Here is a 57,671-nt window from a genome sequence, read left to right as displayed (position 1 = left end):
ACCTGAAAAATTTCACCAGTGGTATTCAAATCAACCTTCTGGTGTCGATAAAGGGCTTTAGATAAGGCGTCTTAGCCTGAAATTTCCCGTTTCATTACGCCTATGCCAAACTAACCCGTATATAGACAAGGTGAAAACTCTCTAATGGCCGATTGGCAGTCCCTCGATCCCGAGGCCGCTCGTGAAGCGGAAAAATATGAAAACCCCATTCCTAGCCGCGAACTGATCCTTCAGCACCTTGCTGATCGGGGTTCGCCTGCTAACCGCGAGCAACTGGTCGAAGAGTTTGGTCTGACCACGGAAGACCAGATCGAAGCCCTGCGCCGCCGCCTGCGCGCCATGGAGCGCGATGCACAACTCATTTACACCCGTCGCGGCACTTATGCGCCGGTGGACAAGCTCGACCTGATCCTGGGCCGCATCAGCGGTCACCGTGATGGCTTCGGCTTCCTGGTGCCGGACGACGGCAGTGACGACCTGTTCATGAGCCCGGCACAAATGCGCCTGGTGTTCGACGGCGACCGTGCACTGGCACGAGTTTCCGGACTGGATCGTCGCGGTCGCCGCGAAGGCATGATCGTCGAGGTGGTGTCCCGTGCTCACGAGACCATCGTCGGCCGCTACTTCGAAGAAGGCGGTATCGGTTTCGTCGTCGCGGATAACCCGAAGATCCAGCAGGAAGTGCTGGTGACGCCGGGCCGTAACGCGAACGCCCAGATCGGGCAGTTCGTCGAAGTGAAGATCACTCACTGGCCAACGCCACGCTTCCAGCCGCAAGGCGATGTGGTTGAAGTAGTGGGCAACTACATGGCGCCGGGCATGGAGATCGACGTTGCCCTGCGTACCTACGACATTCCTCACGTTTGGCCTGACGCCGTGCTCAAGGAAGCCGGCAAGCTCAAGCCGGAAGTCGAAGAGAAAGACAAAGAGAAGCGCATCGACCTGCGTCATCTGCCGTTCGTCACCATCGACGGCGAAGATGCCCGCGACTTCGATGACGCGGTCTACTGCGAAGCCCGTCCGGGCAAGCTGCGCCTGTTCTCCGGTGGCTGGAAGTTGTACGTGGCGATTGCCGACGTATCCAGCTACGTGAAACTCGGTTCGGCACTCGATGCCGAAGCCCAGGTTCGCGGCAACTCGGTGTACTTCCCCGAGCGCGTGATTCCGATGCTGCCTGAGCAGCTGTCCAACGGTTTGTGCTCGCTGAACCCGCAAGTCGATCGCCTGGCCATGGTTTGCGAGATGACCATCTCCAAGTCTGGCGAAATGACCGATTACTGCTTCTACGAAGCGGTGATCCATTCCCATGCCCGCCTGACCTACAACAAGGTCAGCGCGATGCTGGAAACGCCGAAAGCCACCGAAGGGCGCAAGCTGCGTGGCGAATACACCGACGTGGTGCCGCACCTCAAGCAGCTGTACTCGCTGTACAAGGTGTTGCTGGCGGCCCGTCACGTGCGTGGTGCGATCGATTTTGAAACCCAGGAAACTCGGATCATCTTCGGTTCCGAGCGCAAGATCGCCGAAATCCGTCCGACCGTGCGTAACGACGCGCACAAACTGATCGAGGAATGCATGCTGGCGGCCAACGTGGCCACCGCCGAATTCCTCAAGAAGCACGAAATTCCTGCGTTGTACCGCGTGCACGACGGCCCGCCGCCGGAGCGCCTGGAAAAACTGCGTGCGTTCCTCGGCGAGCTCGGCCTGTCCCTGCACAAAGGCAAGGACGGCCCGTCGCCGAAGGATTACCAGGCGCTGCTGGCCGGTATCAAGGATCGTCCGGATTTCCACCTGATCCAGACCGTGATGCTGCGCTCGTTGAGCCAGGCGGTGTACAGCGCCGATAACCAGGGCCACTTCGGCCTCAATTATGAGGCGTACACCCACTTCACCTCGCCGATCCGCCGCTACCCGGACTTGCTCACGCACCGGGCGATTCGCAGCGTGATCCATTCGAAGCAGAACACCCCGCACGTTCGCCGTGCCGGTGCGATGACCATTCCGAAGGCGCGCATCTACCCGTACGACGAAGCGGCCCTGGAGCAGCTTGGCGAGCAGTGCTCGATGAGCGAGCGCCGTGCCGACGAAGCGACCCGCGACGTAGTGAACTGGCTCAAGTGCGAGTTCATGAAAGATCGCGTGGGCGAGTCGTTCCCGGGCGTGATCACGGCCGTCACCGGCTTTGGCCTGTTCGTCGAACTGACCGACATCTACGTCGAAGGCCTGGTGCACGTCACCGCGCTGCCGGGTGACTACTACCACTTCGATCCTGTGCACCACCGCTTGGCCGGTGAGCGTACCGGTCGCAGCTTCCGCCTGGGCGACACCGTGGAAGTGCGGGTCATGCGCGTCGACCTCGACGAGCGCAAGATCGACTTCGAGATGGCTGAAAAAACCATCAGCGCGCCGATCGGCCGCAAAAAACGCGGTGCCGAAACCGCAGCGCCTGCTGCCAAGGCCGAAGCAGAACCGGCCCCGGCGAAAGCCGGTCGTCGTCCTGCCAAGGAAAAGGCTGTCGAGGCCTATCGTCCGAGTGATGCTGCGGCGAAAAACGCCGAAGTGCGCAAAAGCCGTGAAATGAAGCAGGCGTTGCTCGCCGGCGCGAAAAGCGGCGGTAAAGCGGCGTCTACGGGAAAGACCGGACGGTCGGCGCCTGAAAAGGCCGTCGGCGGCAAGCCAGCCAAACCGAGCAAACATCGTAAAGGCCCGCCGAAAGCGGGCTCGGCCCCAGCCAAAAGCGGTGGGGCGCGTAAACCTAAGGCCAAGTCATGAGTCAGTTGGAGAAAATCTACGGCGTGCATGCTGTAGAAGCGTTGCTGCGTCACCACCCCAAGCGCGTCAAGCAGATCTGGTTGGCCGAAGGTCGCAACGACCCTCGGGTCCAGACGCTGATAGAGCTGGCGAACGAAAACCGGGTCCAGGTCGGCCAGGCCGAGCGCCGCGAAATGGACGCCTGGGTTGAAGGCGTGCACCAGGGCGTGGTTGCGGACGTGAGTCCGAGTCAGGTCTGGGGCGAGGCGATGCTCGACGAATTGCTCGATCGCACTGACGGCGCGCCGTTGTTGCTGGTGCTCGACGGCGTGACCGATCCGCACAACCTTGGCGCCTGCCTGCGTTCCGCGGATGCCGCCGGTGCGCTGGCCGTGATCGTGCCGAAGGACAAGTCGGCGACCCTGACTCCGGTTGTACGAAAAATCGCCTGCGGTGCAGCGGAAGTGATTCCGCTGGTTGCCGTGACCAACCTGGCGCGCACGCTGGAAAAACTCCAGCAGCGCGGCTTGTGGGTTGTCGGCACGGCCGGTGAAGCCGAGGTCAGCCTGTATGACCAGGACCTGACCGGCCCGACCATCCTGATCATGGGTGCTGAAGGTAAAGGCATGCGTCGCCTGACCCGCGAGCATTGCGACTATCTGGTGAACCTGCCGATGGCCGGTAGCGTCAGCAGCCTCAACGTGTCCGTGGCGACCGGTGTGTGCCTGTTCGAAGCGCAGCGTCAGCGTAGCGTCAAAGCCAAGGCTGCTGCCAAGAAGTCTTAAGCTCGACGCAATCAAAATGTGGGAGCGGGCTTGCTCGCGAAAGCGGAGTAACATTCAGCAAAAATGTTGGATGTGCTGCCGCATTCGCGAGCAAGCCCGCTCCCACAGTGTTTGTGGGGTGGCATGAGTTGGTGGCTGTTCAAATAATCACCAATTCCCTTGCGCCTCCCACGCCCCTTCTCTACAATTGCGCCCCTTGCTGTGATGGCAGGCACCCACGTGTCTAGCGTCCTCAAGTCCATAAGTGTCATTCACTCCTTGTCTGACCGCTTTTGAGCGGCAGGCTACAACCCGTAAGGAGCATTCATGCGTCATTACGAAATCATCTTTTTGGTCCACCCGGATCAAAGCGAGCAAGTCGGCGGCATGGTTGAGCGTTACACCAAGCTGATCGAAGAAGACGGCGGCAAAATCCACCGTCTGGAAGATTGGGGCCGTCGTCAACTGGCCTACGCAATCAACAATGTTCACAAGGCTCACTACGTGATGCTGAACGTTGAGTGCACTGGCAAGGCCCTGGCCGAGCTGGAAGACAACTTCCGCTACAACGATGCAGTGATCCGTAACCTGGTCATCCGTCGCGAAGAAGCCGTTACCGGCCAATCCGAGATGCTCAAGGCTGAAGAAAACCGCAGTGAGCGCCGTGAGCGTCGCGACCGTCCTGAGCACGAAGGCGCTGAAAGCGCTGATAGTGATGACAGCGACAACAGCGATAACGCTGACGAGTAATCCACGGACCTTTTAAGGAGCCTATCAAATGGCACGTTTCTTCCGTCGTCGTAAATTCTGCCGCTTCACCGCTGAAGACGTGAAAGAGATCGATTACAAAGATCTCAACACTCTGAAAGCCTACGTATCCGAGACCGGCAAAATCGTTCCAAGCCGCATCACCGGTACCAAAGCACGTTATCAGCGTCAGCTGGCCACCGCTATCAAGCGCGCCCGCTTCCTGGCCCTGCTGGCCTACACCGACAGCCACGGCCGCTGAGACCGGGCAGTCGACACGTAGCAAAGGATTGAATGTATGCGTGCCTTAGCTGAGTTCATCATGCGGGGCCGTATGCAGGCCACTCTCGTAGTGGCTGGATGCGCGGCATTGCCGTTGTTGTATTGGTTGGGTGCTGCCGCTGGATGCCTCGTGCTCCTGCGGCGCGGATTGAAGGACGCCCTGGGCGTTCTTGCTCTGGGACTGCTGCCGGCATTGATCTGGTGGCTTTACTCCGACGACCCACGGGCACTTCTGGTGCTGCTGGGGTCTGCGAGCCTTGCGTTGGTTTTGCGCGCAAGCGAGTCCTGGAACCGCGTGCTGCTGGTCAGCATAGCGATGGGAGTGGTGTTTTCAGTGGTGTTGGGGATGGCTTTTGGTCCCCAGATCGAGATGCTGGCGCAGGCTTTGATAAAAGTCATGCCGTCGCTACTCGGTGATGTCTACCAGCAGATGTCGGTAGACGAGCAAGCGCGTTTCGCGTCCCTGATTACACCGATCCTGACCGGCCTGATTGCGGCCCTGTTGCAAATCGTCAGTGTGCTGAGCCTGATTGTCGGGCGCTACTGGCAGGCGTTGTTGTACAACCCCGGTGGTTTTGGTCGCGAGTTTCGCGCCGTCCGAATCCCGCTGGGTCCCGCGATGTTGCTGCTGGCGGGCATGGTTGTGTCACCGAATCTCGGTGTCCAGATGTCCATGCTTGTACCGCTGTGCAGCGTACCGCTGGTTTTCGCCGGGCTGGCCCTGATTCACGGGCTGGTGGCGCAAAAGCGACTGGCCAAGTTCTGGCTGGTGGGGTTGTACGTCACGCTGTTGCTGTTCATGCAGCTGATCTATCCGTTGCTGGTGGTCCTGGCCATCGTCGACAGCCTGATTGATTTTCGCGGTCGTCTGGCGCCGAAAGACGCCGATGATGCGAACGGTGAAGGTTAAAAGTTAAGAGGATTTTCACATGCAACTGATCCTTCTGGAAAAAGTCACCAACCTGGGCAACCTGGGTGACAAAGTGAACGTTAAGGCTGGTTACGGTCGTAACTACCTGCTGCCTTACGGCAAAGCTACCGCTGCGACCCCAGCCAACCTGGCTGCGTTCGAAGAGCGTCGTGCCGAGCTGGAAAAAGCAGCAGCAGATCGCAAATCGTCGGCTGAAAGCCGCGCTGCCCAACTGGCCGAGCTGGAAGTGACCATCACTGCCACCGCTGGCGACGAAGGCAAGCTGTTCGGTTCGATCGGTACTCACGACATCGCTGACGCACTGACCGCCTCTGGCGTTGAAGTAGCGAAAAGCGAAGTTCGTCTGCCGAACGGCACCATCCGCAACGTAGGTGAATTCGACGTAGCCGTGCACCTGCACGCCGAAGTTGAAGCCACCGTACGCGTTGTCGTGGTAGCAGCTTAAGCGGTACTTGTCGGCTGGCACCCTCGGGTGCTTGCCGGTAACATCGGGCACGATCCTGTTTACAGGTCGTGCCCTTTGTCTTTCTGGTAACACCCGTTTTCAAACCCCTGCTTTTCTTAAAAAACCAAGTGGCCATGAACGAAATCTCCGCTCCTGAGCAATACGATCTGCAAACCGCCGCGCTGAAGGTGCCGCCGCATTCCATCGAAGCCGAACAGGCTGTCCTCGGTGGTCTGATGCTGGACAACAACGCCTGGGAGCGCGTGCTCGATCAAGTCTCCGACGGTGATTTCTATCGACATGACCACCGTCTGATCTTCCGTGCGATCGCCAAGCTGGCCGATCAGAACATGCCGATCGACGTCGTGACCCTGTCCGAGCAACTGGACAAGGAAGGTCAGACGTCACAGGTCGGCGGCCTTGGTTACCTGGGCGAACTGGCTAAAAACACGCCATCGGTCGCCAACATCAAGGCCTATGCGCAGATCGTTCGTGAGCGGGCAACCTTGCGCCAACTGATCGGTATCAGCACCGAAATCGCAGACAGCGCTTTCAACCCGGAAGGTCGTACCGCCGCCGAGATTCTCGACGAAGCCGAGCGGCAGATCTTCCAGATCGCCGAGGCCCGGCCGAAAACCGGTGGGCCGGTGGGGGTGAATGACCTGCTGACCAAGGCCATCGACCGCATCGACACCTTGTTCAACACCGACAACGCCATCACCGGACTGTCCACCGGCTACACCGACCTCGACGAGAAGACCAGCGGCCTGCAACCGGCCGACCTGATCATCGTCGCCGGCCGTCCGTCCATGGGTAAGACCACCTTTGCCATGAACCTGGTGGAAAACGCCGTGTTGCGCAGCGAGAAGGCGGTTCTGGTTTACTCCCTGGAGATGCCAGGTGAATCGCTGATCATGCGTATGTTGTCGTCGCTCGGGCGCATCGACCAGACCAAGGTCCGTTCCGGTCAGTTGGAAGATGACGATTGGCCACGCCTGACCTCGGCGGTCAATCTGCTCAACGATCGCAAGCTGTTCATCGACGATACCGCCGGTATCAGCCCGTCGGAAATGCGTGCCCGGACCCGCCGCCTGGTGCGTGAGCATGGTGAAGTCGGCCTGATCATGATCGACTACCTGCAGCTGATGCAGATCCCGGGCTCCAGTGGTGACAACCGGACCAACGAGATTTCCGAGATATCCCGATCCCTGAAAGCCCTGGCCAAGGAATTCAACTGCCCGGTAGTGGCCTTGTCCCAGCTCAACCGTTCCCTGGAACAACGCCCGAACAAGCGCCCGGTGAACTCCGACTTGCGCGAATCCGGAGCGATCGAGCAGGACGCCGACGTGATCATGTTCGTGTATCGCGACGAGGTGTATCACCCCGAGACCGAGCACAAAGGCATTGCCGAGATCATCATCGGCAAGCAGCGTAACGGGCCGATCGGCTTCATCCGCCTGGCCTTTATCGGCAAGTACACGCGATTCGAGAACCTGGCGCCGGGCAGTTATAACTTCGACGACGACGAGTAAGTCATAGCGTCTGATATGGCCTCTTCGCGAGCAGGCTCGCTCCCACAGGCTTAGTGTGATCTCTGTGGGAGCGAGCCTGCTCGCGAAAGGGGTGCCACCAATTTCCGACCACAGCCGTCGGAATTGGTCAAAATTTGTGCTATATTCCGCGCCCGCGAAATTCAATGAAAGCCAACACCGGTTATCGACATGCAAGCAGCCAAGCCGTTATTTGACTATCCCAAGTACTGGGCCGAATGTTTCGGACCAGCGCCATTCCTGCCCATGAGCAGGGAGGAGATGGATCAGCTCGGCTGGGATTCCTGTGACATCATCATCGTCACCGGTGATGCCTACGTCGATCACCCGTCGTTCGGCATGGCGATCATCGGCCGGCTGCTGGAATCCCAGGGCTTCCGTGTCGGCATCATTGCCCAGCCAAACTGGCAGTCCAAAGACGACTTCATGAAGCTCGGCGAGCCGAACCTGTTCTTCGGTGTCGCGGCCGGCAACATGGACTCGATGATCAACCGCTACACCGCCGACAAGAAAATCCGTTCCGACGATGCCTACACGCCGGGTGGCCTGGCGGGCAAACGCCCGGACCGCGCGAGCCTGGTCTACAGCCAGCGCTGCAAGGAAGCCTACAAAAACGTGCCGATCGTGCTTGGCGGCATCGAAGCGTCCCTGCGCCGGATCGCCCACTACGATTACTGGCAGGACCGGGTACGCAACTCGATCCTGATCGACGCCTGCGCCGACATCCTGCTCTATGGCAACGCCGAGCGTGCGATCGTCGAAGTCGCCCAGCGCCTGTCCTACGGTCACAAGATCGAAGACATCACCGATGTTCGCGGCACCGCCTTCATCCGTCGCGACACGCCCAAAGACTGGTACGAAGTCGACTCCACGCGCATCGACCGTCCGGGCAAGATCGACAAGATCATCAACCCGTACGTGAACACCCAGGATACCCAGGCTTGCGCCATCGAGCAGGAGAAGGGACCGGTCGAGGATCCGCAGGAAGCCAAGGTCGTACAGATCCTGGCCAGCCCGCGCATGACTCGCGACAAGACCGTGATTCGCCTGCCGTCAGTGGAAAAAGTCCGCAACGACGCGGTGCTCTACGCCCACGCCAACCGCGTGCTGCACCTGGAAACCAACCCGGGCAACGCCCGTGCGCTGGTGCAGAAGCATGGCGAAGTGGACGTTTGGTTCAACCCGCCACCGATTCCGATGACCACCGAAGAGATGGACTACGTGTTCGGCATGCCTTACGCCCGTGTTCCGCATCCGGCGTATGGCAAGGAGAAAATCCCGGCCTACGACATGATCCGCTTCTCGGTGAACATCATGCGTGGCTGCTTCGGCGGTTGCACCTTCTGCTCGATCACCGAGCACGAAGGCCGGATCATCCAGAACCGCTCCCATGAATCGATCATTCGCGAAATCGAAGAGATTCGTGACAAGGTCCCGGGCTTTACCGGCGTGATCTCCGACCTGGGCGGCCCGACCGCGAACATGTATCGCATCGCCTGCAAGACCCCGGAAATCGAATCCGCGTGCCGCAAGCCATCCTGCGTGTTCCCTGGCATCTGCCCGAACCTGAACACCGACCACTCGGCGCTGATCCAGCTGTACCGCAGTGCCCGTGAATTGCCGGGTGTGAAAAAAATCCTCATCGCTTCCGGCCTGCGCTACGACCTCGCGGTCGAGTCGCCGGAATACGTTAAAGAGCTGGTGACCCACCACGTCGGTGGCTACCTGAAGATCGCCCCGGAACACACCGAGGAAGGTCCGCTCAACCAGATGATGAAACCGGGCATTGGCAGCTATGACAAGTTCAAGCGCATGTTCGAGAAGTACTCCAAGGAAGCGGGCAAGGAGCAGTACCTGATTCCGTACTTCATCGCCGCCCACCCGGGCACCACCGACGAAGACATGATGAACCTGGCGCTGTGGCTCAAGGGCAACGGTTTCCGTGCCGACCAGGTGCAGGCGTTCTACCCGTCGCCGATGGCCACCGCCACCGCGATGTACCACTCAGGCAAGAACCCGCTGCGCAAGGTCACCTACAAGAGTGACGCGGTGACCATCGTCAAGAGCGAAGAACAGCGCCGACTGCACAAGGCATTCTTGCGTTATCACGACCCTAAGGGCTGGCCGATGCTGCGTGAAGCATTGACCCGCATGGGCCGCGCCGACCTGATCGGGCCGGGGAAGAACCAGTTGATCCCGCTGCACCAACCGTCCACCGACAGCTACCAGAGCGCCCGTCGCAAGAACTCGACGCCGGCTGGCAGCCACAAGGTTGCTGGGGAAAAGACCACCAAGATCCTGACCCAGCACACCGGCCTGCCACCGCGCGCCAGCGATGGCGGCAACCCGTGGGACAAACGCGAGCAGGCTAAGGCGGCGGCGTTCGCCCGCAACCAGCAGGCGGCCAAGGAGCGCAAGGAAGCGGCCAAAGGCAAAGGGCCCAAGCCTGCGCGCAAGCCGGTCGTGCCGCGCTAAGCTGCGCTTGAGCTGAACAAAACGCCAACCTTCGGGTTGGCGTTTTGCGTTTCAGGGTTTAACCATTTGTGCTGGAGCCTCTGGCCTCTTGGCGGGCAAGCCCGCTCCCACAGTGTTCGAGGTTGCACGCGATTATGTGTTCGCAGCAGATCCCTGTGGGAGCGGGCTTGCCCGCGAAGAGGCCAGCGTGGGCGACGACTATGCAACTGGCCGCCACAAATACGTGCAACTCTCTCCAACCAATTTCCCGCATCGCCCGATTTTGGTGCTGTACTGCCTCCTGCAACCGGAGAAAGCGCCAGCACTGCTGGATGGCATAAGTCTTGCGCGCTTTCCAATACGCTTAGGGCTCGCAGGAGGCACGCCGTGTCGATTCATGTCGCATTGCACCACGTCACACATTACCGCTATGACCGCGCTGTCGAGCTGGGTCCACAGATTGTTCGTCTGCGTCCGGCTGCCCACAGTCGCACGCGGATACTCTCCTATGCGCTGAAAGTCTCGCCCGAGCAGCATTTCATCAACTGGCAGCAGGACCCCCAGGGTAATTATCTGGCGCGGCTGGTGTTCCCGGAAAAAACCGACGAGCTGCGAATCGAAGTCGATCTGCTGGCGGAAATGGCGGTGTTCAATCCGTTCGATTTTTTCCTCGAGCCCTACGCCGAAAAGATTCCATTCGCCTACGCCACCGATGAGCGCAAGGAACTGGCGCCGTACCTGGAAACCCTGCCCCTGACGCCGAAGTTCCAGGCCTATCTGGACGGCATCGATCGCACGCCCCTGCCGGCGGTGGATTTCCTCGTAGCGCTCAACCAGCGTCTGAGCGACGACATCAACTACCTGATCCGCATGGAGCCGGGGGTGCAAACGCCCGAACACACCCTGGAGCAGGGCTCCGGTTCCTGCCGCGATTCGGCGTGGCTGCTGGTGCAACTGCTGCGCAACCTGGGACTGGCCGCGCGTTTCGTGTCGGGCTACCTGATTCAATTGACCGCCGACCTGAAAAGCCTGGATGGTCCTTCGGGCACCGACGTGGACTTCACCGACCTGCACGCCTGGTGCGAGGTGTACCTGCCCGGTGCCGGCTGGATCGGCCTGGATGCGACCTCCGGGCTGTTTGCCGGAGAAGGACACATTCCGTTGGCCTGTAGTCCCGATCCATCCTCTGCGGCACCGATCAGTGGCTTGGTGGAACCGTGCGAGTGCGAATTCAGCCATGAAATGTCGGTGGAGCGGATTTGGGAAGCCCCGCGGGTCACCAAACCCTACACCGAAGAGCAGTGGCAAGCGATCCAGGCCCTCGGTCATAAGATCGACGCCGACCTGCTGGCGGGCGATGTGCGCCTGACCATGGGCGGTGAACCGACGTTCGTGTCCATCGATGACCCGGACGGCGCCGAGTGGAACACTGCGGCGCTGGGCCCAACCAAGCGTCGACTGTCCGCCGAATTGTTCCAGCGCATGCGTAAACGTTATGCCCCGCAAGGCCTGGTGCATTTTGGCCAGGGCAAATGGTACCCGGGCGAACAACTGCCACGCTGGTCGCTCAATTGTTATTGGCGCCGCGACGGCGTGCCGATCTGGCACAACAGCGCGCTGATCGCCGACGAGCAGGCCGATTACGGCGCCGATGGCGCGCTGGCCGGGCGTTTCCTGGCGAGTGTCGCCGAGCGATTGAACATTGCGCCACGCTTTGTGTTTCCAGCGTACGAAGACAATTTCTATTACCTCTGGCGCGAAGGCGCATTGCCGCAAAACGTCAGCGCCGAAGACTCGCGACTCGAGGAGCCTCTGGAGCGCGCGCGTTTGCGCAAAGTCTTCAGTCAGGGCCTGGACAAGGTCATCGGCCAGGTCCTGCCGCTCGCACGCACCGCCAAGGGCGATCAATGGCAAAGCGGCCGCTGGTATCTGCGTGACGAGCACTGCCGCCTGGTGCCGGGGGACTCGCCGCTGGGGTATCGACTGCCACTGGCTTCGCAACCGTGGGTGAAGGCGGCGGAGTATCCGTTCATTCACCCCAACGATCCTAACCAGGATTTCCCGCCGCTGCCTGACGTCGGGCAACTACAGCGCCAGGGCGCGGCGGCACTGACTGAAGATCGGGTGCCGAAGGTCGATGAGTCCGCCGACTGGCTGACGCGCACCGCGTTCTGCGCCGAAGCGCGGGAAGGCCGGTTGTACCTGTTCATGCCACCGCTGGAGCGGGTCGAAGACTATCTGGAGCTGGTGGCCGCCATCGAAGCTACCGCCGAGGAACTGCATTGCCCGGTGTTGCTGGAAGGCTACGAGCCACCGAGCGATCCGCGTTTGAGCAACTTTCGCATCACCCCTGATCCGGGTGTGATCGAAGTCAACGTGCAACCTTCGGCGACCTGGGATGAACTGGTTGAACGCACCGAGTTTCTTTACGAAGAAGCGCGCCAGACCCGACTCACCACAGAGAAATTCCTGATAGACGGGCGGCATACCGGCACCGGTGGGGGTAACCATTTCGTACTGGGGGGCGCGACACCGGCTGACTCACCGTTTCTGCGGCGTCCGGATTTGCTGCGCAGCCTGATCAGCTACTGGCATAACCACCCTTCGCTGTCCTACCTGTTTTCCGGACTGTTCATCGGCCCGACATCCCAGGCCCCGCGCATTGATGAAGCGCGCAATGACGCCTTGTATGAGCTGGAGATTGCCTTCGCCCAGATGCCTGCGCCTGGCGAGGAGTGCGCGCCGTGGCTGGTGGACCGACTGCTGCGCAACCTGTTGATCGACGTGACCGGCAACACTCACCGCGCCGAGTTCTGCATCGACAAACTGTATTCGCCGGATGGTGCGACCGGTCGCCTGGGCTTGCTGGAGTTGCGCGCGTTTGAAATGCCGCCCCATGCGCGCATGAGCCTGGCCCAGCAGCTATTGCTGCGGGCGTTGGTCGCACGGTTCTGGCGCGAGCCTTATGCGCCGCCGAAATTGGCGCGCTGGGGCACGGAGCTGCACGACCGGTTCCTGTTGCCGCATTTTATCGAACAGGATTTCGCCGACGTTATCGACGACCTTGATGCCGCCGGCTATCCGGTGCGGGCCGAGTGGTTCGCGGCGCACCTGCAATTCCGCTTTCCCAAGGTTGGCGACTACGCGGTCAATGGCATCGAGCTGGAATTGCGCCAGGCACTTGAGCCATGGCATGTGCTGGGCGAGGAGGGCGCGGTCGGTGGCACGGTGCGCTACGTCGACTCGTCTCTGGAGCGCCTGCAGGTCAAGCTCAGCGGATTGGCGCCGCAACGCTATCTGCTGACCTGCAACGGCATACCTGTGCCGTTGCAGCCCACCGGACGGGTCGGTGAGTTCGTCGCCGGGGTGCGCTTCCGTGCCTGGCAACCGGCCAACTGTCTGCAGCCGACCATCCCGGTCCATGCGCCGCTGGTGTTCGACCTGCTCGACACCTGGATGGGGCGTTCGCTGGGCGGTTGCCAGTACCACGTCGCCCATCCGGGCGGGCGCAACTACGAGACCTTGCCAGTGAACGCCAATGAAGCCGAGAGCCGGCGCATGGCGCGTTTTTTCCGTATCGGACACACGCCGGGGAAACTTCCGATACCGAATATGGAAATTAACGACGAGCTGCCGATGACGCTCGATTTACGACGTTTCTAATTCGTACGCGACGCCCGGATTTTTCGTCTATCCGGGTGTCATGAGCGTGCGTTAGTCTGACCGATCATTGCTGTCTGCCGAGCTTTCCATGCCTGACCTGCTAGACCGCTACCCGCTGACGGCGGGCACCTATCACGAACTGCTCGACGACAGCGGTGCCGTACGGCCGCACTGGCGTCGGCTGTTCGATCAGTTGCAGCGCAGCACACCCGCGCAGTTGGTGCAGCGTCAGGCGCTGCTGGCCCGGCAGATCCAGGAAAACGGCGTCACCTATAACGTCTATGCCGATCCCAAGGGCGCCGATAGGCCCTGGGAGCTGGACTTGCTGCCCCATGTGATTGCCGCCGATGAGTGGGAGCGATTGTCCGCCGGCATCGCCCAGCGTGCGCGCTTGCTCAATGCCGTGCTGGCCGATCTCTATGGCCCGCAACGCTTGATCGCCGAAGGGCTGCTGCCGGCCGAGCTGGTATTTGGCCACAACAATTTCCTCTGGCCCTGTCAGGGCATCCAGCCGCCTGACGGCGCCTTCCTGCATCTGTACGCCGTGGATCTTGCGCGCACCCCCGATGGCCGCTGGTGGGTAACGGCGGACCGCACCCAGGCGCCGTCCGGGGCTGGCTACGCCCTGGAAAACCGCACCATCGTGTCCCGGGCCTTTCCCGAGTTGTACCGTGACTTGAAGGTGCAGCACCTGGCCGGATTTTTCCGCACCCTCCAGGAAACCCTGGCCCGCCAGGCGCCAAGCGACGAAGAGGCCCCCTTGGTGGTCCTGCTGACGCCGGGGCGTTTCAACGAAAGCTATTTCGAGCATCTTTACCTGGCGCGCCAGCTCGGCTATCCGCTGGTGGAGGGCGGCGACCTGACGGTTCGCGATGCCACGGTCTACCTGAAGACCCTCAGCGGCCTGCGTCGGGTCCATGCGATCATGCGCCGGCTCGATGACGACTTCTGCGATCCGCTCGAATTGCGCACCGACTCGGCCCTGGGCGTACCGGGCCTGCTTGAAGCCGTGCGGCAAGGACGGGTGCTGGTAGCCAACGCCCTCGGCAGCGGCGTGCTGGAGTCGCCGGGCTTGCTGGGCTTTCTGCCGAAGATCAATCAATTCCTGTTTGGCGAAGAGCTGATACTGCCGTCCATTGCCACTTGGTGGTGCGGGGAAGCACCGGTTCTGGCCCAGGCCCTGGAAAAACTGCCGGAACTACTGATCAAACCTGCGTTTCCTTCCCAGAGCTTTGCCCCGGTATTCGGTCGGGATTTGAGTGAAAAACAGCGCGATGAACTCACCGAGCGCATGCAGGCGCGTCCATATGCCTATGTAGCGCAAGAACTTGCCCAGCTGTCCCAGGCGCCTGTCTGGCAGGCCGAGGATGGTCTATTGCAACCCCGGGCCATCGGCATGCGAATGTATGCGGTAGCCAGTCGTGAAGGCTATCGGGTGTTGCCAGGTGGTTTGACGCGTGTGGCTGCGGAGGCGGATGCCGAAGTGGTGTCGATGCAGCGGGGCGGCGCAAGCAAAGACACCTGGGTGCTGGGGAATCGCCCACCCAGCGGCGAACAATGGAAAACCCAGCGTAACATCGGCGTACATGATCTGGTGCGGCGCGATCCGTATCTGCCATCGCGGGTAGTGGAAAACCTGTTCTGGTTTGGTCGGTACTGTGAACGCTGCGATGACAGTGCGCGATTACTACGCATCATGCTGGCACGGTATGTCGACGGCGATGACCCGCAGGCACTGGACGCTGCGGTCGATCTCGGCGAACGACTGAACCTGCTACCCGATGAAGGTGAACTGCCCGAGCGGTTGCTGGCCGCAATACTCGGCACCGACTGGCCATTCAGCCTGCGTTCCAACCTGCAGCGTTTGCAATGGGCGGCCTCGCAGGTGCGCGGCAAGCTCTCGCGGGAAAACTGGCAGGCGCTGGTCGAGTTGCAACGTGAAGCGATGGAGCTTGAGACCGACGAGCCGGACTTCGGTGAATTGCTGGATTTCCTCAACCGCCTGGTGATGTCTCTGGCAGCGCTGTCCGGTTTTGCGCTGGACGACATGACCCGGGACGAAGGCTGGCGATTCCTGATGATCGGACGGCGCATTGAGCGTCTGCAATTCCTCAGCGGCAGTCTGGCGGCGTTCCTGCGGGGCGCCGGCGCGTTCGATCAGGCGGGGCTGGAGTGGTTGCTGGAGCTGGGCAACAGCAGCATCACTTATCGTTCGCGGTATCTCGCAGTGGCGCAATTGATCCCGGTGCTCGACCTGTTGTTGCTTGACGAGCAGAACCCGCACGCGGTGCTTTTCCAGTTGAAACTGGTGACCCGCACGCTCAAACGCCTGTGCGACGACTTCGGCACGCCACGCGAAGCGGGGTTGCCGCAGTTGGTGGAGCGTTTGGCATGCTTCGACCTGGCCTGCCTGGAAAACCCTTTGTTTGGCACCGCCAGCGTCCGCGCGGCCATCGAAGGACTGGCCGATCTGCTGCAAGAGATCGCCGATGCCAGCGGGCAGGTCTCGGATCGCCTGGCCTTGCGTCATTTTGCCCATGTCGATGATGTCAGCCAGCGCACGGTGTCCGTCTGATGAGCGCTCACTACCAGATTTTCCACGATACCCATTATCACTACGACAGCCCGGTGTCCCTGGCCCAGCAACTGGCACATCTGTGGCCCAGGCCCTGTGCGTGGCAGCGTTGCTCCGATCAGCAACTGCAAATCAGCCCGGACCCGACTTCGCGCCGCGATGAACTGGATGTGTTCGGCAACCCGTTGACCCGCCTGGCGTTCGAACGTCCCCATGATGAACTGCTGGTCAATGCCAGCCTGACAATCGAGGTGCTGCCCCGAGCCTTGGTCGACTTCAATCAGTCTCCAGCGTGGGAGGCCACCCGCAGCGCGCTAACCTACAGCAGCCAGCCGCTTGCGCCTGAACTGCTCGAAGCCTGCCGATACCGGTTCGAATCCCCTTATGTGCATTTAAAGCGCAACTTCGTCGAGTTTTCCGAGAGCTGCTTTCCGGCAGGAAGGCCGCTGCTGCTCGGCGTCCAGGCCTTGATGGAGAAAATCTTCAGCGAATTCACTTTCGATGCCGAAGCGACGCAGGTAGCCACTCCGTTGGTGGAAGTACTGGAACGCCGGCGCGGGGTTTGTCAGGACTTTGCCCACTTGATGCTCGCTTGCGTGCGTTCCCGTGGATTGGCCGCGCGTTACATCAGCGGTTACTTGCTGACCCAGCCACCGCCCGGCCAGCCGCGCTTGATCGGCGCCGATGCGTCCCATGCCTGGGTGTCGGTGTATTGCCCGGTGTCGGGCTGGGTGGATTTCGATCCGACCAACAATGTGCAGCCGGCACTGGAGCACATCACCCTGGCCTGGGGCCGGGACTTCTCCGATGTGTCGCCGCTGCGTGGGGTCATTCTGGGGGGCGGCAACCATGACCCCGAAGTTCGCGTCACAGTGATGCCATTGCAGGAGCGGGGGTCAACAGCGAAGCTGCCAACCCCGGTCACAGATCCGTGGGCCTGATCAAATCATCCGGCCCGGAGGGACTCAGGCGTCGGGCGCCTGATCTTTCGGTGCATCAACATCGTCATCTGCCGCAACTTCACCGTCAGGGTTCAGTGCCGCTTCGTCAGCCATTGCTTTCTTGCGCTGAAGTTTTTCCTCTTTCTTCTGTTCCTTGGCCAGGTCTCTCTGACGTTTGGCGAAGGAGTAATTGGGTTTGGCCATGGGCGATCCTCTGGGGTCGAAGGTGAGGTTTGAGCGGCGCGTATTCTGCCCTGTATCGGTGCCAAGTCGTTAGTCGGGTTTTTGCTCGACCCACTTGGGCGCAACTGTCGGCTTCCAAAGATCGAGGGCGTTGAGCAGCGTCTGCGGCGATTCGCTCACCTGCAGCATGTCACGGTGTGCCGCGCGAACGAAGCCTTCGCCGACGATGTGATCAAGAAAACCGGTAAGTTTGCTGTAGAAACCATTCACTTCCAGCAAGCCCAGCGGTTTGCCATGGTAGCCCAATTGGCCCCAGGTCCAGACTTCGAACAATTCTTCCAGGGTACCCAGGCCGCCGGGCAGAGCGATGAAGGCATCGCTGAGTTCGGCCATCCGCGCCTTGCGCGCATGCATGCCGTCGACCACTTCCAGGCGGGTCAGGCCGCTGTGGCCGATTTCCTTGTCCTTGAGGCTCTGCGGGATGATGCCGATCACTTCGCCGCCCGCCGCCAATGCCGCGTCGGCAACAATACCCATCAGGCCCACGGCCCCGCCGCCGTAGACCAGGGTCAGCTTGCGTTCAGCCAATGCCTGGCCAAGGGCCACGGCTGCTTCACGATAAGCCGGGTTGGTGCCAGTGCTGGCGCCGCAGAATACACAAACGGATGTTAAAGACATGCCTTGCTCCAGGGTCGATCAGGGCCACAGAGTAAAGGCAGGCGCGCTACGCTCCAAGGGCTAAACTTCGCGCTTGGGCGTTTCGCAGGTACCGCTGGCACCGCAGGCGTACGCGGCGAGCAGGCTGCACAACAGGCTGTTGATGAACATGACAGACGCTCCAGAAAATGAGGACGGTCTGATGATAGGGCCGGGACAGACACCTGGCTGGTAGATTGTCTTGATCGGTCTCATAGCCCGAAAGTTGTATACAATTTTTGCTTCAGGTCATAGGAACTTGCGAAGTTTTCAGGCAGTCTTCTGTCCATTCGCATCATTCATTCACCCTGCCTTGGAGATTCACCATGTTTGCCAAACTTGTTGCGGTATCCCTGTTGACACTGGCCAGCAGCCAACTGATGGCTGCCGAGTGCAAGACGACCATCGATTCCACCGATCAGATGTCCTTCAACACCAAGGCCATCGAGATCGACAAGAGCTGCAAGACCTTCACCGTTGAACTGACCCACTCCGGCAACCTGCCGAAGAACGTCATGGGTCATAACTGGGTGCTGAGTAAAGAAGCCGACATGCAGCCGATCGCCACCGACGGCCTGAGCGCCGGCATCGACAAGAACTACCTGAAGGAAGGCGATGCCCGCGTTATCGCTCACACCAAGGTGATCGGCGCCAAGGAAACCGACTCGGTGACCTTCGACGTGTCGAAGCTCGACGCGGCTGAAAAATACGGCTTCTTCTGCTCGTTCCCGGGCCACATCTCGATGATGAAAGGCACGGTTACCCTGAAGTAATCGAATCACGCACATAAAAAAAGCGTCCACATGGGACGCTTTTTTTGTACCTCCTACAGATTTGTGTCGATCCCGTCATCGGGCAACGACAGATACCCCTGTAGGAGCTGGCTTGCCAGCGCTGGCGTCGGTCCAGACGCCACGTTACTCAAGGCGCAAACGGCATCACCCGCTTGTGATGGGTCTTGTTGTACGTATTGACGATGATCTTGAACGCTTCCTCACGCACCGGCTCGCCGTGCAGGAAGGCGTCGATCTCGGCGTAGGTCACGCCATGGGACGCTTCGTCTGGTTTGCCCGGTGACAGGTCTTCCAGGTCGGCCGTCGGGACTTTCTCTACCAGCGATTCCGGTGCACCGAAGCTGCGGGCGATGGCGCGGACCTGGTTTTTTACCAGTCCGCTGAGCGGTGCCAGGTCGCAGGCGCCGTCACCGAACTTGGTGAAGAAACCCATCACCGCTTCCGCTGCATGATCGGTGCCGATCACCAGGCCATGGGCTGCGCCAGCGATGGTGTACTGGGCGACCATGCGCATGCGCGCCTTGGTGTTGCCGAGGACGAAATCCACCGATACCGCATGCTTGCCTTCGAACGCTGCGACTTCGTTGGCCAGGGATTTGACCGCCGGGCCGATGTTCACCGTGTGGCGCTCGTCCGGATTGATGAAGTCCACCGAGGCCTGGGCGTCGTGTTCATCGAACTGGGTTTCGTACGGCAGGCGTACGGCAATGAACTTGTAACCGGCGTCACCACTGCGCTCGCGCAGTTCACGCATGGCGCGCTGGGCCAGCAGGCCGGCGGTCAGGGAGTCGACACCGCCACTGATGCCCAGCACCAGGGTCTTGAGCCCGGAATTGACCAGGCAATCCTGGATGAAGGTAATCCGCCGGGCGACTTCAGCTTCGAGGGCGGCTTCGTCGGCGAACGGTGGTTGTACCTTGAGCTGTTCAGCAATCTCACGCTGTACGGCTTGCATGAATTCACTCCTTGCTAGAGGGGGCAGGAACTTGGAAAACGTGTCGCAAATAGGCGACGAAATTCGGGTCTTTGCAGTGAGTCTTGCCGGGCTCGTCGGAGATTTTTGCCACCGGCGCGCCGTTGCAGGCAGTCATTTTAAGCACGATGCTCATGGGTTCGACACCTGGAATGTCACAGGTCAGGTTGGTGCCGATGCCGAAGCTGACATTGATACGACCTCGTAGCGCGCGGAATATGTCCAGTGCCTTGGGCAGCGTCAGGCTGTCGGAGAAGGTCAGGGTCTTGCTCATCGGGTCGATGCCGAGCTTGTGATAGTGCGCGATGGCCTTTTCTGCCCAGAGCACCGGGTCACCGGAATCGTGGCGCAAACCGTCGAAGAGCTTGGCGAAAAACAGGTCGAAGTCGCCGAGGAAGGCATCAATGGTAATGCAGTCGGTCAGGGCGATGCCAAGCAGGCCGCGGTATTCGCGAACCCAGCAATCGAGGGCGGCAATCTGGCTATCGATCAGCCGTGGGCCAAGTTGCTGGTGCGCCATGATCCATTCGTGGGCCATGGTGCCCAGCGGTTTCATATCCAGCTCCCGGGACAGGTGCACGTTGCTGGTGCCGACGAAACGTCCGGGGAAGTCGTGCTTGAGCACGTTCACCACTTCTTCCTGCACCCGGTACGAAAAGCGCCGGCGCGTGCCGAAATCGGCTACCTGCAATTGGGACAATTCATCGCTGCTGGCGTTGGCGGTCAGCCAGTCGAACTTGCGATACAGCTGCTCGCGCGCCTGTTCCAGGACGATTTCCCGATAGCGATAGCGATTACGCACTTCGCTGACGATCGCCAATATTGGCACCTCGAACAGGATCACATGCAACCACGGCCCACGCAGGCGGATGAACAGTTCACCGTTTTCGATGCCAGTGTGGATGTAGCGCAGGTTGAAGCGAAATAGCCCGAGAAAGCGCAGGAAATCCGGCTTCAGGAAGCTGATACGCTCCAGGAAACTCAATTGGTCGGCGCTCAGGCTCAGCTCGGCCAGCCGTTCGATCTGGAAACGGATCTCCGCCAGATAGGGGCGCAAATCCTCGCTGTTACGGCAACGAAACTCCCATTCGACTTCTACGTTGGGGTAGTTGTGCAGCACCGCCTGCATCATCGTCAGCTTGTAGAAGTCGGTGTCGAGCAGGTTCTGCACGATGCGATCGGCAAATACACTCTCGCTCATAACGGGGGTTCTCCACATGGAATAAGGCTAGTGGCGCATATCGGTGGTGGTTATTGCCAGTGATTTTTGAATAGGCCCTACACCTGCTCCAGCATCCACTTCACGAAATCGCGCACCTTGGGCACCTCCGCCGAGTGTTCGGGGTACGCCAGGTAATAGGCGTCGGTGCTGGGCATTGCATGCTGCCAGGGAATGACCAGTTTGCCGTCGGCCAGTTCCTCTTCCACCAGGAACCGTGGCAGCAGCGCCACGCCGCAGCCGACCTGCGCCGCGCGGATACACATATAGAAGGTTTCGAAGCGCGGGCCGTGGTAGCTGTGTTCGGTGTGGTAGCCCTGACTGTCGAACCAGTCGTGCCAGGCTTGGGGGCGGGAGGCGTTTTGCAGCAGGACCAGGTCGGTGAGTTGCGTCGGGTCGGTGAACGGCGTGTCGGGGAGGCTGCCTGGTGCACACACCGGCACAAGCTCTTCACTGAATAGCTTCAGGCATTCGGTACCAGGCCTTGAACCCTGGCCGAAGTAGAACGCCAGGTCGCTGCGACCTTGCAGCAGATCGTCGGCTTCCTGTTCATTGCACAGGTCCAGATGGATCGACGGATGGCGCAGGCGCCAGCCCTTGAGGCGTGGCACCAGCCAGCGCGCGCCGAAGGTCGAAGGTGTCGAAACGCGCAGGACTTCGGTTTCACCACCGTAGGAACGCAGGTAATGGGTCGACATCTCGACCTGGGTTAGGATTTTTCGTACTTCCACAAGGTACAAATCGCCCGCTGGCGTCATCTGCAGGCGCCGGCGAACCCGGCGAAACAGCAGGTGCTGCAGCAGCTCTTCCAGTTGCGCCACTTGTTTACTGACGGCGCTCTGGGTCAGGTTCAGCTCTTCCGCGGCCCGGGTGAAGCTCAGGTGGCGGGTCACGGCTTCGAAACACTGCAGCGCAGCGATCGAGGGCAAATAGCGTTTGTTCAGCATGGGCGATCCTTTTTGTACTTGTTTCTGTATTGCCAGCAATGCACAGCATGAATAAACGGAATGATATCTCTCTTAATGGTCGTTTGTTGAGTAACCTCGGGAGCGCTAAAACTACAGGTCTGATCAGTCGTGATCCGGCGACTGCACACGTTCCGTTTTTTGCTTGAGGAGTGACCCATGGTTGCCGCATTGCTTGATCGTCTTGGTGTGAACCCGGCCCTGTACCAGAACGGCAAGGTGCCGGTGCATTCGCCGATCGATGGCAGCACGATTGCCACCGTCAACTGGGAAGGTGCCGCTGAAGTCGAGCAGCACATCAGTCGTGCAGATCATGCATTTGAACTGTGGCGCAAGGTTCCGGCACCGCGTCGTGGCGAACTGGTGCGTCAACTGGGTGACATCCTGCGCGAATACAAGGCCGATCTGGGCGAGCTGGTGTCCTGGGAAGCGGGCAAGATCACTCAGGAAGGCCTGGGTGAAGTTCAGGAAATGATCGACATCTGCGACTTCGCCGTCGGCCTGTCGCGTCAACTGTATGGCTTGACCATCGCCTCCGAGCGTCCTGGCCACCACATGCGCGAGACCTGGCACCCGCTGGGCGTCGTCGGCGTGATCAGCGCCTTTAACTTCCCGGTCGCGGTCTGGGCCTGGAACGCGGCGCTGGCGCTGGTCTGCGGCAACCCGGTGATCTGGAAGCCGTCGGAAAAAACGCCATTGACCGCACTGGCCTGCCAGGCGCTGTTCGACCGCGTCCTGAAAAACTTCAGCGATGCGCCACCGCACCTGAGCCAGGTCGTCATTGGCGGGCGCGATGCCGGCGAAGCCTTGGTTGATGACCCGCGAGTCGCGCTGGTCAGCGCCACGGGCAGCACCCGCATGGGCCGTGAAGTGGCGCCGAAAATCGCCGCGCGTTTCGCCCGCAGCATCCTCGAGCTGGGCGGCAACAACGCGATGATCCTCGGCCCAAGCGCCGATCTGGACATGGCCGTTCGCGCGATCCTGTTCAGCGCCGTCGGCACTGCCGGTCAGCGCTGCACCACCCTGCGTCGCCTGATCGCCCATGAGTCGGTGAAAGAAGAAATCGTCACCCGCCTCAAGGCTGCCTACTCCAAAGTGCGCATCGGCCATCCGCTGGAAGGCAACCTGGTCGGCCCGCTGATCGACAAGCAAAGCTTCGACAACATGCAGGACGCGCTGGAACAGGCACTGAGCGAAGGCGGCCGGGTTTTCGGCGGCAAGCGTCAGCTGGAAGACAAATTCCCGAACGCCTACTACGTTTCGCCGGCCATCGTCGAAATGCCGGAACAGAGTGACGTGGTCTGCCATGAAACCTTCGCGCCGATCCTGTACGTGGTTGGCTATAGCGATTTCAACGAAGCCTTGCGCTTGAACAACGCCGTGCCACAAGGCCTGTCCTCCTGCATCTTCACCACCGACGTGCGTGAAGCCGAGCAATTCATGTCGGCGGTGGGCAGCGACTGCGGCATCGCCAACGTCAACATCGGGCCGAGCGGTGCGGAAATCGGTGGTGCGTTTGGGGGTGAGAAGGAGACTGGGGGTGGTCGTGAGTCGGGCTCCGATGCATGGCGCGGGTACATGCGCCGTCAGACCAATACCGTGAACTATTCGCTGGAGTTGCCGTTGGCGCAGGGAATTACGTTTGACTAAATCTCGAGTCAAACAGTGATCCCCTGTGGGAGCGGGCTTGCTCGCGAATGCAATCTGACAGTCGACATTATTGGTGGCTGACATACCGCTTTCGCGAGCACGCCTGCTCCCACACTGATTTGTGTGTTGGTTAGGTTTCTGTTGGAGTCTGGCAATGCCGTTACGCGAAGAGTGTCTGTGGGAAAAATTGACGCCACAAAGGCCCGACAATGCGGCGCTCAAGGGTGAAGTGAAGGTTGATGTCTGCGTCATTGGCGCCGGTTTTACCGGGCTGTCGGCGGCGGTGCATCTGCTGGAGCAGGGCAAGACGGTTTGTGTGCTGGAAGCCCATCGTGCAGGGCATGGCGGCTCGGGGCGCAACGTCGGGCTGGTCAATGCCGGGATGTGGATTCCACCGGACGAAATCGAAGCCGGGTTTGGAACGGCGGTGGGCAGTCAGCTCAACCGCATGCTTGGCGCAGCACCTTCCCTGGTGTTCAGCCTTGTGGACAAATACAACATCGATTGCCAGTTGCGCCGCGAAGGCACGCTGCACATGGCGCACAACGCCCGTGGCGAAGCGGATCTGCGCAGTCGTGAAGAGCAGTGGAAGCGCCGTGGCGCGCCAGTCGAGCTGCTGACGGGGCAAGCTTGCGAGCAAGCGACGGGCACCAAAAAAATCGCCGCCGCATTGCTCGATCGCCGTGCTGGCACGCTCAACCCGATGGCCTACACCACTGGGTTGGCCAAGGCGGCCGTTAGCCTGGGCGGTCAGTTGTTCGATCATTCCCCGGTCACCCGTCTTGAGCGTCAAGGTCAGCGCTGGTCAGTACAAACCGCGCAGGGTTCGGTGCTGGCCGAGCAAGTGGTGATCGCGTCCAACGCCTACACCGAAGGCGATTGGACCGAGCTGCGACGCAATTTCTTTCCCGGTTATTACTACCAGGTGGCTTCAGTCCCTCTGACCGAAGACGCCGCACAGCAAATCCTGCCCGGCGGCCAGGGCTCCTGGGACACCCGCCAGGTGCTCAGCAGCATTCGCCGGGACAAGGACGGGCGCCTGCTGCTCGGTAGCCTCGGCAATGGCAACCAGAAGCCGGCCTGGTTTCTCAAGGCCTGGGCCGATCGGGTCCAGCAGCATTACTTTCCCTATCTCAAACCGGTGGAATGGGAGTGCACCTGGACCGGGTGCATCGCCTTCACCCCCGATCATTTGATGCGCCTGTTCGAGCCTGCGCCCGGTTTAGTGGCAGTCACCGGTTATAACGGCCGGGGCGTGACCACGGGGACGGTGGTCGGCAAGGCTTTTGCCGATTACTTGTGTAACAAAAATCCTCAGGCGCTACCGATTCCCTTCGCACCCATGCAGCCATTGGCCGGCGTGGGGTTGCGCAGCTGTTTATACGAGGCGGGATTTTCGCTGTATCACGCGGGCCAGTGCTTGCGGATCGTGATTTGAATGTTGATTTTCGTAGTGGGAAGCGGCGCTTTTTCGATCAGCAGCTAGCCTGTAATGGTGCGGGTTGTAGCAGTCCCCGCACCAGCAGTGTGCACTTCGGTGACGCACGTTGTTACAGGCTGGTTGCACGTCGTTTGGTGCCGCGGTTGCAATGATGGCGCAGGCGGGTTGCGCCTCAAAAAAATAATGGTTTCACCTTCCGCGGTTTAGACGGTTGCACGCCCAATGAAAATGGGCCCGAGACAGTCGAAATAATAATAAAGCAGCGACTTTTTTAAGAATAAAAAACCGATGGCACGGCCCTTGCTCTGAGCAGTCAGTGAAGTCGCAGTGCCAATTAAAAAAACCATGGAGCACCACCTCATGTCCCAGACGTTTTACAAGAAAGGCTTTCTGGCCCTCGCAGTGGCAGCTGCGTTGGGTGTTTCTGCGTTTGCCCAGGCCGACATCAAGATCGGCGTAGCGGGTCCAATGACGGGCGCCAATGCGGCATTTGGCGAGCAGTACATGAAGGGTGCACAGGCAGCAGCCGATGCGGTCAACGCAGCGGGCGGCGTCAACGGGGAAAAAATCGTACTGGTCAAGGGCGATGACGCCTGCGAACCGAAACAGGCTGTAACGGTCGCCAAGGACCTGACGAACCAGAAAGTTGCCGGCGTGGTCGGTCACTTCTGCTCCTCGTCGACCATCCCGGCCTCCGAGATCTACGACGAAGCGGGCATCATCGCCATCACTCCAGGTTCCACCAACCCACAGGTTACCGAACGCGGCCTGAGCGCCATGTTCCGCATGTGCGGTCGTGACGACCAGCAAGGCATCGTGGCCGGCGACTACATCGTCGACGTGCTCAAGGGCAAGAAGGTTGTTGTCCTGCATGACAAGGACACCTACGGCCAAGGCCTGGCTGACGCTACGAAGGCCCAGTTGGTCAAGCGCGGCGTAACGCCTGTGCTGTACGAAGGCCTGACCCGTGGTGAGAAAGACTTCAGCACTATCGTAACCAAGATCCGCGGTGCCGGCGCCGACGTAGTCTACTTCGGTGGCCTGCACCCGGAAGCCGGTCCTCTGGTTCGCCAACTGCGTGAACAAGGCCTGAAGGACGTCAAGTTCATGTCTGACGACGGCATCGTGACCGACGAACTGGTAACCACCGCTGGCGGTCCGCAATTCGTCGACGGCGTGCTGATGACCTTCGGTGCAGACCCACGCCTGCTGCCAGACAGCAAGACCGTGGTAGACGCCTTCCGCAAGGCCGGTACCGAGCCTGAAGGCTATACCCTGTACGCCTACGCTTCGGTCCAGACCCTGGCGGCGGCTTTCAACGGCGCCAAATCCAACAAGGGCGAAGAAGCGGCTGCGTGGCTGAAGAAAAACCCGGTCAAGACCGTCATGGGCGAGAAGACCTGGGACAGCAAGGGCGACCTGAAGGTCTCCGACTACGTGGTTTACCAGTGGGACAAGGATGGCAAATACCACCAGCTGGAAAAACAGAAGTAAGGGCTGACCCGATCAGCTGAACCCCACTGATCCTTTGTGGGAGCGGGCTTGCCCGCGAAGGCGCCAGACCAGTCGACAGCGTGTTGACTGATGCACCGCTTTCGCTGGCAAGCCAGCTCCTACAGGGGCGGTGTGGGACCCTGACTGACATTGCTCCGACGTAAATCTGTATTTTCCTTAGAAGAACCGCGCAGCCACCTGTGCAGGTTCTCATTGCGTGAGATTGCGTTATGGATGGTATTTTCCTGCAGCAACTGGTCAACGGCCTGACCCTCGGGTCGGTCTATGGCCTGATCGCCATCGGCTACACAATGGTCTATGGCATCATCGGCATGATCAACTTCGCCCACGGCGAGGTTTACATGATTTCCGCTTACCTCGCGGCGATCAGTCTGGCTCTGCTGGCATACTTCGGTATTGAATCCTTCCCTCTGCTGATGCTCGGCACCCTGATCTTCACCATCGTCGTCACGGCGGTGTACGGCTGGGTCATCGAGCGCGTCGCCTACAAACCCCTGCGTAACTCCACCCGACTGGCACCGCTGATCAGCGCCATCGGTATCTCGCTGATCCTGCAAAACTATGCGCAGATCGCCCAGGGTGCCAAGCAACAGGGCGTCCCGACGTTGCTCACGGGGGCCTGGCGTGTCGAGGTCGGAACAGGTTTCGTGCAGTTGACCTACACCAAGGTGTTCATCCTGGTCGCCGCGTTTGTCGGCATGGCCGCGCTGACCTACATCATCAAGTACACCAAGCTCGGCCGCATGTGCCGCGCGACCCAGCAAGACCGCAAGATGGCTTCGATCCTGGGGATCAACACCGACCGGGTGATTTCCTATGTGTTCATCATCGGTGCAGCGATGGCGGCCCTGGCCGGCGTGCTGATCACCATGAACTACGGCACGTTCGACTTCTATGCCGGCTTCATCATCGGCATCAAGGCCTTCACTGCCGCGGTGCTCGGCGGGATCGGCTCACTGCCAGGCGCCATGCTGGGCGGGATCATCCTCGGGATTTCCGAGTCGCTGTTCTCTGGCCTGGTGAACTCGGACTACAAAGACGTTTTCAGCTTCTCGCTGCTGGTTCTCGTTCTGGTCTTTCGGCCCCAAGGCCTGCTCGGCCGTCCTCTTGTGTCGAAGGTGTAAGCGATGTCCTCAACCACTAAAAAAACCATTGATCTCAAAAAAAGTCTGGTTGACGCGATTCTTGCCGGCCTCATCGCCCTGATCGTGTTCGGGCCGATTGTCGGCGTTGTCCTCGAAGGCTACGGATTCAACCTGGAAACCACTCGCGTGGCGTGGATCGTCGCTATCGTCATGGCCGGTCGCTTTGCCTTGAGCATGTTCCTGCAAACCCCCAAGGGTTTGAGCATCCTCGAAGGCTTTGAAAGCACCGGTTCCGGAGTTCATGTACTGGCACCTGACTACAAGTCGCGCCTGCGCTGGATCATCCCGTTGATGATCGTCATCGCCGTGGTGTTCCCGTTTTTCTCCAACTCCTACCTGCTGGGCGTGGTCATCCTCGGGTTGATCTACGTGTTGCTGGGCCTGGGGCTGAACATCGTGGTCGGCCTGGCCGGCCTGCTTGACCTGGGTTACGTGGCGTTCTACGCCATCGGTGCCTACGGCCTTGCACTCGGTTATCAGTACCTGGGGCTGGGTTTCTGGACGGTGCTGCCGCTGGCGGCGATCACCGCCGGGCTGGCCGGTTGCATCCTCGGGTTCCCGGTGCTGCGCCTGCACGGTGACTACCTGGCGATCGTGACCCTGGGCTTTGGTGAAATCATCCGGCTGATCCTCAACAACTGGCTGTCCCTGACCGGCGGCCCGAACGGCATGCCGGCACCACTGCCGACCTTCTTCGGCCTGGAATTCGGCAAGCGCGCGAAGGACGGCGGCGTGCCGTTCCACGAGTTCTTCGGCATCGCCTACAACCCGGATGTGAAGTACTACTTCATCTACGCGGTGTTGTTCCTGGTGGTTCTGGCCGTGTTGTACGTCAAGCATCGTCTGGTCAAGATGCCTGTCGGCCGCGCCTGGGAAGCCCTGCGTGAAGACGAAATCGCCTGCCGCTCCATGGGCTTGAACCACGTGCTGGTCAAGCTCTCGGCATTCACCATCGGCGCATCGACGGCCGGTCTGGCCGGCGTGTTCTTCGCCACCTACCAAGGGTTCGTCAACCCGACCTCGTTCACCTTCTTCGAATCGGCCCTGATCCTCGCCATCGTGGTCCTTGGTGGCATGGGCTCGACCATCGGCGTGGTGATTGCCGCCTTCGTCCTGACCGTGGCCCCGGAACTGCTGCGTGGCTTCGCCGAATACCGCGTGCTGCTGTTCGGCATCCTGATGGTGTTGATGATGATCTGGCGACCGCGCGGCCTGATTCGGATCAGCCGTACCGGTGTGACCCCGCGTAAAGGAGTAGCGCCATGAGCGAAGTCGTACTCTCCGTAGAGAAGCTGATGATGCACTTTGGCGGCATCAAGGCGTTGAATGATGTCAGCCTGAAGGTCAAGCGCAACTCGATCTTCGCCCTGATCGGCCCCAACGGCGCCGGCAAGACTACCGTGTTCAACTGCCTGACGGGGTTCTACAAGGCCTCCGGCGGCAAGATCGAACTCAATGTGCGCGGGCAGCAGACCAACGTCATCAAGCTGCTCGGCGAATCGTTCAAGGCGACCGATTTCGTCTCGCCCAAAAGCTTCATCACCCGGCTGCGCTACAAGATGTTCGGCGGCACCCACCTGGTGAACCGTGCTGGCCTGGCGCGGACGTTCCAGAACATTCGCCTGTTCAAGGAAATGTCGGTGCTGGAAAACCTGCTGGTGGCCCAGCACATGTGGGTCAACCGCAACATGCTGGCCGGTATCCTTAATACCAAGGGCTACCGCAAGGCCGAAAGCGATGCACTGGACCACGCCTTCTACTGGCTGGAAGTGGTGGACCTGGTGGACTGTGCCAACCGTCTGGCGGGCGAACTGTCCTACGGCCAGCAACGCCGTCTGGAAATTGCCCGGGCCATGTGCACCCGTCCGCAGATCATCTGCCTGGACGAGCCGGCCGCCGGCCTCAACCCTCAGGAAACCGAAGCGCTGAGCGCGATGATCCGTCTGCTGCGCGACGAGCACGATCTGACCGTGGTGCTGATCGAACACGACATGGGCATGGTAATGAGTATTTCCGACCACATCGTGGTACTGGACCACGGCGTCGTCATCGCCGAGGGAGGTCCCAACGAAATTCGCAACGATCCGAAAGTGATTGCCGCCTATCTGGGCGCGGATGAAGAGGAGCTCGTATGACTAACGGAGCCATCCTCGAACTCAAGGATCTGGATGTGTTCTACGGGCCGATCCAGGCGCTGAAGAACGTCTCGCTGCACATCAACGAAGGGGAAACCGTCAGCCTGATCGGCTCCAACGGTGCCGGCAAGTCGACCCTGCTGATGTCGATCTTCGGTCAGCCGCGGGCGGCAGGCGGGCAGATCCTCTACCAGGGCGTGGACATCACCCACAAGTCGTCGCACTACATCGCCTCCAACGGCATTGCACAGTCGCCGGAAGGGCGGCGGGTGTTCCCCGACATGACCGTCGAGGAAAACCTGCTGATGGGCACCATCCCCATTGGCGACAAATACGCCAAGGAAGACATGCAGCGCATGTTCCAGCTGTTCCCGCGGCTCGAAGAGCGGCGCACCCAGCGCGCAATGACCATGTCCGGTGGCGAGCAGCAGATGCTGGCCATCGCCCGGGCCCTGATGAGCCGGCCAAAGTTGCTCTTGCTCGATGAGCCGAGCCTTGGGCTGGCGCCCATCGTGGTCAAGCAGATCTTCGCGACCCTGCGGGAACTGGCCAAGACCGGCATGACCATTTTCCTGGTCGAGCAGAACGCCAACCATGCACTTCGGTTGTCGGACCGGGCATACGTGATGGTCAATGGCGAGATTCGCATGACCGGTACTGGCAAGGAGCTGCTGGTCAACGAGGATGTGCGTAACGCGTATCTCGGCGGGCACTAAACCTTAGCGTCCAATGAAAACGCCCTGAGAAATCAGGGCGTTTTTTTTCGTCCGTTTGTGGTAACGGAAATTGTGGAAAACAAAATTGGCGACCTCCCAAACCGCGACATAAAGCCGCTGCAAATGGTTGTTTTGTCACGGTTTTGACTTGTCCCCGTTTACTGTGGAACTGGCTGTGAATAACGTGGGAGTAGCTGGCTGAAAGCCTTTGAATCCGTGGCCTGCAGAGCTGTGGTTGTTTTTTGATCAGGCTTTTTTTCGGGCCTTCAAGGTGGCTTTGTCAACCTTTTTATTAAGGAGGAAAGCGCAGTGAAATACAGTGGGCAAGCCTGTGGATAAGTCTGTGATTAAACTCTGGAAAGACTCGGCTGAGGGCCGTGGTTACTGGCTTGGCGCCACTGCAGGCTTGACCGCCCGGTCGGGAAATTGACCCCCGGCTACACAGCAGGCCGATGCGGGTCAAGCAAAAAAGTTTCAAATCTGCCCGCAAAGCCTTGTGGATAGCGGCTTTCAGCTTTTCCACTTGCCCCCGGAAAGTGTGGATGGGGCTGTGGATAACGTGCGCGCACATGTCTGCAAGCCACGGTCTGCAAGGTGTTGCAAGCTTTGCTCGTTTTTTGTACAGATAGCGCGCCGGTTGCCGCTGTGCGCAAGGCCGGGCATGCTGCCTGCTGATTTTCTATTCCAATGGCTGGCGAATCAGCCGTAGCAAGGAGAACACCATGTCCAACACCCTGTTTATCACCGGCGCGACTTCCGGTTTTGGTGAAGCCTGTGCCCGTCGTTTTGCCGAGGCCGGCTGGAAACTGGTGCTGACGGGGCGTCGTGAAGAGCGCCTCAATGCCCTGTGCGCCGAGTTGTCGAAGCAGACCGAAGTGCATGGCCTGGTGCTCGATGTGCGTGACCGCAAGGCTATGGAAGAAGCCATTGCCAACCTGCCGCCGTCCTTCGCCAAGCTGCGCGGACTTATCAACAACGCAGGCCTGGCCCTGGGTGTCGACCCTGCGCCCAAGTGCGACCTGGACGATTGGGATACCATGGTCGATACCAACGTCAAAGGCCTGATGTACAGCACCCGCTTGCTGTTGCCGCGCCTGATCGCCCATGGCCGTGGCGCCGGTATCGTCAACCTGGGATCCATCGCGGGCAACTATCCGTACCCGGGCAGCCACGTGTATGGCGCCACCAAGGCGTTCGTCAAACAGTTCTCCCTGAACCTGCGTTGCGACCTTCAGGGAACCGGCGTGCGGGTCAGCAACATCGAACCGGGCCTGTGCGAAAGCGAGTTCTCCCTGGTACGTTTCGCCGGTGACCAGGAGCGTTACAACGCAACCTACGCCGGTGCCGAGCCGATCCAGCCGCAAGACATCGCCGACACCATTTTCTGGGTCCTCAATGCGCCGGCGCATATCAACATCAACAGCCTGGAGCTGATGCCGGTGAGCCAGACCTGGGCCGGGTTTGCGATTGATCGCAGTGGTGGCAAGGCTTAAGACCGCGTTATGGCCATTCGCGAGCAGGTTCAGCGCGATCCTCGTGGGAGCGAGCCTGCTCGCGAAGAGGCCGGAACAGACAGCGCCTGACATCAGCTAGACTCCTCACCCAACAAACCGTCTTAAGGTTCGGGGAGATCCTGTGAGCAATCGAGGCGAGCAGTCGCTGCTCAAGCAATCGACCTTCCTGATGCTGGCCGTGGCGATCGCCGGGATCGTCACCGGCGTTGTCTCAGGCGCCCAATCCATCCTGTTCGATGGCTTCTTCTCGCTGATCGCGACCTTCATCAAGGTGCTGATGCTCATCACCGCGAAGTTGATCGCCAAGGAAAGCAACCAGCGCTTCCAGTTTGGCTTCTGGCACCTGGAACCCATGGTGTTGCTTATCGAAGGCAGCTTCCTGTTCCTGATCGCCATCTACGCGTTTCTCAACGGTGTGTTCGGCATCATCAATGGTGGTCGCGAGATCGAGCTTGGGCTGGTGATCGTCTACGCCGCGGTGTTTACCGTCGTTGAGTTCGCCTATTTCTTCTACGTGCGCCATCGCAACCGCAAGCTGAAATCAACGCTGCTGCAATTCGACAACATCAGCTGGCTGGTGGATGCGATGCTGTCAGCAGGCTTGCTGGTGAGCTTCCTCGCCGCACTGTTGCTGAAGACCCAGGGTTACGCCCAGTGGGCGATTTATGTCGATCCGCTGATCCTGATTCTGCTGGCCCTGAGCATGCTCGCGCCGGCCTTCAAGATTCTTGGCCCGGCATTGCGCGATGTGCTGGGAATCGCCCCGGATCAATTGGATGAGAAAGTGAATCAGGTACTGGCGGCGGCGAAGATCGAGCATGGTTTCGACGACTACATTTCCTACGTGCAGAAACACGGCCGGGCCTGTTTTATCGAGATTCACATCGTATTGCCGACCAATTATCGGCTTAACAGCGTGGTGCAGCTGGATGCGCTGCGAGAGGAAATTTCCGCGAAGCTCGGCAAGCCCGATGCGGCGAGATGGCTGACCATCAGCTTTACCGGGGATCGCAAGTGGATTGCGTAAAGTGATCGTTCAGTCAGCGAAGATACTCAGCCAATCCACGATAACAAGTCGCCAAGTGATAAGGCGTAGTCGACGGCATGTCCAGACGGCTCACTTCACCTTGCTCATCGCGGCACTCATACCAGCCCCCCGCATGCAGTGATCGCTGCTGCAAGGCCTGCAACTGGCGCAGTACCGCAGCCTCGCTGCCCGGCCGCAGCGTCAATGCGCGCAAGTACTCGGCCTGGGCCCAGATGCGCTGCGTTGCGTCCCGAGAAGCGCCATCCGGCCCCAGATCAAGCATGGCCCGCACGGCACCGGTCTGTTGATCGACGCCCAGTTGTTCGGTAAAGGCGAAGGCGCGCTCCAGCGAGGCATGCAAGGGTGACCCGCGTAGCAACTCGGACGACTCCAGCAGGAAATACCATTCGAACTGATGCCCCGGTTCGAACCAGTTATCCACAGTACCCAGCGGTTTTTCCATCAGCACGCCGTGTTGCGGATCGATAAAACGCTGCTGCATCCCTGTGCATAAGTCGACAAGCGCCTGTTGCACTGCGCAGTCTTCACGCACCGACAGCGTGGCGAGGAAGGCTTCAGCCAGGTGCATCAACGGATTCTGCAGCGGACCGCTGTTCAACGACGACCAGTCACGATCGAGGCTCGCTTCGTAGAGGCCGTCACCGCTGGCAAAACGTTGCGCGATCACTTCCAGGGCGGCGTTGAGCACCGATTCCACCAGCGGCTCGCGGACTTTGTCCCAGTAATGGGCACAGGCGAACAGAATAAATGCGTGGGTGTAGAGGTCTTTACGCTGATCCAGCGGCGCGCCCTGTGGGTCGATGCTGTAGAACCAGCCGCCGTGCTCGGCATCGTGGAAGTGCCGCTGCAAGGAACGGAACAACGCCGCCGCACGCTCCCGGGCACCTGGCACTTGGTCGATCAGGCTGGCAAACAGATACAACTGCCGCGCGCAGGCCATGGCCCGGTAGCGTTGCGGGGGCAGCGGAGTGTGCTCGGCGTCCAGCGCCTCGTAGGGGAGCGCCATGTCGGCATTCCAGCCGGGACCTTGCCAGAGCGGCACGATCACGTCCTGGAAGTGCTGTTGCACCGAGGCAAACAGGGCGGTCAGTTCAGGCTGGGAGGCGGAGCGGGAAACAGGCGGCATTGGCTGGCGTCGTCACGGCAGGGTTGATTGCGCGACATGTTAGCAGGCCTGAGCAGTGTGTTGTCTGTCAGGCCGCCTTCGCGAGCAAGCCCGCTCCCACATTTGTCCTGCGTACACAGTTCCACTGTGGGAGCGGGCTTGCTCACGAAGAGGCCATTACAATCGATAGAGAGCTAGGCCGCCAACAACCAGACTCCGGTCGCCGCCGAAGCCACGCCTGCGAGTCGAATCAACGGCGCAGCGGCGCGCGGCAACACCCGCACCACCGCATAACCCGCTGCATGCAACGCTGCGGTCGCCGCCACAAACCCTGCCGCATATGTCCAAGGACTCGACAGGTCCGGCAATTCCAAGCCATGCGCCACGCCATGGAAGAGCGCAAACATCGCCGTTGCACCCATCGCCAGACTCAACGGCGGACGCACCGCCAGTGCAACCACCAGGCCCAGCGCCAACACAGACGCGGCGATCCCGCTTTCCATTGCCGGCAGGCTCAACCCTGCGAAACCCAGCAGCCCGCCGATCAGCAGGGTGCCAACGAAGGTGCACGGCAGCACCCAGCGCGCAGCACCCTTCTGCTGCGCCGCCCACAAGCCGACCGCGAGCATCGCCAACAAATGGTCGAGGCCACCGATCGGGTGGCTGATGCCGGCGAGCAAGCCATTGTCACCATGTCCCGGGTGAGCGAACGCGATGGCCGGTGTCAACAGCAGGGCCATGGCGCCCAGAATGCGTTTCAGTGTCATGCAGAAGCTTCCTTGTGGATAAGTCATGCTCAGGCTGCTGTCAGCAGGCCCTGGCGTTCGATGAAGGCGATGATGGCGTCCAGGCCCTGGCCGGTTTTCTGGTTGCTGAACACGAACGGCTTGCCGTTGCGCATGCGCGTTGTGTCGCTGTCCATCAGGGTCAGCGACGCCCCCACCAGCGGCGCCAGATCGATTTTGTTGATCACCAGCAGATCGGATTTGCAGATCCCCGGCCCGCCTTTGCGTGGCAACTTGTCGCCCGCGGAAACGTCGATCACGTAGATGGTCAGGTCGGACAGCTCCGGGCTGAAGGTGGCCGAGAGATTGTCGCCGCCGGACTCCACCAGGATCAGGTCCAGCCCCGGGAAACGGCGATTCAGTTGATCCACGGCCTCGAGGTTGATCGAGGCGTCTTCACGTATCGCCGTATGCGGGCAGCCGCCGGTTTCCACGCCAATAATGCGTTCCGGCGCCAGCGCTTCATTGCGCACCAGGAAATCGGCGTCTTCGCGGGTGTAGATGTCGTTGGTCACCACGGCCAGGTTGTAGCGTTCGCGCAGGGCCAGGCACAGGGCCAGGGTCAGGGCGGTTTTACCGGAGCCGACCGGGCCGCCGATGCCGACGCGCAAAGGTTGTGTGTTCATGTGGTTCTCCAAAATAAAAGGCCCTAGGACCGGAACAGACGGCTGTACTGGCGCTCGTGGGCCATACACGCCAGGGACAGGCCAAACGCGGCGCTGCCATAGTGGTCGGGGTTGATTCGGGTAGCGTCGTGTTGGGCCTGTTGCAGCAGCGGCAGCAGTTCGCTGGTCAAGCGCTGCGCGGCCTGCTGGCCCAGTGGCAGGGTTTTCATCAGGACCGCCAATTGGTTTTCCAGCCAGCTCCACAGCCACGCGGCCAGTGCATCCTGCGGGCTGATCTGCCAGGCGCGAGCAGCCAGCGCCCAGCACAAGGCCAGGTGGGGTTCGGGTCGGTGTTCGAGAAAGGCGCGGGCCTGGGAGTCCAGTTCCGGCAGGCCGTTGAGCAGTTGCTGCAAGGAGTAGCCCATTTGCCGGCTTTCCTGATACAGCTCACGGGTTTCCCGGCTGGCACGGTGTTCTTCGCAGCGCTGCAGCAGTTCGCTCCAGTTTTCCTCGGTCGCCGCCACGCAGTGGGCGAGCAGCAGCGGTGCCTCGAAGCGGGCGAGATTGAGCAGCATTTGATCGCTGATCCAGTGTCGCGCGCTGGTGGAATCGTGCACACGGCCATTGTCCACCGCCATTTCCAGGCCTTGGGAATAGCTGTAGCCGCCTATCGGCAACTGCGGACTGGCCAGGCGCAGCAAGGCCCATGCAGGGTTCATGGGCGCACGCCGAACTGGTGCAGTTTTGGCGGGTAATTGAAATTGTCGTCACCGTGACGGGAGTGGTGATGACCGCCGCCGTAGGCGCCATGTTCAGGTTGAAACCCGGCTTCAATGGGCTCGACGTCAGCGCCGAGTTGTTCGAGCATGGCCTTGAGCACATAGTCGTCGAGCAGGCGCAACCAGCCGTCGCCCACTTGCAGTGCGACATGACGATTACCCAGGTGAAAGGCGGCACGGGTCAGTTCGAAGGCATTGGCGCAGGTGACATGCAGCAATTGTTCGGGTCGGGCACAGACACGCACGACGCGGCCATCTTCGGCCTGCAGACATTCGCCGTCATACAATGGCGATTGACCCCGCTCCAAAAACAACCCGACGTCTTCGCCCTCGGCACTGAAACAGCGCAAACGGCTTTTACTCCGGGCTTCGAAGGTCAGGTGCAGCTCGGCGGCCCAGTCGGGTTGAGGGTCGATTCTGCGATGAATCACCAGCATCGGAAAGCTTCCAGCAATGGACAATGCTCAGGCAAGAGCAAGGGGCTTGCCAATCCGCTGATGCGTAGGAAATACCTGTAGGAGCTGTAGGAAAAGTTTCTGGGCGCAAAGGATTTTGGGTGAAATTGGTGCGCAGTTTTTCCCTGTGCACCAAGTTGAAGCCGGGCGGGTGTACTTTCGCGGTGCTTACTCGGTACTGCCCAGCCCCTGCCAGTGCTTGAGGCCGATAAAGATGAACCGCAGCTGTTGGGTGATCTTTGCCTGGGGCGTCAAGTGCTCGGGCAATGCCTCGACGGGAGGGTCGATGATGTCCGGCAGGGTGGCGAACACGCTTTTGACGATCAGGTCGGCCATGACGCTCAGGCCGGCGATGTCAAGGTGCTGCAGTTTCGGCATCAGGGACAGGTCGGCGGCGAGGTCCGAACTGATGTCCTCGCGCAAGCGACCGATGGCCAGGCGTACCGGCAATGAGCCGCCGTACTGCTCCCTGGCCAGAAACAGGAATTGCGAACGGTTGGCCGACACCACATCGAGGAAGATCCGCACGGACGCATCGATGATGCCGCCCATGACGAACTCGTTATGACGCACCAGGCGAATGGTTTCCCGGAAGGTCTGGCCGACCTCGCTCACCAGCACCAGGCCGAGCTCATCCATATCGGCGAAATGCCGGTAGAAACCGGTAGGCACGATGCCGGCGGTCTTAGCGACTTCGCGCAGGCTCAGGCTGCCGAAACCTCGGCCGCCCTCCATCAAATGGCGGGCCGCGTCCATCAAGGCGTTGCGGGTTTGTTGTTTCTGTTCGGCGCGGGGCAGCATCGCAAGGGCGTTTTCTGAAAAGGACTGCGGCGCACTCTAGCAAATCGGCTTTGCCGGCGTCGAACGACGTAAGGGGAGATCAGGCGGGGAGGTGCAACTTCTACAAAGGTTATGGCCAGAAAGTCAAAAGCCCAATCCGGTGATTGGGCTTTTTTTCAGGGCCGCCATGGGCTCAGCTCATAGCGCTGTTGCGTTCGATAACACGGTCACCACCACCTTCGGCAACGGTTTGACCTGGCGTGCGGTCGGAACCATCGGCGGCCAGGGTTTGGCCAAGGGTGCGGTCCGAACCGTCAGCGGCAACCGTCTGACCTTGTGGAGTCTGGTCGTAGCCGTCTTCAGCAACTGTTTGACCTTGTGGGGTTTGATCGTAACCGTCTTCAGTGATCAGGCCTTTTTCTTTCAGGCGATCGTTTCCACCTTCGGCAATGGTTTGACCTGGGGTGCGGTCGGAGCCATCAGCGGCGACGGTTTGGCTGAACACCGAGTGAGTGTCTTTCACTTGCGGGGTGGCCTGGTCGGCGGCTGGCAGTGCAAAGGCGGTGCTGGCCAGCATTGAAAGTGTAAGGCTAAGCAGAAGTTGACGTTTCATGATGGGGTGCTCCGTGGGAGGGCGATAAATTGGGTACGAAGGCAATGCTACTCTCGATAAGTCGATATAAAAGTTCATAAACGCAATGTTAATAATCAATGGAATTGATTGTTCTCTACAGCCCTTGTAAACCGGGCCTTCGCGGTGCACCCAGGTGGGTATTTTCGACCCAGTCGTGCCACGCAAAAGTGCGAAGTCGGTAACGCGGCCGGGAAGAGAGCGTCACGCTTAAGCGGTCAATTGCGGCAAAATCGGCTTTTCGATTAAACCTGCGGGCTATTTACCAGTCGTAGATTCCATGACGGGCCGGTTCTGGCCCTGCGTTTCTCCTGAGCATCGTGATCGTGACGCTCAGCCGTATCAGGAGCTCTGTGCAATGATGCGCACCCGTAGGATTCTCGCCTGGACCCTGACCACCTTCGTTGTGTTGTTGGCCGTGCTGGTGCTGATCATCGTGTTCTTCGACTGGAACCGGATCAAACCACCCCTCAATGCCAAGGTGTCCGAGGAACTGCATCGCCCGTTTGCCATCAATGGCAATCTGGCAGTGGTCTGGCAGCGCGAGCCCGAGGAGGGCGGCTGGCGTGCCTGGGTGCCCTGGCCGCACGTGGTGGCAGAAGATCTGAGCCTGGGCAACCCGGACTGGTCGAAGGCGCCGCGCATGGCCAGCCTCAAGCGCGTAGAGTTGCGTATTTCGCCGCTGGCCTTGTTGGCGCAGCGTGTGGTGATCCCGCGCATCGACCTCACCGAACCCAATGCCGAGTTGCAACGCCTGGCCGACGGGCGTGCCAACTGGACGTTCAAGTTCGACCCGAAAGACCCGAACGCCGAGCCCTCGCCCTGGGTGGTGGATATCGGCGCGATCGGATTCGACAAGGGACATGTCACTCTCGACGACCAGAGCCTGAAGACTCAGCTGGATCTACTGATCGACCCTTTGGGCAAGCCGATTCCCTTCAGCGAAATCGTCGGCGACAAAGCCGCGAAAACGGCGTCCGAGCAGGGCGGCGCACCCCAGGACTACGCGTTTGCCCTGAAGGTCAAAGGCCAATACCACGGCCAGAAACTCACGGGCCAAGGCAAAATCGGCGGCCTGCTGGCGTTGCAGGACGCGGGGCGGCCATTTCCGCTGCAGGCGCAAGCGAAGATCGGCGACACCAGCGTCGAACTGGCCGGCACGCTGACCGATCCGATGAATCTGGGCGCGCTGGATTTACGCCTGAAACTGGCCGGTACCAGCCTGGGCAACCTCTATCCCCTGACCGGTGTGACCCTGCCGGATACGCCGCCCTATGCCACCGACGGCCATCTGATCGCCAAGTTGCATGAGCCAGGCGGGGCGGTTTTTAGATATGAAGGGTTCAACGGCACGATCGGCTCGAGTGACATCCATGGCAGCCTGGCCTACGTCGCGGGCCAGCCACGCCCCAAACTCAGCGGTTCGCTGTTATCCAATCAATTGTTGTTTGCCGACCTGGCCCCGTTGATCGGCGCTGACTCCAACGCCAATCAGAAAGCCCGCGGCGGCGAAAGCAAGCAGCCACCGGACAAGGTATTGCCGGTCGAGGAGTTCAAGACGGATCGCTGGCGCGACATGGACGCGGATGTGGAATTTACCGGCAAGCGCATCGTCCATAGCGAAAAGTTGCCGTTCAACGATCTTTACACGCATCTGGTGCTTACCGATGGCGTACTCAGTCTCGAGCCGCTGCGATTCGGCGTAGCCGGTGGCAAGCTGGATGCGCAGATTCGCCTGAACGGGCACACGGAACCCTTGGAAGGCCGGGCAAAACTGACGGCCCGGGGCTTCAAGCTCAAGCAGTTGTTCCCGACCTTCGAACCGATGAAAACCAGCTTCGGCGAGCTCAATGGCGATGCCGACATTACCGGGCGCGGCAACTCGGTGGCCAAGCTGCTGGGCGGTGCCAACGGCAATCTGAAAATGCTCATCAACGACGGTGCCATCAGCCGCGAGTTGATGGAACTGGCCGGGTTGAACGTCGGCAACTACGTAGTCGGCAAGATCTTTGGCGACAAGGAAGTGAAGATCAACTGTGCCGCTGCCGATTTCGACATCAAGAGCGGTCTGGCCACTACGCGGTTGTTCGTCTTCGATACCGAGAACGCGATCATCTATATCGATGGCACGGCGAACATGGCGACTGAGCAGTTGGACCTGACCATCACGCCGGAATCCAAAGGCTGGCGGCTGATCTCGCTGCGATCGCCGCTGTATGTGCGCGGCAAGTTCATCAAGCCCGACGCCGGTGTTAAAGCTGTTCCCTTGATGTTGCGTGGGGCCGGGATGGTTGCACTGGGTGTGATCGCCGCACCGGCGGCAGGGCTGTTGGCGCTGGTGGCGCCGAGCGGCGGAGAACCCAATCAGTGTGCGCCGTTGCTGGAGCAGATGAAGGCGGGGAAGGCGCCGAAGACCGTTAAAAACTAAAAGAAATGAAGATTACTCTCCCATATAAATCAGTTCCCTGTGTGGCTGTATTGATATAACGGGTGGTCAAGCAAACAATGCTTCGTGGCTTGGAGTTCAGGGTAATAATGTGTCACGTATGGGATTTGGTAAGAAAGGATTAGGCTGATAAGTTGTCATTGTCAGCCAGTTGGCTGTCATAAATTCTCCACATGGATTTGGATTTTATATGACTATTTTAGTTCCGAGCATCGAAGAGAGTCGTGTGTTTTTCGCCAGTGCGCAACTTGAGCCATTGGTTGCCAAGGCAAAAGTCATCAGGTCCTTTGCCGATTTGAATAATCAGGCGGTGGCTAAATCGGATCTTCTGTTGGGTGAGAATGTTCCGACGGCGATCGGATTTACAGATAATCTCGACGAAGACAAAAAACAGGCAGCGGCGGACAGTATTCATTTTGCCGAGCGTTATGCAGATACCTATTCGGATAAAATCAAGGCGGCCATTGAGTGGCACTTAAAATACGCTGAAGCATTGAAGCATTGTGGTTGGACGCTGACAAATAACAAATACAAAGAGGATGTGAGTAAGCAAGCGCAAGTCACAATGGATTCCATCGTTCTTGATATTGTTAAGGCGACTGCGGGCAGGAATGGTCCAGCACTTGTCCAAATGTTGAACAGCGGCTTTAACAGGATTCAGTCAGATGAGCAACTTGTAACTGTATTTGACAAGAATAGCAAAAAGGGTAAAGACGCAGATTTCAGGATCATACCGTGCCTACAAACTCCTGGGGGTACAGCAATTGCCACTTTTGTATCGGTGGATTGTGAACTGTCGACGTCACAAGGAGGGGCTTGGTTTTGGAAGTGGAAGTTTTCCAATTTGAGAATGAAGCGAGTGGCGTCTGTGATGGAACTGAATATGGGACAGCATGATCGTCGGCGCAGTCAAATCATGGAACTTCTTGATCAAAATTCGGACGATTTTTTCAAGGGCGTCAAACTGAAGTGATTCATTCGTCATCGGGATGCTTGCTGGGCTTCTCGACGCGGGGGTGCAGCAAGGAGAGTAGTATGGTCAAGGATGATGTTTTATTAGTTGCTGGTAATTTTACCTCTGTTTCAATCGATCTTTTTGAAGTTTTGAAAAAAGATGTGGTTGATTCTATCTTGTTCTCTCAATTATATGCGAGTTCAAAGGTTGTAAAGTTCTCCGGTTCGCGAAAGTGGTATGAAAGTTATACTGAAGCGTTGTCGAAATCGAAGTGGAAGACTGGAGGTCATAAATATAGTCGTGTCGAACTGGGTGAGGGAGTGTCCGTTGTTTTGAATTCCCTTATTCATAAGAGATTGGCCTCGGTTGCGGGTTTTCCTCAGGTGGAACAATTTGAACGTCTTATGAATAGCATTCAAAGTGATGTTGCCGCGGAGGCGATCGCTTCAACAACTGAAGAGCATGCGATGGTGTGCAAGGTTGAGGGAAAAGCTTCAGCGGTTTCGAACGTCGTTCTCAATGTGAATTTGGTAGGGCAGGGGCCGGTTATATATTCGGTGTTTGTCTGCTTTAACACTGAGCAAAAGGTCGAAAGTGATTTTTTTCATCAGGAATTTAAAAGTGAGCTTGTTGTGGGTGAGATTGATATTGGGATCTCGCAATTTGTACTCGATAAGTATGCCTATGAAAAAAGTCGAATGCGGGAGAAAATTCTTTGCAGTCTTCCCGATGACACGGCTTCATTAGTGCTTGATATCACCGCTAATAGCGTTGTCCAAGTGCGATAATTCCTTCGTGCCTGTGATCGCAGCTTGAGGCTGCGATCCAGGCATTAGCCCCGATGATTTTGCTTCCTCTTGCAACCATGTAAAAAACGCCCGAACCGGAGGATGTCGCTCACGCCCCGGTACGCACAGTGCGCTGTAACCGGCGCCATCGACCTGGAGTTCGCCCCGATACGCCATTAATAATCCACTGGCCACGCTTTCTGAAACCAAGATATTGCTGGCCAGCACCAAACCCTGTCCGGCAATGGCCGCTTGCAGGGCGTAATGCTCTTCATCGTATTCGCGCACGGTGGGCTGACCCTCTAGCCAAGCCTCACCAGACTGTGCACACCAGGCTTCCCAGCCATGGGCGTAAAGCTTGGAATTGTGCCAGTGCACACTAATCAAGGTAGGCCTGTGACGGGCAGCCAAGGCCACTTGTTCCGGCGAGCCGTAAACGCCGAAAGACTCGTCGAACAGGCATAGGCCATACAGGTTCGGATAATCATCGAGGCTGTAGCGCACCACCAGGTCGACACTGGCGTCCTGATGCAAGTCGATGACCTCGCAATGGGTGTCCAGGCGGACACTGATGTTTGGGTGTCGAGCATAGAAACGACCCAGGCGCGGCACCAGCCAGAGGGCGGCGAAGGCGGCGGTGGTGGAGATTGTCAGGTTCGTGCGGCTGCGGTGCGGGCGCAGGGTGTCGACGCTCTGTGCCACTTCCAGCAAGGCACCGTGCAGGCTATGGAACAGCCGTTCGCCACCCTCGGTCAGGCGCACCTGGCGCGGCAAGCGTTCGAACAGGGCCACACCCAGCCAGCTCTCGAGGGAGCGGATCTGGTGTGACACCGCAGTCGGGGTCACTGAAAGTTCTTCGGCGGCGGCCTTGAAGCTCAGCAGGCGCGAGGCGGATTCGAAAGCGCGCAGGGCGGTCAATGGCAAGGAGGCAAACATGACATCTCCATGGATGAAATGAATTCATCCTGACTGATTTTTGTTCAGTTGTAGCAGGGCGGCTATGAGCTCCAAGCTGCAAGCCACCAGCCGTTTGAGTTTAGTCCCAAGGAGATTCAGATGAACACAGTTCTTGCGATTCATGCCAGTCCACGGGGTGATCGGTCGCACTCCCGACGTTTGGCGGAAGTGTTTCTGTCGGCCTGGCAGGCCCTTCACCCGCAATCGAAACTGACTCGCCGCGAAGTCGGCCGGGCGTTGATCCCGCCGGTCAACGAAGCCTTCGTGGCCGCCGCGTTTTACCCCGAACCCGATGCGCGTCCGCTGTCGATGCAGGCAGATCTGGCGTTCAGCGATACGTTGGTGGGCGAGTTGCTCGGCCATGACGTATTGGTGATTTCCACACCGATGCACAACTTCAGCGTGCCAAGCGGCTTGAAAGCCTGGATCGACCAGATCGTGCGGCTTGGGCTGACCTTCAATCACACCCTGGATAACGGTATCGCGCAGTACGAGCCGCTGGTGCAGGGCAAAAAGGCCTTGATCGTCACCAGTCGCGGCGGCTTCGGCTTCGGTCCGGGCGGTGAGTTGGAGGCGTTGAACCATGCCGATACGCTGCTACGCACGGCGCTGGGATTCATCGGCATCACCGATGTCACCGTAGTCGCCGCTGAAGGCGAAGAGTCCGAGGCGCGCACATTCGAAGTCTCGGCCGCCGAAGCAGAGCAGCGCTTGCTGGCACTGGCCAGGGAGTTCTAGATGGCCTGGCTGTTTTTGCTGATCGCCGCCGGGTTCGAAGTTACCTTCGCCATGGGCATGAAGTACGCCGAGGGCTTTACCCGGCTCTGGCCCTCGCTGATGACCATCGTGGCCGCGGTGGGCGGGATTTACTTCCTGACCCTGGCCATGCGTGAGTTGCCGGTGAGCATCGCCTACCCGATCTGGACCGCCATCGGTTCCCTGGGCACGGTGTTCCTCGGCTTTGCCTTGCTCGGTGAGAGCCTGACCGCGGTCAAGCTGTTGTCGGTCGGGCTGATCGTGGCGGGTGTGGTGGGGCTGAAGTAGGGTGGATGGCCTAGACTGGTCGTCGATTTGTCATGTTCGCTGGCGAAGCTTGGCGGATGTCTTGCATCCGCCAGCCGTCACCCACCGATCACAAGGATGTTTCGCCCATGTCGCAAGGTTCGGCAACGCGTTACCCGCTAGTGCTGGTCCCGGGAATGCTCGGGTTTATCCGTTTGGTGCTCTATCCGTACTGGTACGGGATCGCCGAGGCATTGCGCCGTGGTGGTGCGGTGGTGTTTGCAGTGCAGGTCTCGCCGCTCAACTCCAGTGAAGTGCGCGGCGAGCAACTGCTGGCGCGGATCGAAGAGATCCTGCGCGAGAGCGGCGCCGAGAAGGTCAACCTGATCGGCCACAGCCAGGGCTCGCTGACTGCTCGCTATGCGGCGGCCAAACGCCCGGATCTGGTCGCTTCGGTGACCTCGGTGGCGGGGCCTAATCATGGTTCGGAACTCGCCGATTATCTGCACCGGCACTATCCGCATGACAGTGCGATGGGCCGGCTGGTGACCTTTTTGTTACGGTGCATCGCGGCGCTGATGAGCCTGCTGGAGACCGGCTATCGCGGACCGAAGTTGCCGGTCGACATCCATGCCTCCCATCACTCACTCACCACCGCAGGCGTGACCCTGTTCAATCAGCGTTATCCACAGGGGCTGCCGGAAACCTGGGGCGGGCCAGGGCCGGAACAGGTTAACGGCGTGCGTTATTACTCCTGGTCCGGGACCTTGCAGCCGGGCAAGACCGATCGCGGGCGCAACCTGTTCGATGGCACCAATCGCAGTTGCCGATTGTTTGCCAAAACCTTCGTTCGCGAGGCCGGGCATTGCGACGGCATGGTGGGGCGGTACAGTTCGCACCTCGGGACAGTGATTGGCGATGAGTATCCGCTGGACCATTTCGACATCGTCAATCAGTCGTTGGGGCTGGTGGGGAAAGGGGCGGAGCCGATCCGCTTGTTTGTCGAGCATGCGGCTCGGCTCAAGGCTGCAGGCCTTTAGGATTTTTGCTCAGGTAACGCTGACCTTGCGCCCAACACGGTGGTCCAGCGCTCGGAAAGAATCACCCCGCCCAACGTCAACAGGCCGCCCACCAGGTGGTACATCGCCAACTGCTCGTGCAGCACCACCGCCGCAATCAGCGCGGTGATCAACGGCAGCAGATTGAAGAACAGCGTGGTCCGGCTCGGCCCCAGACGCACCACGGCCTGCATCCACGCCAGCGGTGCGACCATCGAGGCCAGCAGGCAGGCGTAAAGCACCAACGGAATATTCTGCACAGTCAGCCCGGTTTTCGCTGAGGCGAGAAACAACGGGAACAACACCACCACCGCTACCAGCACCTGCAGGTACAACAACACCAATGGCGGCAAGCGCAGTTGCCATTTTTTCAGCAAGGTGCTGTAGATCGCATAGGCCAGGGTGGCGATCAACATCATCGCGTCACCCAGGTTCACCCCGTGCTCCAGTAGCGCGCCCAGGCTGCCTGACGAGACGACTACCAATACCCCGGCAAACGACAGCACCGCACCGGCCAGGGCGCCGATGGTCAGGCGTTGGCCGAGGCTGATGATCGCCATGGCCAGCGACATCAATGGCATCAAGGACAGGATGATGCCCATGTTGGTGGCGGAGGTCAGGCTCGCGGCGAAGTACGCCAGGCTCTGGTAAACCGCCATGCCGAGTACGCCGAGGACGAAGATCTTACCCAGGTTCGGGCGAATCGACGGCCAGTGGGCCATCACCGGTTTGAGCATGAAGGGTGTGAATAACAAGCCGGCCAGCAGCCAGCGGTAAAAACCGATCTCGGCGGGGTAGATCGCCCCGGCGGACATTTTGGTGATCACGGTGTTGCCGGCCCAGATGAAAATGGCCAGCAGGGGATAAGCGTATTGCATGGGAAAAACCAGAACGTTGATAAGGGGTAATTATCCCTTGTCCGGTTACAGGCCTATACTTCGATCCAGACAACCAACCGTCGATTCCGGACAGCATGACCAGTAAACACATCGACCTGTTGGATTTCAGCGAACTACCCGCCCCGGTGTACTTCCGCTACGCCGATTTCGATGCGCATCGCTTTGCCTCGGCGCATCGGCACCCGTGGGGCACGCTGGAGTATTCGGCCCATGGCGTATTGCACATGGAAATCGGTGGCAGCCGTTTCATGTCGCCACCGCAATACGCGGTATAGGTGCCCCCTGAGACCGAGCACAGCTTCTACAGCAACCAGCCGATCAATTATCGCGCGGTCTGCCTGGCGCCCACGCTTTGCCGTGAACTGCCACACGAGGCCTGCACGCTGGCCATCAACGACATCCTCAAGGCGATCCTCAAGGACTTTGCCGCCCGGGACGTGAAGATCCCCGAACAGGCGGCGGACCAGCGCCTGGCCCAGGTATTGGTGGATCAACTGCAGCAAGCGCCAGTGCATGAGTGTTACCTGCCCTATGCCAGCAGTCACCGACTGCTTGAAATCCTTGAGGCCCTGCAGGCCGAGCCCGGGGATAACCGGCCGCTGGCAGACTGGGCCGCGCAGATTCATGTCAGCGAACGCACCTTGGCGCGGCAGTTTGTCCGTGAGTTGGGCATGAGTTTCGGTGAATGGCGCCAACGCCTGCGCTTCCTGACGGCGATCGAGGCGCTGGACAGCCATCGCAGCATTCAGGACGTCGCCTTTGACATGGGTTACAGCACCGGCTCGGCGTTCATTGCCATGTTCCAGCGCCAGGCCGGGTGTACGCCGGAGCAGTATCGGCGCAGCCACCTGGAGACAAGATGAAGGTGTATCAAGTGTTGTCTACACTCCAGATCAAGGCCGTTCCCCTCGATGCGGTAACAATGAGAGAACTCCATGAAAATGTTGCGTGCCACTTTGCTGATGATGGGTTTACTCCTGTGTTCCCAAGGCTTTGCCACCACTGACCAACAGAACAAGATGACCACCTGCAACGCCGATGCCACGGCCAAAGGCCTCAAGGGCGATGAGCGCAAACTCTTTATGAGCAATTGCCTCAAGGCGGCACCGCCGGCCACTGAAGCCGTACCGGCCTTGACGCCGCAGCAGGAGAAAATGAAAACATGCAATGCCGACGCCACGACCAAAGACCTCAAGGGCGATGAGCGCAAGGCGTTCATGAGTGATTGCCTGAAGAAAAAATAAGCATTGGGCCGGGCTGTGAATTCATCTTCGCGAGCAGCGCAAAAAAACGATCGCCCTCCGACCAGGGTCGAGCCACACATTCCCTAGTGCTGCCATCGGATCGCTGGCAGACTGCCAATCCTTTTACGCCGTTCGTTTTGAGGCTGTATGCCAACGTTTTCTCAACGTCATGTGTTGCTGGTCATAAGCTGGGTCATCATTTTTGGCGGACTGCTGCTGGTGATCCCGCTACGGTTGTTGCCCAGCCTGCTGGCCGGGTTGCTGGTTTTCGAACTGGTCAACATGCTTACCCCGCAATTGCAGCGGCTGATCGAAGGCCGGCGCGCGCGGTGGTTGGCGGTGGCGTTGTTGGGCACTTTGGTGGTCAGCGCGTTGACGCTGATCTTTGCCGGTGCCATCAGCTTTCTGCTGCATGAAGCGGAAAACCCCGGTGCGTCGCTCGACAAGTTCATGGGGGTGGTCGATCGTGCGCGCGGGCAATTGCCGCCGTTCATCGATGCCTATCTGCCCGCCAGTGCCGCCGAGTTCCGCGTGGCGATCGGCGAGTGGATGAGCAAGCACCTCAGCGACTTGCAACTGGTGGGCAAGGATGCGGCGCACATGTTTGTGACGCTGCTGATCGGCATGGTGCTGGGGGCGATCATTGCCCTGCAACGCATACCGGACCTGACCAAACGCAAACCGCTGGCGGCAGCGCTGTTCGACCGTCTGCATTTGCTGGTGCAGGCGTTTCGCAACATCGTGTTCGCCCAGATCAAGATTTCCCTGCTCAACACCTTCTTTACCGGGATATTCCTGGCGGTGGTGCTGCCAATGTTCGGCATCAAGCTGCCCCTGACCAAGACCTTGATCGTGCTGACCTTCCTGCTCGGTCTGTTGCCGGTGATTGGCAACCTGATTTCGAACACCCTGATCACGATCGTCGGTCTGTCGCTGTCGATCTGGGTGGCGCTGGCCGCATTGGGCTACCTGATTGTCATCCACAAGCTCGAGTACTTTCTCAACGCGCGGATCGTCGGTGGGCAGATCAGTGCCAAGTCGTGGGAGTTGCTCTTGGCGATGCTGGTGTTCGAGGCCGCGTTCGGCCTGCCGGGGGTGGTGGCAGGGCCGATTTATTACGCGTACCTGAAGAGCGAGTTGAAGCAGGTGGGGATGGTTTGATCCGAAAGATGTATTGCCTGAGCTGGCCTCTTCGCGAGCAAGCCCGCTCCCACATTTCAATCGTATTCCGTCTGGAGGAACTCGGTCGAATGTGGGAGCGGGCTTGCTAGCGAAGGGCGTACCAAAGATTTCGGATCAGCCCATCGAACCGTAACGCTTCGCCGCTTCAATCGCCAACCCGCTGCCGATGCTGCCAAAGATATTCCCTTCCACATGCCGTGCATTCGGCAACATCGCCGAAACGCTGTTGCGCAGAGCCGGAATGCCACTCGAGCCACCGGTGAAAAACACCGTGTCCACCTGATCGACCCGCACATCGGCCTGGGTCAGCAGCTGGGTGACGCTATTGCGTACGCGCTCGAGCAGGTTGTCGATGGCCGATTCGAACAGGGCACGGCTCAGCTCAACGCTCAAGCCGGCTTCGATGCGATCCAGCGGAACATGGCGGTGGTCGGCGTGGGTCAGCTGAATCTTGGTCTCTTCGACTTCCATGGCCAGCCAGTGCCCGGCGCGCTGTTCGATCAGCTTGAACAGGCGGTCGATGCCACCGGTGTCTTCGATGTCGTAGCGCATGCTGCCCAGGGCCAGTTGGGACTTCTGCGAATACACCGAGTTGATGGTGTGCCAGGTCGCCAGGTTCATGTGATGGCTCGTCGGCATGTAGGCACCGCTCTTCATCCGGCTGCCGTAGCCGAACAGCGGCATCAGGCCCTGCAGGCTCAGTTGCTTGTCGAAATCGGTCCCGCCGATGTGCACGCCGCCGGTGGCAAGGATGTCATCCTGGCGATTGTCGAGCCCCCGACGCTGTGGCGACAGGCGCACCAGCGAAAAGTCGGAAGTACCACCACCGATGTCGACGATCAGTACCAGCTCTTCCTTCTCGATGGTCGACTCGTAGTCGAACGCGGCGGCAATCGGTTCGTACTGGAAGGAGACTTCCTTGAAACCGATCTTGCGCGCGACGTCCACCAGGGTGTCCTCGGCCTCTTTGTCGGCCATCGGATCATCGTCGACAAAGAACACCGGGCGGCCCAGCACCACTTCTTCGAATTCCCGACCGGCGGCGGCTTCGGCACGGCTCTTGAGCTGGCCGATGAACAGGCCGAGCAGGTCCTTGAATGGCATGGCCGTGCCAAGCACGCTGGTGTCGTGCTTGATCAGCTTGGAGCCCAGCAGGCTCTTGAGCGAACGCATCAACCGGCCTTCATACCCTTCCAGGTACTCGTGCAGCGCCAGCCGGCCGTACACCGGGCGGCGTTCTTCGATGTTGAAGAAGACCACCGAAGGCAGGGTGATCTTGTCGTCCTCCAGCGCGATCAGCGTTTCCATGCCGGGGCGCAGCCAACCGACGGTGGAGTTTGACGTGCCAAAGTCGATGCCCACGGCACGGGCTGGAGATGCGTTGTTCATGTCTTGGGGGTTCCGGTTAAAAAACGGCCGCGCAGTGTATGTCAGTGCGCGACAGATTCGAAGGCCGACTATCTGCTAATTCTCGCAAACCCACGTCTTGAAAGATGGCTCAAGACCCCCAAACTACCCTGCATCAAGCTGGTAGCCGCGGAGCAACCGAAAGTCGCACCGCCCGCTGCCGATAAACTTCTTACGCGCCGCCCGGTCACAACCTTGAGATCGGTCTAACCTTGTTCTGCTGACAAGTGCATGATGAGGCAACTGGCGCGATTTCGATAACGGATGGTGATTCCCGCGATGGACTTCAAAGACTATTACAAGATTCTCGGTGTGGAGCCGACCGCAGACGACAAGGCGATCAAGGCTGCCTATCGCAAGCTGGCGCGCAAATACCACCCCGATGTCAGCAAGGAAAAGGACGCCGAAGCCAAGTTCAAGGACGCCTCTGAAGCCTATGAGGCGCTGAAAAGCGCTGACAAACGCGCCGAATACGACGAATTGCGCCGCTATGGCCAGCATGGCCAACCCTTCCAGGGACCACCGGGCTGGCAGAGCCGCGGCGGTTTTGGCGGCGGTGGCCAGGACACCGGTGACTTTTCCGATTTCTTCAGCTCGATCTTTGGTAATCGTGGCCCTGGCTTCGGCGGGGCAGAATCACGTCGCAGCACCGGACGTCGAGGGCAGGACGTGGAAATGGAACTGGGTGTATTCCTCGAAGAAACCCTGTCGACCGAGTCGAAGAAGGTCACCTTCCAGGTGCCGCAGTACAACGCTGCCGGCCAGCATGTGAGCAACACCAGCAAAAGCCTGAACGTGAAGATCCCGGCGGGGGTGACCGATGGTGAGCGCATTCGCCTCAAGGGCCAGGGCGCTCCGGGTGTCGGTGGCGGTGCCAATGGCGACCTGTACCTGACCATTCGCTTTGCGCCACACCCGAAATTCGACGTCGAAGGCGAGAACCTGATCATCACCTTGCCCTTGGCACCGTGGGAGCTGGCGCTGGGCACCGAAGTCGCGGTGCCGACCCTGACCGGCAAGATCAACCTCAAGGTCCCGGCGGGCAGCCAGAACGGCCAACGCATGCGCGCCAAGGGCCATGGCCTGATGAACAAGGCCGGCGAACGCGGTTACCTGTTCATCCAGTTCAAGGCCGTAATGCCCAAGGCCGCGGACGATGACGTCAAGGCACTGTGGCAGGAACTGGCAAAGAAAGCCGCTTTCAACCCGCGAGAAAACTTCTGAACCCAGCGACGGAGTAGCCCATCATGAGCAGCCCCCTGATCGTTCAACTGGACATGGCAGAATTCTGTGAGGCGACCGACCTGTCGGACGTCTACGTGATCGAAATCGTCGAGCACGGCATCCTCGAACCTCAGGGCGGACAGCCCAAGGATTGGCGCTTCACCGATTACGAACTGACCCTGGCCAAACGCGCCGCCAAGTTGCGGCGCGACCTGGAGCTGGAATGGGAAGGGGTGGCGCTGGCGCTGGACCTGCTTGAAGAGGTCCAGCAGCTAAGGGCGGAGAATCGGATGTTGAGGCAGCGGTTGGGGCGGTTGGTGGTGGAATGACAAGATTTGAAGTGCGAGCAACCCAAGGGATTCCGATAGCTGCCCCACGCGCTGTTATTGTTTGTTGCCTTAATTTTTTCTTCTTCGAGCTTGGGTGAACACTTGCAAGTTCACCCGTACCTCACCCATTGAATCTATACTCAAGCCTTGGTGAATGTCATCGGGGGTAAGGGGTAAAGGGCGTGTGGCTGGATTCAAATTGGCATTCCGACCTTGAACATGACTGGGAATATTCCGCCTAGCCGGGTTGGTCGGCTTGTTGGATCTATTTACAGGTGGGCCAGGAGGTGATGCGCTTGCCGAGGCTAGCGTCGAGCTTCTTCCAGCTGAGCTCTGTTGTTGAGACAATTCCCTGAAAGTCTTCATCTCCGCAGGCGCGGCGGTGGCAGACGGTGGAGTCCAGTTTCGTCGCCCAACAGGCAAATGTCCGTTGATGTGTTCACCAGTAATTGGGTCCAGTGGAGCTCCAGCGTTGGGTAGAACCATCTGTTTGGGTATCGAAGGGAGGGGCTCCGTGCGCCTTGTTGCTGCAGGTGAGGTGGAAGGGATGAGCGGATCTAGGCTCGAGGTACTGGATGTTCTAGTTACGGTGTTGCGCGAGAAAAAATTTCTAATCCATTGTTTAAAACCTATATGCCCCGTCGGATCAGAAGCATTCACCGGATCCCCCACGCAATACATATACGCATTCAAGCCGCCTCCGCCAAACGGGCTCCAACTGTCCGGGCTATGAAAGCGCATCAACACCGGGTTGTAAGCGCGATAGCCGTTGCCCAGCAAATACCAGCCAATCTGTGCCTCGCGCATTTGGCCGTTGAACCCCAAGCCCGTCGCAACCTCCTGCCGTGCTGATTGCTGACCGTAGGCGCTATAAGCGATGGAATTCGCCTTGCCCACCGCGCTTTCGACAAGGACTGAATTTTTATTGTCGGTCGCCAGCAGCACGGTGCGTGCCTGAGTGACATGTATGTTGGCAGGTGAGCGCATGACAGGGGCTTCCTTGTTGAGAGGATCAACCATGATCGACCTCCCGAGTCTGACGTAGGGGCCCAGCGTTGTGAACTATCAGATCTGATAGTGAACAGGCTCGCTCCCACAAGGGATTGTGCTGGGTCGTAATAGTACGAACGCCACCAGACCAATGTGGGAGCGAGCCTGCTCGCGAAGAACCATAACGCGATCTTTCGACGTCAGACGGTCCTGGGCAACACCACCGTAAACAAAGTGCCATCGACCTCGTTGGAACTGACCTCAATCGTTCCGTGGTGCGCTTCCACCACTTCCTTGACGATGAACAATCCCAGGCCAAGACTGGTGGAGGGCTGGCCAAGCTCTTCATCGGCGCTGCGCACCAATGGATCGAAGATGGTGCCGATCGCGTTGGCGGGAATCGGCGTTCCGTAGTTATGGACCGTTATGCGAACCGTGTCGGGCTCGCCGTTGAGCGTGACCCTCACATCGCGTTTGTTCAAACCGTGCTGCAACGCATTGCCGATCAGGTTTTGCAGCAATTGACCCAACCTCCCGGCATCCCACACACCTCGAGTATCGCCCTCTACCCTGACCGTTGGATCGCATTCAGGGTTGCCGGCGCAGGCTTCGGCAATCGCTGCATGTGCGGCATCGGCAAGGTCCATGGGCTTGGGTTCGATCGGCAGGCTCTTGCCCAGGCGACTGCGCACCAGCTCCAGTAAATCGCTGACCATCACCGCCATGTGACGGGCACTGCGCTTGATGTTGTTCGCGCAAGCCAGCGCATCGCCTTCCAGGGTTGTTTTACGCATCAGCAATTCAGTGGACATGCTCATCGCTTGCAACGGCGCGCGCAGGTCGTGGCCGAGTATCGCCAGGAAGATATCCCGCGAGTGATTCACCTGTTCGGCGTAGGCCGCGGTGGATTCTGCGAGTGCTTCATCAATGGCTTCGTTGAAGCGAATCATGTCCTGGAAATAGGTCAGGTCCGGTGATTCCAGGCTGTCGACCCACAAGCGAATCACACAGGCACGCAGGTGACGGAATTCGCTGGTCATCTGCACCAGATCGAAACCCACGGTATGCCGCAGCTCGCCATGGCTGGCGCCGGCTTCGTCCAGGCTCGGGGTTTTCTCGGGGCCTTCACCCTTGGCCTTGGCCAGCTGTTCGCTGGCGGTTTGCGCGGTGGCCATGTCGCGCGCGGCGGCCAGCAGAATCGCCTTGGCATGGTCGCGCAAGGCTTCACGGTCCATGTTTTCGGCCGCCGGCATGATCGTTCTAGCGAACTGTTCCCATTCATCAACGATACGGTCCACGTGTTGCCTGATGAAGTCGGGGAGGCGCATGACCGGTTTCCTGCTTGGAATGTAGGGGGATCTTAGCCTCTTTAGCGCCGGGCAAAAACTACCGCTGGGGGGCGGATCATGCCTGGGGTCGTCCAGGTGGTATTTATCTATATTTCCGGTTCTTAAAATCAATCTTGTCCTGTGTCTTTTCGGGGGTGTTTCAGCAGGATTTTAATCTTTTGTTTTAGTGGCTGTTGAATAAGCTGGAGTACTACTCATCGCATAGGGATTTGCGAAAATGACTGTACTGCAAGAAGACTCCACGTCGGAAAATTCGCCGGAAGTCGTGCGTTTATACGATAACGTTCATTCGGATTATTTTACCGAGAAAGTTCCAGTCCTGATAAAGACTGCCCCGGTCTCAAGGCTGGCATCCATAACGCAACTCACTACCGGTTTACCCGATTGGTACATCAAGGCGCCGGATATTGCTCGTCAATACTTGCAACAACTGATACAGGAGCGCTGTCGTTTACAGGATGCTGTCTCTGACGCGGTCGGTAATCTGCAAACCGACATCCGTGAGTTTGCCAAGCCGTTGCTGGTTGAAGCCATCAGCGACGAGTTGAACTTCGAACTGGATGTCAGCACGGCGTCATTACGCCTCTATGTCCCCGCCCCGCTTGGCTTTGGCATCGATACCCAAGCCAGCCGGCTCAGGCAATCGTCATTGCTGGACGCTGCCTTGCATAACTTCGAGTTGTCTGAAACCCTTGAAGGCGCCTTTCGCGAAGGCTCAGGCATCTTCATCAGAGACGCTGAGGGGGAACTCCAGCGTCACGAATGCAGCATCGAAAAGTTCACAACCTTGTGTCGCAAACTCGATATCGGGACGCAGTATCAACGACACATCAAGTCTCTGTTGAATCCTGCTGTCAATGCTGGCCGAGAGTTACTTGAGCAGCAGTTCATGGCCCATGAGAAGGCTGCCTTCAGTGAGTCCATGGCTATTGCGATACTGAAAAACGATATAGAGCCCTATACCTTCGGAAAGCTGAAAAGCGTGCGCGATGGCCAGAAAGGCATCCACTACCGCGGCCGGCCATTGCACTGTCACCGCCTCTCGTTGTTAGGCACGAGGCTGACGGGCATCGTGCTGTTCAGTGCGGTAGCCGAGCCCTCGAAAATAAAAAAAGCCATCGACGAACTGGTGCCCGAGCATTTGCAACGCCTGCTGGAGTGGTCTCGTCGCCTGGCGGTTTTGCCAGGGCAGGAATTTGACCAGTTCAAGACTCTCCAGGCCTTTTTTGCCAATGGCCCGACCGCGGTGGCGGAGGAAATGGTTCGCCAAAACGATATCCATGAACAAAGTCGCCTGGACGGCACACTGATCGCCTACATCCCCGGCGACCCGGATCATCCGCTCAAGCAATACGCCTCTTTCACCGATTTCATGAAGGAACTGACGGGCCAGCTGCGTTCTGCGCATTACCAGGAATTCTTCAGCCGGTTCGTGCCTCACAAGGAGAAGGGGCGCTTCTTCGCACGGGTCAATGAGCGCTTTACGACCTTCACCTGGATTCAGCGCGAACCTCTGGACATGGGCCCGTGGTGGCGCGAGACCGCGGTCGAGAATCCTGATGCGCAACCCATCACCAACTTTATCGAGGGTGATTTCTGGGCGCAATTCTGTCTCTGGCGCAGAGACAAGGCGATTGCCGATGCTCGGCAGATTGCCGTGCCGACTGGCGATGAAGACGCCACCGCTCGCTGGAAGCGCCTGACCAGCTACCTGGACATCGGCTGGAACGTGTTCAACTTCGGCGCCATGCTGGTTCCGGGATTAGGGGAGGCCGTGCTGGCGGTGATGGTGGGCCAAATGATGCTTGAGACCCTGGAGGGCATCGAAGACTGGAACAAGGGCGATAAGGAAGAGGCCTCATCTCATCTCACCGGGGTACTGATCAATTTCGCCCAGTTGGCACTCATGAGCGCCGGGCATGTATTACCAGGCGGCAAGCTTGTGGCAGTCAAGGCGTCACCTTTTATCGACCAACTGAAAAAGGTCGAGCTGCCCGATGGCAAGACGCGCCTGTGGAATCCAGACCTGAGTCCCTACGATCACAAAGTGTCTTTGCCCAAAGACTCGGAACCCAACGAACGGGGACTGCATCGACATAACGACCGGGACATCCTGGCGCTGGACGGCAAGCATCTGGAGGTAAAGGAAGATCCACAGACAGGTCAACCGCGACTCAGGCATCCGAACCGGCCGACGGCCTATCAGCCAAGGGTGGAGCATAACGGCGCCGGTGCCTGGCACACCGAGCTCGACCGCCCGATCGAGTGGAACAAGACCGAACTGATGCGGCGCCTCGGCCCTTCTGTCGATGCATTTTCCGATGAGACGCTGGAACAGATCCGTATCGCCAGCGGTGTCCAGGAAGATGTACTGCGCAAGCTGCAGGTGAAAACAGAGCCGCCACCGGCATTGTTGGCCGACACCCTCAAGCGCTTCAAGGCTGTTGCCGATGTGAACACATTGGTGGATCAGATACGGCTCAATCAGGTTGCGCCACAATGGGCGGAGCACCTGCCACCCTTGTTGACAGAGTTGCCGCAATGGCCCGAGGACAAAGCGATCGAGCTTTTCCGCGGGCCGGAGTTGTGGGGTGATTCCATTGTGCACGGCAACCGGGGCGCTGAGCCTGCACACCGGGTGAAGGTGACCCTTGCTGAACTGACGGCCGGCAAGTTATCTGATCGCGTGCTGGACGCGTTCAGCGAGGAGGAGATCAAGCAGATACTCGGTCGCAACATCGGCGAAGACAGGCAAGTAAGAATCGACGCCTTGCAGGAACGCCTGGCCATTTATGCAGAGGCGCAGAAGAAGCGCCTCTTCGAGTCGTTCTACAAGCACGCACAGGTCGACACCGAGCCTAACGCGGTCTGGCTTCAGGACGCGTTCCCGGAGCTGCCGAGCAGTGTCGCCAGGGAACTGCTGGCGGGCGCCTCGCCAGAGGAGCTGTCGGTGATGGCCGAGCGCAAGCGCGTTCCATTGCGTCTCAAGCAGCAGGCCCGGGCGGCGTTGCTGGAGGTACGGCTGAACCGTGCCTATGAGGGCATTTTTCTCGATGAGCTGCACACCCCGGACACTGAACGACTGCTCCTGCGAACGCTGGAGTCGCTGCCGGGCTGGTCTGAAGATGTGCGTATCGAAGTGCGCAACGGAACAATGACAGGCACGCTTGAGGGCAGTATCGGCTCGGCTGACGCGTCCATCCGCAAGGTGTTGATCAAGAACGAAGATGGCTTGTATGAAGCGCGCGACGAACACGACCATGAGCTTCATGTCCCCGATAATCTTTTCGCCGCTGTCCTGCATGCCTTGCCCGATGCAGAGCGCGACGCGCTGGGTTATCAGATCAATCAATGGGAAACCCTCGGGCAATCCGTTCATCGTTCGCCACTGAGTCACGACAGGTTCAGGACGACCCTGGCGGACAATCCTTTGCGCAAACCGAAGTACGATCCCGAAACCATGAAGCTGCGGGGGGGCATGCAAGGGTTCACCCAGCACCTTCGTCGAGTCGACGAGCCACTGGCCACGCAAGAGCGGGTCCGCTCGCTTCGCCCCGGCTGGAGCGAGACCGACATTCAAACCTTTCTCGAGCATAACGACAGC

Annotated in this window: 49 protein-coding genes and 1 pseudogene (1 of these 50 cut by a window edge); 33 read left to right on the top strand and 17 right to left on the bottom strand. The window is 59.4% G+C overall.

What is annotated here, in order from left to right:
- The first annotated feature begins 144 nt into the window (after positions 1-144).
- The 11 genes from rnr to BKX96_RS21005 all read left to right on the top strand — a co-directional run bounded on the left by rnr (position 145) and on the right by BKX96_RS21005 (position 17,103).
- Positions 145-2,772 carry a ribonuclease R gene (gene rnr, locus BKX96_RS21055; RefSeq protein WP_077185396.1) on the top strand — a complete coding sequence of 876 codons (2,628 nt, stop codon included), beginning with the start codon at positions 145-147 and terminating at the stop codon, positions 2,770-2,772.
- On the top strand, positions 2,769-3,536 hold the full coding sequence (gene rlmB, locus BKX96_RS21050; RefSeq protein WP_007973273.1) for a 23S rRNA (guanosine(2251)-2'-O)-methyltransferase RlmB: 768 nt from the start codon (positions 2,769-2,771) through the stop codon (positions 3,534-3,536). Before rnr ends, rlmB begins: the two co-directional genes overlap by 4 nt.
- 306 nt (positions 3,537-3,842) lie before the next feature.
- Entirely contained in the window at positions 3,843-4,265 is a 423-nt protein-coding gene (gene rpsF, locus BKX96_RS21045; RefSeq protein ID WP_003217491.1) for a 30S ribosomal protein S6, read from the top strand.
- Positions 4,266-4,293: 28 nt separating this feature from the next.
- The gene (gene rpsR / locus BKX96_RS21040; RefSeq protein WP_002551829.1) at positions 4,294-4,524 is read left to right on the top strand and encodes a 30S ribosomal protein S18; all 231 of its coding nucleotides are present in this window, start codon (positions 4,294-4,296) and stop codon (positions 4,522-4,524) included.
- 36 nt (positions 4,525-4,560) lie between these two features.
- Positions 4,561-5,454 (top strand): YybS family protein, encoded by an 894-nt coding sequence (locus BKX96_RS21035; RefSeq protein ID WP_046819829.1) that lies wholly within the window; start codon positions 4,561-4,563, stop codon positions 5,452-5,454.
- Positions 5,455-5,473: 19 nt separating this feature from the next.
- Entirely contained in the window at positions 5,474-5,920 is a 447-nt protein-coding gene (rplI, locus tag BKX96_RS21030; protein WP_008058981.1) for a 50S ribosomal protein L9, read from the top strand.
- 134 nt (positions 5,921-6,054) lie between these two features.
- Entirely contained in the window at positions 6,055-7,452 is a 1,398-nt protein-coding gene (gene dnaB / locus BKX96_RS21025; protein WP_008058980.1) for a replicative DNA helicase, read from the top strand.
- Positions 7,453-7,641: 189 nt separating this feature from the next.
- Positions 7,642-9,945 carry a YgiQ family radical SAM protein gene (locus tag BKX96_RS21020; protein ID WP_046819828.1) on the top strand — a complete coding sequence of 768 codons (2,304 nt, stop codon included), beginning with the start codon at positions 7,642-7,644 and terminating at the stop codon, positions 9,943-9,945.
- A 366-nt stretch (positions 9,946-10,311) separates the two neighbouring features.
- A complete protein-coding gene (locus BKX96_RS21015; RefSeq protein WP_077185394.1) occupies positions 10,312-13,587 on the top strand; it encodes a transglutaminase family protein in 3,276 nt (1,091 codons plus the stop codon).
- A gap of 88 nt (positions 13,588-13,675) precedes the next feature.
- Complete coding sequence (locus tag BKX96_RS21010; RefSeq protein WP_077185393.1) at positions 13,676-16,162, top strand: circularly permuted type 2 ATP-grasp protein; 2,487 nt, start codon at positions 13,676-13,678, stop codon at positions 16,160-16,162.
- Positions 16,162-17,103, top strand: coding sequence for a transglutaminase family protein (locus BKX96_RS21005; protein ID WP_046819825.1), 942 nt, complete (start codon positions 16,162-16,164; stop codon positions 17,101-17,103). The genes BKX96_RS21010 and BKX96_RS21005 overlap by 1 nt, the downstream gene beginning before the upstream one ends.
- 24 nt (positions 17,104-17,127) lie before the next feature.
- Here BKX96_RS21005 and BKX96_RS21000 read toward each other — a convergent pair whose 3' ends face one another.
- Both BKX96_RS21000 and BKX96_RS20995 read right to left on the bottom strand, forming a co-directional pair.
- Positions 17,128-17,307, bottom strand: a complete 180-nt coding sequence (locus BKX96_RS21000; RefSeq protein ID WP_046819824.1) for a hypothetical protein — start codon at positions 17,305-17,307, stop codon at positions 17,128-17,130.
- 69 nt (positions 17,308-17,376) lie between these two features.
- Complete coding sequence (locus BKX96_RS20995; protein WP_077185392.1) at positions 17,377-17,964, bottom strand: cytokinin riboside 5'-monophosphate phosphoribohydrolase; 588 nt, start codon at positions 17,962-17,964, stop codon at positions 17,377-17,379.
- Between the two features lie 344 nt (positions 17,965-18,308).
- Between BKX96_RS20995 and azu the strand changes: the two genes are divergently transcribed.
- A complete protein-coding gene (gene azu, locus BKX96_RS20990) occupies positions 18,309-18,755 on the top strand; it encodes an azurin (RefSeq protein ID WP_046819822.1) in 447 nt (148 codons plus the stop codon).
- A gap of 148 nt (positions 18,756-18,903) precedes the next feature.
- On the opposite strand, the gene nadE is transcribed toward azu, so the two are convergent.
- The 3 genes from nadE to BKX96_RS20975 form a co-directional block, all read right to left on the bottom strand.
- Entirely contained in the window at positions 18,904-19,731 is an 828-nt protein-coding gene (nadE, locus tag BKX96_RS20985) for an NAD(+) synthase (protein WP_077185390.1), read from the bottom strand.
- A 4-nt stretch (positions 19,732-19,735) separates the two neighbouring features.
- Positions 19,736-20,950, bottom strand: coding sequence for a nicotinate phosphoribosyltransferase (gene pncB, locus BKX96_RS20980; protein WP_046819757.1), 1,215 nt, complete (start codon positions 20,948-20,950; stop codon positions 19,736-19,738).
- Between the two features lie 77 nt (positions 20,951-21,027).
- The gene (locus BKX96_RS20975; protein ID WP_020797622.1) at positions 21,028-21,915 is read right to left on the bottom strand and encodes a LysR family transcriptional regulator; all 888 of its coding nucleotides are present in this window, start codon (positions 21,913-21,915) and stop codon (positions 21,028-21,030) included.
- 177 nt (positions 21,916-22,092) lie between these two features.
- Here BKX96_RS20975 and amaB point away from each other — a divergent pair, with 177 nt between their 5' ends.
- The 9 genes from amaB (at position 22,093) to BKX96_RS20925 (ending at position 33,076) form a co-directional block, all read left to right on the top strand.
- Positions 22,093-23,583 carry an L-piperidine-6-carboxylate dehydrogenase gene (amaB, locus tag BKX96_RS20970; RefSeq protein ID WP_046819756.1) on the top strand — a complete coding sequence of 497 codons (1,491 nt, stop codon included), beginning with the start codon at positions 22,093-22,095 and terminating at the stop codon, positions 23,581-23,583.
- A gap of 154 nt (positions 23,584-23,737) precedes the next feature.
- Positions 23,738-25,021, top strand: a complete 1,284-nt coding sequence (gene amaA, locus BKX96_RS20965; RefSeq protein ID WP_077185389.1) for an L-pipecolate oxidase — start codon at positions 23,738-23,740, stop codon at positions 25,019-25,021.
- Between the two features lie 363 nt (positions 25,022-25,384).
- Entirely contained in the window at positions 25,385-26,518 is a 1,134-nt protein-coding gene (locus BKX96_RS20960) for a branched-chain amino acid ABC transporter substrate-binding protein (protein ID WP_020797619.1), read from the top strand.
- A gap of 230 nt (positions 26,519-26,748) precedes the next feature.
- Complete coding sequence (locus BKX96_RS20955) at positions 26,749-27,663, top strand: ABC transporter permease subunit (RefSeq protein WP_046819754.1); 915 nt, start codon at positions 26,749-26,751, stop codon at positions 27,661-27,663.
- 3 nt (positions 27,664-27,666) lie between these two features.
- A complete protein-coding gene (gene livM / locus BKX96_RS20950; RefSeq protein ID WP_046819753.1) occupies positions 27,667-28,950 on the top strand; it encodes a high-affinity branched-chain amino acid ABC transporter permease LivM in 1,284 nt (427 codons plus the stop codon).
- Positions 28,947-29,819: an ABC transporter ATP-binding protein gene (locus tag BKX96_RS20945; protein WP_046819752.1), complete on the top strand. Its 873-nt coding sequence runs from the start codon at positions 28,947-28,949 to the stop codon at positions 29,817-29,819. The genes livM and BKX96_RS20945 overlap by 4 nt, the downstream gene beginning before the upstream one ends.
- Complete coding sequence (locus BKX96_RS20940; RefSeq protein ID WP_046819751.1) at positions 29,816-30,535, top strand: ABC transporter ATP-binding protein; 720 nt, start codon at positions 29,816-29,818, stop codon at positions 30,533-30,535. The genes BKX96_RS20945 and BKX96_RS20940 overlap by 4 nt, the downstream gene beginning before the upstream one ends.
- A 722-nt stretch (positions 30,536-31,257) precedes the next feature.
- Positions 31,258-32,028 (top strand): SDR family oxidoreductase, encoded by a 771-nt coding sequence (locus tag BKX96_RS20930; RefSeq protein WP_077185388.1) that lies wholly within the window; start codon positions 31,258-31,260, stop codon positions 32,026-32,028.
- 142 nt (positions 32,029-32,170) lie between these two features.
- The gene (locus BKX96_RS20925; protein ID WP_046819749.1) at positions 32,171-33,076 is read left to right on the top strand and encodes a cation diffusion facilitator family transporter; all 906 of its coding nucleotides are present in this window, start codon (positions 32,171-32,173) and stop codon (positions 33,074-33,076) included.
- Between the two features lie 13 nt (positions 33,077-33,089).
- On the opposite strand, the gene BKX96_RS20920 is transcribed toward BKX96_RS20925, so the two are convergent.
- The 7 genes from BKX96_RS20920 to BKX96_RS20890 form a co-directional block, all read right to left on the bottom strand.
- Entirely contained in the window at positions 33,090-34,223 is a 1,134-nt protein-coding gene (locus BKX96_RS20920) for an AGE family epimerase/isomerase (RefSeq protein WP_077185386.1), read from the bottom strand.
- A gap of 173 nt (positions 34,224-34,396) precedes the next feature.
- Positions 34,397-34,969, bottom strand: coding sequence for a HupE/UreJ family protein (locus tag BKX96_RS20915; protein WP_077185385.1), 573 nt, complete (start codon positions 34,967-34,969; stop codon positions 34,397-34,399).
- A gap of 29 nt (positions 34,970-34,998) precedes the next feature.
- Complete coding sequence (gene ureG / locus BKX96_RS20910) at positions 34,999-35,613, bottom strand: urease accessory protein UreG (RefSeq protein WP_008058937.1); 615 nt, start codon at positions 35,611-35,613, stop codon at positions 34,999-35,001.
- A 23-nt stretch (positions 35,614-35,636) separates the two neighbouring features.
- A complete protein-coding gene (locus tag BKX96_RS20905) occupies positions 35,637-36,311 on the bottom strand; it encodes an urease accessory protein UreF (RefSeq protein ID WP_046819746.1) in 675 nt (224 codons plus the stop codon).
- On the bottom strand, positions 36,308-36,808 hold the full coding sequence (gene ureE, locus BKX96_RS20900) for an urease accessory protein UreE (protein WP_077185383.1): 501 nt from the start codon (positions 36,806-36,808) through the stop codon (positions 36,308-36,310). Before ureE ends, BKX96_RS20905 begins: the two co-directional genes overlap by 4 nt.
- Positions 36,809-36,994: 186 nt before the next feature.
- Positions 36,995-37,627 carry a TetR family transcriptional regulator gene (locus BKX96_RS20895; protein ID WP_046819744.1) on the bottom strand — a complete coding sequence of 211 codons (633 nt, stop codon included), beginning with the start codon at positions 37,625-37,627 and terminating at the stop codon, positions 36,995-36,997.
- A gap of 172 nt (positions 37,628-37,799) precedes the next feature.
- Positions 37,800-38,219 carry a hypothetical protein gene (locus BKX96_RS20890; protein ID WP_077185382.1) on the bottom strand — a complete coding sequence of 140 codons (420 nt, stop codon included), beginning with the start codon at positions 38,217-38,219 and terminating at the stop codon, positions 37,800-37,802.
- A gap of 376 nt (positions 38,220-38,595) precedes the next feature.
- Here BKX96_RS20890 and BKX96_RS20885 point away from each other — a divergent pair, with 376 nt between their 5' ends.
- The 3 genes from BKX96_RS20885 (at position 38,596) to BKX96_RS32465 (ending at position 42,426) form a co-directional block, all read left to right on the top strand.
- On the top strand, positions 38,596-40,665 hold the full coding sequence (locus BKX96_RS20885; RefSeq protein ID WP_077185381.1) for an AsmA family protein: 2,070 nt from the start codon (positions 38,596-38,598) through the stop codon (positions 40,663-40,665).
- A gap of 208 nt (positions 40,666-40,873) precedes the next feature.
- Positions 40,874-41,656 (top strand): hypothetical protein, encoded by a 783-nt coding sequence (locus BKX96_RS20880; RefSeq protein ID WP_046819741.1) that lies wholly within the window; start codon positions 40,874-40,876, stop codon positions 41,654-41,656.
- Between the two features lie 62 nt (positions 41,657-41,718).
- On the top strand, positions 41,719-42,426 hold the full coding sequence (locus BKX96_RS32465) for a hypothetical protein (RefSeq protein ID WP_143512454.1): 708 nt from the start codon (positions 41,719-41,721) through the stop codon (positions 42,424-42,426).
- On the opposite strand, the gene BKX96_RS20875 is transcribed toward BKX96_RS32465, so the two are convergent.
- Positions 42,382-43,362: a LysR substrate-binding domain-containing protein gene (locus tag BKX96_RS20875; protein ID WP_046819739.1), complete on the bottom strand. Its 981-nt coding sequence runs from the start codon at positions 43,360-43,362 to the stop codon at positions 42,382-42,384. The genes BKX96_RS32465 and BKX96_RS20875 overlap by 45 nt on opposite strands.
- 120 nt (positions 43,363-43,482) lie before the next feature.
- On the opposite strand from BKX96_RS20875, the gene BKX96_RS20870 reads away from it, so the two are divergent.
- From BKX96_RS20870 to BKX96_RS20860, 3 genes are all read left to right on the top strand, one after another.
- On the top strand, positions 43,483-44,121 hold the full coding sequence (locus BKX96_RS20870; RefSeq protein ID WP_077185380.1) for an FMN-dependent NADH-azoreductase: 639 nt from the start codon (positions 43,483-43,485) through the stop codon (positions 44,119-44,121).
- Positions 44,122-44,427 (top strand): DMT family transporter, encoded by a 306-nt coding sequence (locus BKX96_RS20865; protein ID WP_046819737.1) that lies wholly within the window; start codon positions 44,122-44,124, stop codon positions 44,425-44,427. It abuts the gene before it with no gap.
- 107 nt (positions 44,428-44,534) lie between these two features.
- Positions 44,535-45,425 carry an esterase/lipase family protein gene (locus tag BKX96_RS20860; protein WP_077185379.1) on the top strand — a complete coding sequence of 297 codons (891 nt, stop codon included), beginning with the start codon at positions 44,535-44,537 and terminating at the stop codon, positions 45,423-45,425.
- Here BKX96_RS20860 and BKX96_RS20855 read toward each other — a convergent pair.
- Positions 45,422-46,321 carry a DMT family transporter gene (locus BKX96_RS20855; protein ID WP_077185378.1) on the bottom strand — a complete coding sequence of 300 codons (900 nt, stop codon included), beginning with the start codon at positions 46,319-46,321 and terminating at the stop codon, positions 45,422-45,424. The two genes, BKX96_RS20860 and BKX96_RS20855, sit on opposite strands and share 4 nt — an antisense overlap.
- A 95-nt stretch (positions 46,322-46,416) precedes the next feature.
- Between BKX96_RS20855 and BKX96_RS20850 the strand changes: the two are divergent.
- The 3 genes and pseudogenes from BKX96_RS20850 to BKX96_RS20840 all read left to right on the top strand — a co-directional run bounded on the left by BKX96_RS20850 (position 46,417) and on the right by BKX96_RS20840 (position 48,747).
- Positions 46,417-47,205, top strand: a pseudogene (locus tag BKX96_RS20850) (AraC family transcriptional regulator).
- A gap of 72 nt (positions 47,206-47,277) precedes the next feature.
- Positions 47,278-47,586 carry a PsiF family protein gene (locus BKX96_RS20845; RefSeq protein WP_046819733.1) on the top strand — a complete coding sequence of 103 codons (309 nt, stop codon included), beginning with the start codon at positions 47,278-47,280 and terminating at the stop codon, positions 47,584-47,586.
- 147 nt (positions 47,587-47,733) lie between these two features.
- Positions 47,734-48,747, top strand: a complete 1,014-nt coding sequence (locus BKX96_RS20840; protein ID WP_046819732.1) for an AI-2E family transporter — start codon at positions 47,734-47,736, stop codon at positions 48,745-48,747.
- Between the two features lie 135 nt (positions 48,748-48,882).
- Here the strand turns inward: BKX96_RS20840 and BKX96_RS20835 are convergent, their stop codons facing one another.
- The gene (locus tag BKX96_RS20835; protein WP_077185377.1) at positions 48,883-50,157 is read right to left on the bottom strand and encodes an Hsp70 family protein; all 1,275 of its coding nucleotides are present in this window, start codon (positions 50,155-50,157) and stop codon (positions 48,883-48,885) included.
- A gap of 297 nt (positions 50,158-50,454) precedes the next feature.
- Here BKX96_RS20835 and BKX96_RS20830 point away from each other — a divergent pair, with 297 nt between their 5' ends.
- A complete protein-coding gene (locus tag BKX96_RS20830; RefSeq protein WP_046819951.1) occupies positions 50,455-51,399 on the top strand; it encodes a DnaJ C-terminal domain-containing protein in 945 nt (314 codons plus the stop codon).
- A 23-nt stretch (positions 51,400-51,422) separates the two neighbouring features.
- A complete protein-coding gene (locus BKX96_RS20825) occupies positions 51,423-51,728 on the top strand; it encodes a chaperone modulator CbpM (RefSeq protein WP_046819730.1) in 306 nt (101 codons plus the stop codon).
- Positions 51,729-51,797: 69 nt separating this feature from the next.
- Here BKX96_RS20825 and BKX96_RS20820 read toward each other — a convergent pair whose 3' ends face one another.
- Both BKX96_RS20820 and BKX96_RS20815 read right to left on the bottom strand, forming a co-directional pair.
- The gene (locus tag BKX96_RS20820) at positions 51,798-52,748 is read right to left on the bottom strand and encodes an RHS repeat-associated core domain-containing protein (RefSeq protein ID WP_077185376.1); all 951 of its coding nucleotides are present in this window, start codon (positions 52,746-52,748) and stop codon (positions 51,798-51,800) included.
- Positions 52,749-52,918: 170 nt separating this feature from the next.
- A complete protein-coding gene (locus BKX96_RS20815; protein ID WP_077185375.1) occupies positions 52,919-54,046 on the bottom strand; it encodes a sensor histidine kinase in 1,128 nt (375 codons plus the stop codon).
- 238 nt (positions 54,047-54,284) lie between these two features.
- Here BKX96_RS20815 and BKX96_RS20810 point away from each other — a divergent pair, with 238 nt between their 5' ends.
- Positions 54,285-57,671 carry the 5' portion of an NEL-type E3 ubiquitin ligase domain-containing protein gene (locus BKX96_RS20810; protein ID WP_077185374.1) on the top strand. Its footprint extends 1,890 nt past the window's final position, so only the first 3,387 of its 5,277 coding nucleotides appear in the window; it begins with the start codon at positions 54,285-54,287; its stop codon lies beyond the right edge, outside the window.

Origin of the sequence: Pseudomonas putida, from assembly GCF_001976065.1 — a bacterium.
Lineage (GTDB): Bacteria > Pseudomonadota > Gammaproteobacteria > Pseudomonadales > Pseudomonadaceae > Aquipseudomonas > Aquipseudomonas serbica.
Note: the sequence above shows the minus strand (reverse complement) of the source record. Positions and strands in the feature narration are given on the sequence as shown.

Bases quoted from the DNA above. Each gene is read 5' to 3' on its own strand.
- BKX96_RS20915 (WP_077185385.1), bottom strand. From the start codon at position 34,969: ATGACACTGAAACGCATTCTGGGCGCCATGGCCCTGCTGTTGACACCG.
- BKX96_RS20945 (WP_046819752.1), top strand. From the start codon at position 28,947: ATGAGCGAAGTCGTACTCTCCGTAGAGAAGCTGATGATGCACTTTGGC.
- ureE (WP_077185383.1), bottom strand. From the start codon at position 36,808: ATGCTGGTGATTCATCGCAGAATCGACCCTCAACCCGACTGGGCCGCC.
- BKX96_RS21020 (WP_046819828.1), top strand. From the start codon at position 7,642: ATGCAAGCAGCCAAGCCGTTATTTGACTATCCCAAGTACTGGGCCGAA.
- rpsF (WP_003217491.1), top strand. From the start codon at position 3,843: ATGCGTCATTACGAAATCATCTTTTTGGTCCACCCGGATCAAAGCGAG.
- BKX96_RS20975 (WP_020797622.1), bottom strand. From the start codon at position 21,915: ATGCTGAACAAACGCTATTTGCCCTCGATCGCTGCGCTGCAGTGTTTC.
- BKX96_RS20830 (WP_046819951.1), top strand. From the start codon at position 50,455: ATGGACTTCAAAGACTATTACAAGATTCTCGGTGTGGAGCCGACCGCA.
- amaB (WP_046819756.1), top strand. From the start codon at position 22,093: ATGGTTGCCGCATTGCTTGATCGTCTTGGTGTGAACCCGGCCCTGTAC.
- BKX96_RS20840 (WP_046819732.1), top strand. From the start codon at position 47,734: ATGCCAACGTTTTCTCAACGTCATGTGTTGCTGGTCATAAGCTGGGTC.
- BKX96_RS32465 (WP_143512454.1), top strand. From the start codon at position 41,719: ATGGTCAAGGATGATGTTTTATTAGTTGCTGGTAATTTTACCTCTGTT.
- BKX96_RS20890 (WP_077185382.1), bottom strand. From the start codon at position 38,219: ATGAAACGTCAACTTCTGCTTAGCCTTACACTTTCAATGCTGGCCAGC.
- BKX96_RS20940 (WP_046819751.1), top strand. From the start codon at position 29,816: ATGACTAACGGAGCCATCCTCGAACTCAAGGATCTGGATGTGTTCTAC.
- rplI (WP_008058981.1), top strand. From the start codon at position 5,474: ATGCAACTGATCCTTCTGGAAAAAGTCACCAACCTGGGCAACCTGGGT.
- BKX96_RS20825 (WP_046819730.1), top strand. From the start codon at position 51,423: ATGAGCAGCCCCCTGATCGTTCAACTGGACATGGCAGAATTCTGTGAG.
- BKX96_RS20845 (WP_046819733.1), top strand. From the start codon at position 47,278: ATGAAAATGTTGCGTGCCACTTTGCTGATGATGGGTTTACTCCTGTGT.
- BKX96_RS20960 (WP_020797619.1), top strand. From the start codon at position 25,385: ATGTCCCAGACGTTTTACAAGAAAGGCTTTCTGGCCCTCGCAGTGGCA.
- azu (WP_046819822.1), top strand. From the start codon at position 18,309: ATGTTTGCCAAACTTGTTGCGGTATCCCTGTTGACACTGGCCAGCAGC.
- dnaB (WP_008058980.1), top strand. From the start codon at position 6,055: ATGAACGAAATCTCCGCTCCTGAGCAATACGATCTGCAAACCGCCGCG.
- BKX96_RS20815 (WP_077185375.1), bottom strand. From the start codon at position 54,046: ATGCGCCTCCCCGACTTCATCAGGCAACACGTGGACCGTATCGTTGAT.
- BKX96_RS20920 (WP_077185386.1), bottom strand. From the start codon at position 34,223: ATGCCGCCTGTTTCCCGCTCCGCCTCCCAGCCTGAACTGACCGCCCTG.
- BKX96_RS21010 (WP_077185393.1), top strand. From the start codon at position 13,676: ATGCCTGACCTGCTAGACCGCTACCCGCTGACGGCGGGCACCTATCAC.
- BKX96_RS20885 (WP_077185381.1), top strand. From the start codon at position 38,596: ATGATGCGCACCCGTAGGATTCTCGCCTGGACCCTGACCACCTTCGTT.
- amaA (WP_077185389.1), top strand. From the start codon at position 23,738: ATGCCGTTACGCGAAGAGTGTCTGTGGGAAAAATTGACGCCACAAAGG.
- BKX96_RS21000 (WP_046819824.1), bottom strand. From the start codon at position 17,307: ATGGCCAAACCCAATTACTCCTTCGCCAAACGTCAGAGAGACCTGGCC.
- BKX96_RS20875 (WP_046819739.1), bottom strand. From the start codon at position 43,362: ATGTTTGCCTCCTTGCCATTGACCGCCCTGCGCGCTTTCGAATCCGCC.
- BKX96_RS20860 (WP_077185379.1), top strand. From the start codon at position 44,535: ATGTCGCAAGGTTCGGCAACGCGTTACCCGCTAGTGCTGGTCCCGGGA.
- BKX96_RS20880 (WP_046819741.1), top strand. From the start codon at position 40,874: ATGACTATTTTAGTTCCGAGCATCGAAGAGAGTCGTGTGTTTTTCGCC.
- BKX96_RS20820 (WP_077185376.1), bottom strand. From the start codon at position 52,748: ATGGTTGATCCTCTCAACAAGGAAGCCCCTGTCATGCGCTCACCTGCC.
- livM (WP_046819753.1), top strand. From the start codon at position 27,667: ATGTCCTCAACCACTAAAAAAACCATTGATCTCAAAAAAAGTCTGGTT.
- BKX96_RS20930 (WP_077185388.1), top strand. From the start codon at position 31,258: ATGTCCAACACCCTGTTTATCACCGGCGCGACTTCCGGTTTTGGTGAA.
- BKX96_RS20995 (WP_077185392.1), bottom strand. From the start codon at position 17,964: ATGTCTTTAACATCCGTTTGTGTATTCTGCGGCGCCAGCACTGGCACC.
- rlmB (WP_007973273.1), top strand. From the start codon at position 2,769: ATGAGTCAGTTGGAGAAAATCTACGGCGTGCATGCTGTAGAAGCGTTG.
- BKX96_RS21035 (WP_046819829.1), top strand. From the start codon at position 4,561: ATGCGTGCCTTAGCTGAGTTCATCATGCGGGGCCGTATGCAGGCCACT.
- BKX96_RS20835 (WP_077185377.1), bottom strand. From the start codon at position 50,157: ATGAACAACGCATCTCCAGCCCGTGCCGTGGGCATCGACTTTGGCACG.
- BKX96_RS20905 (WP_046819746.1), bottom strand. From the start codon at position 36,311: ATGAACCCTGCATGGGCCTTGCTGCGCCTGGCCAGTCCGCAGTTGCCG.
- rpsR (WP_002551829.1), top strand. From the start codon at position 4,294: ATGGCACGTTTCTTCCGTCGTCGTAAATTCTGCCGCTTCACCGCTGAA.
- BKX96_RS20870 (WP_077185380.1), top strand. From the start codon at position 43,483: ATGAACACAGTTCTTGCGATTCATGCCAGTCCACGGGGTGATCGGTCG.
- BKX96_RS20895 (WP_046819744.1), bottom strand. From the start codon at position 37,627: ATGCTGCCCCGCGCCGAACAGAAACAACAAACCCGCAACGCCTTGATG.
- pncB (WP_046819757.1), bottom strand. From the start codon at position 20,950: ATGAGCGAGAGTGTATTTGCCGATCGCATCGTGCAGAACCTGCTCGAC.
- ureG (WP_008058937.1), bottom strand. From the start codon at position 35,613: ATGAACACACAACCTTTGCGCGTCGGCATCGGCGGCCCGGTCGGCTCC.
- BKX96_RS20855 (WP_077185378.1), bottom strand. From the start codon at position 46,321: ATGCAATACGCTTATCCCCTGCTGGCCATTTTCATCTGGGCCGGCAAC.
- BKX96_RS20955 (WP_046819754.1), top strand. From the start codon at position 26,749: ATGGATGGTATTTTCCTGCAGCAACTGGTCAACGGCCTGACCCTCGGG.
- BKX96_RS20865 (WP_046819737.1), top strand. From the start codon at position 44,122: ATGGCCTGGCTGTTTTTGCTGATCGCCGCCGGGTTCGAAGTTACCTTC.
- nadE (WP_077185390.1), bottom strand. From the start codon at position 19,731: ATGCAAGCCGTACAGCGTGAGATTGCTGAACAGCTCAAGGTACAACCA.
- BKX96_RS21005 (WP_046819825.1), top strand. From the start codon at position 16,162: ATGAGCGCTCACTACCAGATTTTCCACGATACCCATTATCACTACGAC.
- rnr (WP_077185396.1), top strand. From the start codon at position 145: ATGGCCGATTGGCAGTCCCTCGATCCCGAGGCCGCTCGTGAAGCGGAA.